Origin of the sequence: Kitasatospora sp. NPDC050463 (assembly GCF_040655255.1) — a bacterium.
Classification (GTDB): domain Bacteria; phylum Actinomycetota; class Actinomycetes; order Streptomycetales; family Streptomycetaceae; genus Kitasatospora.
Map to the genome: position 1 here is coordinate 1 of NZ_JBFAJO010000041.1, position 57,671 is coordinate 57,671.

The following is a 57,671-nucleotide window of genomic DNA, read 5'->3' on the forward strand; positions in this document are numbered from 1 at the left end:
CCGCCGCTACATCATCTGGCGGAACAAGCACGCCGCCGACGAACGCCTACGCGCAGTCGTCGCCAGGGCGAACGTTGCTTGATGCGGCACTAGTTGACGTTCACCGCGCTCCAGGCCGCGGCCACCGCCGCGTACTGGGTGCTGGTGGTGCCGTAGAGGTCCCCCGCCGCCTTCAGGGTCGCCGTGCGGGCGGCCTTGTAGTTGGTGGTGGAGGTGAAGTACACGGTCAGCGCGCGGTACCAGATCGCGGCGGCCTTGTCCCGGCCGATGCCCGTGACGGTGGAGCCGTTGGAGGTCGGGCTGTTGTAGCTGACGCCGTTGATGGTCTTGGCGCCGCTGCCCTCGGCCAGCAGGTAGAAGAAGTGGTTGGCCACGCCCGAGGAGTAGTGGACGTCCACGTTGCCGACCCCGGAGTACCAGGAGTCCTTGGACGCGCCGTCCTTGGAGGGCTTGTCCATGTAGCGCAGCGGGGTGCCGTTGCCGTTGATGTTGAGCTTCTCGCCGATCAGGTAGTCCGGCACGTCGCTCGGCAGGTTGGCGTACCACTCGACCATGGTGCCGAAGATGTCCGAGGTGGCCTCGTTGAGGCCGCCGGACTCGCCGGAGTAGACCAGCCCGGCGGTGGCGGAGGTGACGCCGTGGGTCATCTCGTGGCCGGCCACGTCGATCGCGGTCAACGGGTTGGCGTTGCCGGACCCGTCGCCGTACGTCATGCAGAAGCAGGAGTCGCTCCAGAACGCGTTGACGTAGTTGGAGCCGTAGTGGACCCGGCTGCTCGCGCCGACGCCGTTGTTCTTGATGCCGCTGCGACCGAACTTGTTCTTGTAGTAGTCCCAGGTCGCGCCGGCCCCGAACTGGGCGTCCACCGCGGCGGACTGGGTGTTGGAGGCGAGGCCGTTGCCCCAGACGTTGTCCGCGTCGGTGTAGAGCGCGTTCCCGCTGGCGGCGTTGCCGGTCCACTGGTTGCCCCGCGAGGCGTCCTTGAGCTGGTAGCTCGTGCCGCTCTGGGTGGTGGTCAGGGTGACCGAGCCGACGTGGACGCCCTTGCCGCTGCCGGTCGCGGTCTGGATCTCCTCGTGGGTGGAGAGCACCTCGCCGGTGGCCGCGTCGGTGACCAGCCGCTGGCTGCTCGGGGTGCCGTCGGCCCGTTCGCCGCGGACCACGGTCTGGTACGCCAGCCGCGGGGTGCCGTCGGCCGCCCAGACCACCAGGGTGGCCGCGTCGGCGCCGTCGACCCGGCTGATCGCCGACTCGTCCTTGTCCGCGGCGATGCCGACGGTGGCCCGGACGGCGCCGAGTGCCTGGGCGCCGGCCTTGTCGGCGGAGAGCGCCGGGGTGAGGCTCGGCAGCGCGAGCTGCCCGCCGAAGGCCCGGTCCACCGAGGTGATCGAGCCGTTGGCCTTCTGGTGCACCACGAGGTCGCCGCCGAGGACCGGCAGACCGCCCAGCGTCCGCTCGTAGCGCAGGTGGCGGGTGCCGTCGGCGTCCACCACGGCGTCCTTGACGACCAGCCGCTCCTGGCCGCCGAGGGCCAGCGCCTGCGCGAGCGGCGCGGCCTCGCCGGAGGCCAGGGTGATCAGCGCGTCGCGCTGCTGCACCACCGAGGGGGCGGCGGCCTGGGCGGGGGCGGCGGCGACCTGGATGGCGCCGGCGAGCAGGGCGGTGGCGGAGAGTACGGCTCCGGCTGTCAGCTTTCGCTTCACGTACGGGGTTCCTTCCACGAAACCGCGTGTGCGCGGTCGCGCCGCATACCGGGGCGCCGGGGTTGGCGCCGTGGGGCGGTAGGGCGCTGACGTGCTGCTCCCGTGCGGTCCTTGACGGCCGGTCGGTGGGTGGGGGCGACGGCTGTCGAACGGGGCTTGGTCAGAAGCATGACAATGCAGTTCGTGAAAGGACAGGGCGCCACCGGCGATTGGCCAGGTCTCGCCAGCTGCCGGTACGCGTGGTTCGGGTGCGGCGGATGACCGCTTCGAGTGCTTCGTCCCGCTGGCGGGATCCCGCCAGCGGCCGCCCTTGTCGCCCGCCGCGCGGATTGCTACGGAGCCGGATCCACCCCCGCGCCGGTGCGGACGCGCGAACGCCCGGGGCCTCCCCTCCCAGTGAGGCCCCGGGCGTCCTTGGTACGGACGTCAGTTGACGTTGACGCCGCTCCACGCGGCCGCCACCGCGTTGTACTCGGCGCTGCCGGCGCCGTAGAGGTCCGACGCCGCGCTCAGCGTGCCGGTGCGGGCGGCCTTGTAGTTGGTGGTGGAGGTGAAGTACACGGTCAGCGCGCGGTACCAGATCGCGGCGGCCTTGTCCCGGCCGATGCCGGTCACCGTCGACCCGTTGGAGGTCGGGCTGTTGTAGCTGACGCCGTTGATGGTCTTGGCGCCGCTGCCCTCGGCCAGCAGGTAGAAGAAGTGGTTGCCGACGCCCGAGGAGTAGTGGACGTCCAGGCTGCCCACGCCGGAGGACCAGGAGTCGGCCGAGCCGCCGTCCTTGGAGGGCTTGTCCATGTAGCGCAGCGGGGTGCCGTCGCCGTTGAGGTCGATCTCCTCGCCGATCAGGTAGTCCGGCTTGTCGGTGGCGAGGTTGGCGTAGAACTCGACCATGGTGCCGAAGATGTCCGAGGTGGCCTCGTTGAGGCCGCCGGACTCGCCCGAGTAGTTCAGGCCGGCGGTGGCGGAGGTGACGCCGTGGGTCATCTCGTGGCCGGCCACGTCGATCTCGGTCAGCGGGTGGGTGTTGCTCGCGCCGTCACCGTACGACATGCAGAAGCACTGGTCGCTCCAGAACGCGTTCACGTAGTTCTTGCCGTAGTGAACGCGGCTGGTGGCGCCGACGCCGTTGTTCTTGATGCCGCTGCGACCGAAGGTGTTCTTGTAGAAGTCCCAGGTGGCCGCCGCGCCGAACTGCGCGTCCACCGCGGCCGACTGGCCGTTGGAGACGGTGCCGTCGCCCCAGGCGTTGTCCGCGTCGGTGTACAGCGTGCCCGAGCCGGAGGTCCGGTTCTTGAAGTCGACGGTGGACTGGCCGCCGCGGGAGGCGTCCTTCAGCGAGTAGCCGCCGGTGGCGGTGGAGGTGGTCAGCGGGACGCTGCCGACGAAGACGCCGTTGCCGGAGCCGGTCGCGGTCTGCACCTGCTCGTGGGTGGAGAGCACCTCGCCGGTGGCGGCGTCGGTGACCAGCAGCTGGCTGGACGGGGTGCCGTCGGCGCGGACGCCCTCGACGGTCGTCCGGTACGCCAGGCGCGGGTTGCCGTCCGCGGCCCAGACCACCAGCTGGGCGGCGCCGGTCTGGTGGACCTCGGTGAGCGGCGACTCGTCCTTGTCGGCGGTGATGCCGACGGTGGCCTGCACGGCGCCGGAGGCCTGCGCGGCCGCCTTGTCGGCGGGGATGGCCGGGGTGAGGCTCGGCACGGCTATCGACGCGGTGACGGCCTTGTCCACGGCCTTGACCGCACCGCCCGCGGCCTGGTGCACGACCAGGTCGCCGCCGAGGACGGGCAGGCCGGCGAAAGTGCGCTCGAAGCGGAGGTGGCGGGTGCCGTCGGCGTCCACCACGGCGTCCTTGGCGACCAGCTTCTCCTGGCCACCGAGGGCGAGCGCCTTGGCCAGCGGGTCGGCCTGACCCTTCGCCACGGCGAGGACGGCCTCGCGCTGCTGGGAGGCCTGGGCCTGCGCGGAGGGGGTCGGGGTGGCCTGGGCGGCGGTGCTCACCTGGATGACGCCGGTGAGGAGGGCGGTGGCGGAGAGTACGGCGCCGGCTGCGAGCTTTCGCTTCACGTACAGGGTCCTTCCGGGAAACCGCGGGTGTGCGGGCGCGCCTCGTCCCGGGGTGTCGGGGTTGACACCTGAGGGGCGGAACGGGCGCTGACGTGCTGCTCCGTGCGTTCGAGCGGCGGGGCCACCGGTGAGTGGGGCGGTGGCCTGCCGGACGGGGCTGGCCGAAAGCATGACAATCCAACAAGTGAAATGACAGGTCTTGTTCATCGATTGGCCAGGTCTCGCCAGCCCGGCGGAAGGTAAACGGGGCGACAAACCGGTCGAATCACCCCGCCTTGCAGCGGGTTACCGTCCGAACTGAGGCCTGACTGCGGGCCGAACGCCCACTCGGTGGCCAACCGCGCCCCGACGGAGGGCGATTGGCGGTGGTTCACACCCCCGCAATGTCCTGGTACGGACCTGGGCGTCCCGCTGGCGTGATCCCGCCACGTGTCGCGCTTGTCCACCATCAGGACGCCTGGTAACACCCGGAGCGCCCGCCGGTACGGTAAGAGGCGTGGCCAAGCCCCTCGCACTCGACTTCGATCCGATCGCCCGCGCCGACGAGCTGTGGACCCGCCGCTGGGGCGGAGTCCCCTCGATGGCGGCGATCACCTCGATCATGCGCGCCCACCAGATCCTGCTCGCGCGGGTGGACGCCGTGCTCAAGCCGTACGGGCTGACGTTCGCCCGCTACGAGGCGCTGGTGCTGCTCACCTTCAGCCGGACCGGGGAGCTCTCGCTGTCCAAGATCGGCGAGCGGCTGATGGTCCACCCGACCAGCGTCACCAACACCGTCGACCGCCTGGAGCGGGCCGGCCTGGTCGCCCGCCGGCCCAATCCACTGGACGGCCGCGGGGTGCTCGCGAGCATCACCGCCCGCGGTCGCGAGGTGGTGGAGGACGCCACCCGGGAGCTGATGGCGATGGAGTTCGGTCTGGAGGAGTACGGCGCCGACCAGTGCCGCCAGGTGTTCGAACTGCTCCGGCCGCTGCGGATCGCCGCCGGGGACTTCACCGAGCCGGACGAGGGGGCTGCGAAGGAGTAGCCGTGAAGACGGCTACCCTCGATGCCATGAAGCAGAGTGTGCTGACCCGCTACCGGGCCATGGCGTATGTCACGGGCGTCCTTCTGGTGCTGCTGACCGCCGGTGTGATCGCCAAGTACGTGCTCGACGTCTCGGGTGCGGCCGGCTTCACGACCGCAGTCGGCATCGCGCACGGCTGGCTGTACGTGGTCTACCTGGTGTTCGCCTTCGACCTGGGCACCAAGGCGAAGTGGCCGATCGGCAAGCTGGCCTGGGTGCTGCTGGCGGGCGTGGTCCCGACCGCCGCCTTCTTCGTCGAGCGCTCGGTGTCGCGCGAGGTCGCGCCGCTGATCGTCGCCCCGGAGCCCGTCGGCGCCTGATCGCGCGGCCTGCGAAGACCCCCCTCTCCCCGCGCGGGAAAGGGGGGTCTTCGGCGTTTCGTCCGCCCGTGCCGACCATGCCGCCCGTCCTGCCCGTACTGTCGCCATCGACAATTACTAGGACGTCCGAGTAAATTGGCAGGACGTCCTAACAGCTGTGCCGCCCATGTGCCATGGCGGCCGTACGGAGCGGAGTTCGGGGCCATGGACGCCGAGGAGATCGAGCGCGGACGGCAGCGCTGGCAGCAGCGGTACGACAGCGCCCGCAAGCGGGACGCGGACTTCACCACCCTCTCCGGCGACGAGGTCGAGCCGGTCTACGGCCCGCCCGCGGGGCAGCCGGTCGAGGGTTTCGAGCGGATCGGCTGGCCGGGCGAGTACCCGTACACCCGGGGGCTGCATGCCACCGGCTACCGGGGGCGGACGTGGACCATCCGCCAGTTCGCCGGCTTCGGCAACGCCGAGCAGACCAACGAGCGCTACCGGATGATCCTGGAGGCGGGCGGCGGCGGCCTCTCGGTCGCCTTCGACATGCCCACCCTGATGGGGTACGACTCCGACGACGCCAAGTCGCTCGGCGAGGTCGGCCACTGCGGTGTGGCGATCGACTCGGCCGCCGACATGGAGGTGCTCTTCAAGGGCATCCCGCTCGGTGAGGTCACCACCTCGATGACGATCAGCGGCCCGGCCGTCCCGATCTTCTGCATGTACCTGGTCGCCGCCGAGCGCCAGGGCGTCGACCCCGCGGTGCTCAACGGCACCCTGCAGACGGACATCTTCAAGGAGTACATCGCGCAGAAGGAGTGGCTCTTCGCTCCCGAGCCGCACCTGCGCCTGATCGGCGACCTGATGGCCTACTGCGCCGAGGGCATCCCGGCCTACAAGCCGCTCTCGGTCTCCGGCTACCACATCCGCGAGGCGGGGTCGACGGCCGCGCAGGAGCTGGCGTACACGCTGGCGGACGGCTTCGCCTACGTCGAGCTGGGCCTGTCCCGGGGGTTGGACGTGGACGTCTTCGCGCCCGGCCTCTCCTTCTTCTTCGACGCCCACCTCGACTTCTTCGAGGAGATCGCCAAGTTCCGTGCCGCGCGCCGGATCTGGGCCCGCTGGATGCGCGACCGCTTCGGTGCCCGGACGGACAAGGCGCAGTGGCTGCGCTTCCACACCCAGACCGCCGGTGTCTCGCTGACCGCCCAGCAGCCGTACAACAACGTGGTCCGCACCGCCGTCGAGGCCCTCTCGGCAGTGCTCGGCGGCACCAACTCGCTGCACACCAACGCCCTGGACGAGACCCTGGCGCTGCCCTCGGAGCAGGCCGCCGAGATCGCCCTGCGCACCCAGCAGGTGCTGATGGAGGAGACCGGCATCACCAACGTGGCCGACCCGCTGGGCGGCTCCTGGTACGTCGAGGCGCTCACCGACCGGATCGAGGAGCAGGCCGAGGCGATCTTCCGGCGGATCCTGGACAAGGGCCGCGAGGACCACGAGATCGGCCCGATCACCTCCGGCATCCTGCGCGGGATCGAGGAGGGCTTCTTCACCGGCGAGATCGCCGAGGCGGCCTTCCAGTACCAGCAGGGGGTCGAGAAGGGCGAGAAGCGGGTCGTCGGGGTCAACTGCCACCCGCGCAGCGTCACCCCGGAGCTGGAGATCCTGCGGGTCAGCCACGAGGTCGAGCGCGAGCAGGTCCGCGTCCTGGCCGAGCGCAAGGCCGGGCGGGACGAGGCGGCGGTGCGGGCCGGGCTGGACGCGATGCTCGCGGCGGCGCGCTCGGGCGCCTCGATGATCCCGCCGATGCTGGACGCGGTGCGGGCCGAGGCGACCCTGGGCGAGATCTGCAACGCGCTGCGCGAGGAGTGGGGCGTCTACCGGGAGACCGCCAGCTTCTGAGCCGCCCCGCGCACGTCCTGCCGATGGTGCCGAGAACCGCCCCGCACGCTCTTCGCGCGGGGCGGTTCTCGGCGTGCGGTCAGCCCGCGGCGAGGTGCGGGAACGGGCCGAGCAGCAGATCGGTGAAGCGGCTGATCCAGCCCGCGGTGATCGGCTCGCCGCTGACCAGTACCCGGTGCTCGACCGTCCCGGCGATGGTGTCGAAGATGATGTCGATCTCCTCGGCGGCCGTCGTCGGGTCGTCGTCGGGGGCGAGTTCGCCGCGCGCCTGGGCGGCGGCCCGGCCCTGTCGGACCAGGCGCTTCTGCGGGTCGACGATCGCCTCCCGGATCCGCTGGTGCAGCTGCCGGTCCCGGGTGCCCTCGGCGAACAGTGCGAGCAGGGCGGCCTGGGTCTCCGGGCGGGCCAGCAGATCGGCGAACTGGGCGACCACGGCTTCGATGTCGGCCCGCAGGCTGCCGAGGTCGGGCATCACCAGCTCGTCGAAGAGGGTGGCGACGGCGTCGACCACCAGCTCGTTCTTGGAGGGCCAGCGGCGGTACAGGGTGGTCTTGGCGACCTTGGCGCGGGCGGCCACGTGGCCCATGGTCAGCCCGCCCCAGCCGAGTTCGGCCAGGGCCTCGCGGGTGGCGCCGAGGATGGCGGTGTCGGCGGCGGCGCTGCGCGGTCGCCCCTTGGCCCGGGCGGTGGTGCCGTCGGGGCTCTCCGGGGCCCCTGCGGGGTCTTCACGGCCCGCCGGGCGCGCCGGGGTCGCGGGGGACTGGGGGGCCGGCACCGGGCCTCCTTGCGATGTACTGGTAAGTAACTTGGGTGGGGCAGGTAACGGTAGCGACTGTTCGTCGTCCGGGTCAGCCGGGGTGGTCGCGAAAGTGGGGCAGCTCACGTCCCGGGACACTCCGACGGGGTTGCGGCGGGGGCCCTCGGTCCAGTTACGCTACGACTCGTAGCGAAAGCAGTGACAACCAGGCGCCGCGACCCCGTGGGACGGGGGCGGCGCGGGTGCGGATGGGGATCCGCGCCGAACGGTTCAGGCTACCGGGGGACGGGTCGTCCACCTCGGGAATCGGTGCCGCGCAGCCCGCGTGGTGCGACTTTCCGGAGGTTGGTGCCCGCCAGCAGCACGGACGGGGGAGGATAGTGCCATGCAGCCACGGAATTCGCGTCTCAACAGCTCCGCTCTGCGCGGTGCGGTCGACCTCGCCGCAGTGAAGGCAGCCGGCGAGGCTGCCCAGAAGGCCGAGCAGGCCAGGGCCGAGCGGGCCCGCCAGGCGGAGGCCGGCATCGCCCCGGACCCGTCCGCGTACCCGCTCGTCATCGATGTCACCGAGGACACCTTCGAGACCGAGGTCGTCCAGCGCTCCACCGAAGTGCCGGTGGTCATCGACTTCTGGGCCGAGTGGTGCGAGCCCTGCAAGCAGCTCAGCCCGATGCTGGAGCGGCTGGCCGAGGAGTACGCGGGCCGGATCGTGCTCGCCAAGATCGATGTCGAGGCCAACCAGCTGCTCACCCAGCAGTTCGGCATCCAGGGCGTTCCGGCCGTGATGGCCGTGGTGGCGGGCCAGCTGGTGCCACTGTTCCAGGGTGCCGAGAGCGAGGCCAACGTCCGCAAGGTGCTGGACCAGCTGATCCTGGTCGCCGAGCAGCGCTTCGGCGTGGTGGGCGGCGCCGGGGCGCCGGCCGAGGCGCCGGGCGAGGCCGGCCCGTACCTGCCGGAGGACCCGGCCCTGGCGGCGGCGCACGAGGCGCTGGACCGGGGGGACCTCGGCGGTGCCATCCAGGCGTACCAGAACGTGCTGGTCGACGAGCCGGGCAACACCGAGGCCAAGCTCGGCCTGGCCCAGGCGGAGCTGCTGCGCCGGGTGGAGGGGCTGGACCTGGCGACGGTCCGCGCGGCGGCCGCGGCCGACCCGAAGGACGTCGAGGCCCAGTTGAAGGCGGCCGACCTGGACCTGGTGGGCGGTCATGTCGAGGACGCCTTCGGGCGCCTGGTGGCCACCGTCGGGCGGACCTTCGGCGAGGACCGGGACACCGTCCGACTCCGGCTCCTGGAGCTGTTCGAGGTGATCGGCAGTGAGGACCCGAGGGTGACGGCGGCGCGCGGCGCGCTGGCCCGCGTCCTGTTCTGACGGCCCTCGCCGGGCTCCTTCCGGCCCTTTCCTGGCACGGCGGATGACCTGCGGTGTCGCTGGTGATTTGGCGACAATCCGGTCATCGTGTCAGAGGTTTACCAAATCTTGACAACACCCGTGGACGGTCACTTCAGGTGACCGTCCACGGGTGTTTCGCTGGTGTTTCCGGTGGATTTCGTCCTCACGGTTCCTTCAATTCATCACTCTGGGTGCGCGGGGGGCCAATTCCATGATCGCCGCCATCCGATGTTGGATTACCCGTCAGTAATGAACCCCTTGTGCTTCGCCCGGGATTCAAGCAGCATCGGCGACGCCCGGTCCCAGACTCCGGCCCCCGACAAGCCGGTCGGCGGGAGGAGCGAGGAATCCCCACCGGGTGCGCCGTCGGCCCCGGCCGACGGTGGGAGGGCAGGGGGGTATCCGCGGTCCCACGGCGGTTCCTGTCCTTCGATCCGGCCGCGCGGCCCGCGCGGTCGCTGGTTGTCGCTCGGGGGTGATCGCCGATGTCGTCGGTCCTGCCCGCCGCCCCGCAGGGGTGGTCGGTGAAGGGACGGGAGTGCCGCTGTGTGCCGGCCGCTCCCGCGTCCGACGGCACCCATGGCGCTCTCCGCTACCGAGGACGTAGCTCTCTCCCATCCCAGGCCCCCACCGGTGCGGGACGCACCGCCGGGGAGCCGGAGATGTACGTCCTAGAAGGAGGACTCGCATGTCCCAGACCTACGGCAAGACCCGCTGGAAGCGCTTCGCCCTCGTGATGGTGCCCAGCCTCGCGGCCACCGCCGCGGTGGGCGTCGCGCTGGCGAACAACGCGCTGGCGGCTTCGTTCAGCGTCTCCGGCCAGAACTTCAAGGTCTCCACCCAGGAGCTGCACGGCACGAACTTCGCGCAGTTCGGCTCGATCGACGCCGAGTCCAACGGCACGCCGCACCCGGTCGCCGTCTCGGCGTTCGACGAGGCCCGGATCAAGGGCCTGTGCCAGTCGGTGGTGACGGACCCGAACATCATCCCCGGCCTGCCGTGGAAGCTGCCGAAGATCACCCTGCGCCTCGAGGCCGGCAACAGCGAGGACCCGGAGAAGCAGGTCAGCGCCAAGAACCTGCTGATCGACCTCGACCAGCTCAACGCGGACGCCACCTTCACCAACATCAACATCGGCCAGGACGCCTCCACCCTGAAGGGCACCGCCACCCAGGGCTGGAAGTCCCGGCTCGGCACCGGTCTGCCCTCCGGCGGCACCGGCTTCGCCCAGGCCGCCGACAAGGCCGACCTGTCGAACGTGCAGCAGACCGCCTGGGCCACCTCGGCCGGCACCTTCAAGCTCCAGGGCCTGAAGCTCGCGCTGCACACCGACGGCGGGCACGAGTGCTTCTAGGCCGTTGACCGGCGGCGGGCTCCGGGCCCGCCGCCGACCGCGGTACCCGGGGGGCCGGGGCGGTGCGCGCGCCGCTCCCGGTCCTCCCCCTCCCGTTTTTCGCCTCGTTCACACCATCGAGGAGCTGCACCGTGTCCAGCGCCCTTGCCGAGTTCCGGCCCGCCGAGCACGAGAACCCCGCCCAGTGGGTGCGTCGGGTGTTCCGTACCTTCCGCCGGTCCCGGCCGTTCTACGGCGGCCTGCTGGCCATGATCGCCGGCGTTCCGATCATGTACTTCCCGTACGCCAAGCTGTCGTTGAGCGGCATGACCGTGCAGATGGCCACCACCGGCGGCGCCGGGTCGCTGATCATCGGCGTCCTGCTGATCGTGCTGGGGCTGACCGCCTGGTTCCAGCCGGCCGTCCGGTTCTTCGCGGGTGTCGCCACCACCCTGCTCACCCTGATCTCGGTCCCGGTCTCCAACCTCTCCGGATTCGGGCTGTCGCTGCTGCCGGGCCTGATCGGCGGCGGGCTGATGCTCGCCTGGGCGCCGAACCCGCCCGAGGAGGCCCGGGCCGCCGAGGCCGGCACCGCCGCGTCGACGGCCACCGAGCCCACCGCGCCCGCCACCACCGAGAACGCCGCCGCCGAGCCCGCCACCGCGCCGCTGCCGGTCGTCCCCGCGCAGGCCGGGCCGTCGGCCCCGGCCGCCGCCGACGTCCCGCCGCAGCAGAGCGGTGAGCAGAAGGAGGCACGGTGACCGCCTCGCAGGAGCAGCAGGGCGGTCCGGGCCTGCCGGAGCAGCGTTCCGCGCGGCACGCGGCGCCCCGCACACCCGTCCGGGTCCGGCTCAGGGGCCGCGCGCTGGCGATGGCCGCGGTGCCGACCGCCCTGCTGATGGCCGCCGCCTACACGCCGAACGCCGCGATCGCCGAGACCGCCGCGGGCAAGCCGTGCGCGACGGCGCCCGACGTCGCCCCGCAGCCGCCGACGGTGGCGGAGACACCCGTGCCCAAGAGCGAGCTGCCCCCGCCGCTGCCCGGCCCGTCCGTGCCGCTGCCCGCCACCACGCCGGCCGCGCCGACCGCCTCGCCGACCGCCGCGCCGTCGAGCGGTCCGACGAGCGCGCCCACGACGGCTGCCACGACGCCGGCGACCCCGACGACACCCACGACGCCCGCGTCGACGCCCGCGTCGGGCCCCGTCAGGTCCGCGACCACCGGCGGCTCCGGCGGGGTCGTCCAGGCCGGGCTGATCGGCGACATCGTCGGCGGCATCACCAACCTGATCCTCCCGAGCGGTTCACCGAGCCCGTCGGCGTCCGCGACCACCGCGAGCCCGACGCCGTCGACGCCCGCCGCGCCCGCCGCGGTTGCCCCGGCCGCCGCGGCCGCGGGCACCCGGACGCCCACCGCACCCGCGCCGCCGTCCGCCGCCGCCACGACGCCGCCGGCCGTCCCGTCGGGTGCGCAGAGCCCGTCCGCCGCGCCGACCCCGAGCGGCAGGGCGAGCGGCACCGCCAAGCCGTCCGCGGGTGCCAAGGCCGGCGGTTCGGCCACCCCGACCGCGTCGTCCTCGCGGTCCGCCTCGTCCTCGCCGAGCGCCGACCCGAACTGCCTGGTCCCGATGAAGGGCCTGGCCGCGGGCGCGAGGCCGGACAACCCGATCCTCGTCCCGGACCAGAACTGGACCCTGCAGACCAGCCGGCTGACCCTGAACCACGCCGTCCTGATGGGAGTGGTCGACGTCCAGACGCCGACCACCACCAAGCGGGTGCTGAAGTTCGTGGTCGAGAGCGTGGACATCGAGAACCTCGACATGTCGACGCTGGAGGGCAACGGCAAGACCTTCCACGTCAAGGGCGCGCCGGGCTCGGTCTCCACCATGCGCCAGGGCCCGGTCACGATGTACGTGGAGAAGCTCTCCGGCCACCTGTCCCAGGTGCTCGGCATCCCGATCCCGATCGACCTCGGCGAGCTCACCCTCACCCCCGACGGTCCGCTGCCGCAGTGGCTGTACGACCTGATCGGCAAGCTGGAGATCCCGCTCTGGATGCAGATGACCGGTGTCACCGCGATCCAGTCCGGGCAGTTCGGCGGCACGCTGAAGATCCCCGGCATGCAGCTCTTCAACGACGACAAGCCCTACGTCGGCAACAAGTAGGCCGGTGTGCCGTGAAACGCCCGTGGGGCGGCCCCTCCGTCGAGGAGGGACCGCCCCACGGGCGTTTCACGGACCGGGTGTCACTCGCTCCGGGTGCCCAGGTGGTGGACCTGGACCATGTTGGTGTTGCCGGGGACGCCGGGGGGCGAGCCGGCGGTGACGATGACGGTGTCGCCCTGGTCCAGCTGGCCGATCTTGAGCAGCTCGCGGTCGACCTGGGCCACCATCTCGTCGGTGGAGCCGACCTGCTCGGTGACGTGCGCCTCGACGCCCCAGCTCAGCGAGAGCTGGTTGCGGGTGGCGTTGTCCGGGGTGAACGCGATCACCGGGATCGGCGAGCGGTAGCGGGAGAGCCGGCGCGCGGTGTCACCGGACTTGGTGAACGCGACCAGCGCCTTGCCGTTGAGGAAGTCGCCCAGCTCGCACGCGGCGCGGGCGATCGAGCCGCCCTGGGTGCGCGGCTTGCGGCCCGGGTTCAGCGGCTGGAGGCCCTGCGAGAGCAGCTCCTCCTCGGCCTTCTCGGCGATCCGGCTCATGGTGCGGACCGTCTCGATCGGGTACTTGCCCACGCTGGACTCGGCGGACAGCATGACCGCGTCGGTGCCGTCCAGGATCGCGTTGGCGACGTCGGAGACCTCGGCGCGGGTCGGGCGCGAGGCGTGGATCATCGACTCCATCATCTGGGTGGCGACGATCACCGGCTTGGCGTTGCGGCGGGCCAGCGTGATCAGGCGCTTCTGGACCAGCGGCACCCGCTCCAGCGGGTACTCGACGGCCAGGTCGCCGCGGGCGACCATGATGGCGTCGAAGGCGAGGACGATCTCCTCCATGGCCTCGACGGCCTGCGGCTTCTCGATCTTGGCGATGACCGGCACCCGGATGCCGACCGCGTCCATGACCTCGTGGACGTCCTTGATGTCGGCCGCGTTGCGGACGAAGGAGAGGGCGACCATGTCGACGCCCAGCTCCAGCGCGAAGCGCAGGTCGTCCTTGTCCTTCTCGGACAGGGCGGGCACGTTCACGGCCGCGCCGGGCAGGTTGATGCCCTTGTTGTTCGAGAGCACGCCGCCCTCGACGACCACGGTCTTCACCTGCGGGCCGTCGACGCTGACGACCTCCAGGGCGATGACGCCGTCGTTGATCAGGATCGGGTCGCCGGGCTTCACGTCGCCGGGCAGGCCCTTGTAGGTGGTCCCGCAGATGTGCTGGTCGCCGGGGACGTCCTCGGTGGTGATGATGAACTCGTCACCGTTGTCGACGGTCACCGGACCGTTGGCGAAGGTGGCCAGGCGGATCTTGGGACCCTGGAGGTCGGCAAGGACGCCGATGGCCTTGCCGGTGTCCTCCGAGACCTGGCGGACCTTTCGGTACCGCTCCTCGTGGTCCGCGTGGGTGCCGTGGCTCATGTTGAGTCGGGCGACGTTCATGCCCGCCTCGACGATGGCCTTCAGCTGTTCGTAGGAGTCCGTGGCCGGACCCAGGGTGCAGACAATTTTCGCTCGGCGCATATGGATCAGTCTATCCGTTCGTGTTATATGTGCATTCGGCCCGAAGCGTGAGGAATCGCCGACGAAGGATTCCGAGGAGTGAGACGACGGTGGGTCAGCCCCCGGACTGCCCGGACTGCCGGTGCACCAGGGCGAAGGCCTGTCGCGCGATCTCCAGTTCCTCGTCGGTGGGTACCACGGCGACCGCGACCCGGCCGTAGGCGGGCGAGATGATCCGGGCCTCGCCGGAGCGCACCGAGTTCAGCTCGGGGTCCACCGCGATGCCCAGCTCCTCCAGCCCGGCCGTGGCCGCTGCCCGCACCGGAGCCGCATTCTCGCCGACGCCGGCCGTGAACGCGATGGCGTCGACCCGGCCGAGCACCGCGTAGTAGCCGCCGATGTACTTGCGCAGCCGGTGGATGTAGGCGTCGAACGCCAGCCGGGCGTCCGCGTCCCCCTCCTCGGCCCGCCGCATGATCTCGCGCATGTCGTTGTCGCCGCAGAGCCCCAGCAGGCCGCTGCGGCGGTTGAGCAGGTCGTCGATCTCGTCGATCGAGAGCCCGCCCACCCGGTGCAGGTGGAACACCACGCCCGCGTCGACATCACCCGAACGAGTGCCCATCACCAGGCCCTCCAGGGGTGTCAGGCCCATCGAGGTGTCCACGCAGCGGCCACCGGCGACCGCCGAGGCGGAGGCGCCGTTGCCCAGGTGCAGCACGATCACGTTCACCTCGGCCGGGTCCTTGCCGAGCAGTCGGGCGGTGGCCCGCGAGACGTACTGGTGCGAGGTGCCGTGGAAGCCGTAGCGGCGCACCCGGTGCTGGTCCGCGACCGCCCGGTCCACCGCGTACCGGGCCGCGTACTCCGGCATCGAGGCGTGGAAGGCGGTGTCGAAGACGGCGACCTGCGGCAGGTCCGGGCGCAGCGCGCGGGCCACCTCGATACCGGTGATGTTGGCCGGGTTGTGCAGCGGGGCGACCGGGATCAGCCGGCGGATCTCCTTGAGCACGTCGTCGGTGATCACGGTCGGCTCGGTGAACCGCAGGCCGCCGTGGACCACCCGGTGGCCGATCGCGGCCAGCTCGGGGGAGTCCAGTCCGATGTCGTCGGCGGCGAGCTCCTCGGCGACGGCCTTCAGGGCGGCGAAGTGGTCGGGGAAGACCTGGAGCGCCTCGCGCTTCTGGCCGGAGCGCGCGGTGTGCACCAGTCGGCCGTTCGCCTCGCCGATCCGCTCGACCAGGCCGGAGGCCAGTCGGGCGCCGTCCAGCATGTCGATGAGCTGGTACTTCACCGACGAGGAGCCGGCGTTCAGGACCAGGACGCGGGTGCCTTCGCTCATGCCCGGACTCCTTCGGTGCCGTCCTGCGGCGGGACGGTGGGGCCGGGCCGGCCGCCGTGCTCCTGCGACTGGATGGCGGTGATCGCGACGGTGTTGACGATGTCCTCGACCAGCGCGCCGCGCGAGAGGTCGTTGACGGGCTTGCGCAGTCCCTGGAGGACCGGGCCGACCGCCACCGCGCCGGCCGAACGCTGGACCGCCTTGTAGGTGTTGTTGCCGGTGTTGAGGTCGGGGAAGATCAGCACGGTGGCCCGGCCGGCCACCGGCGAGCCCGGCAGCTTGGTGGCCGCGACATGGGCGTCCACCGCCGCGTCGTACTGGATCGGGCCCTCGACCAGGATGTCCGGCCGCAGGGCGCGGACCAGCTCGGTGGCCTTGCGGACCTTGTCGACGTCGGCGCCGGAGCCGGAGGTGCCGGTGGAGTAGGAGAGCATCGCGACCCGGGGCTCGACGCCGAACTGGGCGGCGGTGGCGGCGGACTGGATGGCGATGTCGGCGAGCTGCTGGGCGTCCGGGTCGGGGTTGACCGCGCAGTCGCCGTAGACCAGCACCTTGTCGGCCAGGCACATGAAGAAGACGCTCGACACGATGGCCGCGCCCGGCGCGGTCTTGATCACTTCGAAGGCGGGCCGGATGGTGGCGGCGGTGGAGTGCACCGCGCCGGAGACCATGCCGTCGGCGATGCCCTCCTGGACCATCAGGGTGCCGAAGTAGCTGACGTCGGTGACGACGTCCAGCGCCAGCTCGACGGTCATGCCCTTGTGGGCGCGCAGCCTGGCGTACAGCTCGGCGAACTGCCGGCGCAGCGGGCTGGTGGCCGGGTCGACGATCCGGACGTGGACCCCGTCGGCCGCCTGGTCCGCCCCGGTCTGCGGGAGGTCGATGCCGAGGGCGGCGGCCTTGCGGCGCACCGCGTCGACGTCGCCGAGCAGGGTGAGGTCGCAGATGTTGCGGCGGAGCAGGACTTCGGCGGCGCGCAGCACCCGCTCCTCGGTGCCCTCGGGGAGGACGACGTGCCGGCGCCCTCCTCTGGCCCGCTCCAGCAGCGCGTGCTCGAACATCATCGGGGTGACCCGCTCGGTCCGGCCGACCTCGATGCGGGTGGTCAGCTCGGCCGTGTCCACGTGGAGTTCGAAGAGGCCGAGGGCTATCTCGGCCTTCCGCGGGCTGGCCGCGGAGAGCTTGCCCTCCAGATGGGTGAGGGCGGCGGCGGTGATCCAGCTGCCCTCGGGGACGACCGCGACCGGGGTGCCGGGGGCCAGCCGGGCGGCCAGCGCCATCACGTTCGGGCCGGGGTGCTGGCCGAGCGTCAGCAGCACGCCGGCGATGGGCGGGGCGCCCGCGGCGTGCGCGGCCAGCGAGCCGATCACCAGATCGGCGCGGTCCCCGGGGGTGACCACCAGGGCGCCCTCGGTCAGCGCGTCCAGGAAGGTCGGCAGCATGGCGCCGCCGAAGACGAAGCCGCGGACGTCGCGGGCCAGGCCGGCGGCGTCGCCGATCAGGACCTCGGCGCCGGTGGCCTCGACCAGCTGGGCGACGGTCGGCGCGGCCAGCGCCGGCTCCTCCGGGATGACGTAGGCGGGGATCGGCAGCTTCTCGGTGAGCGTGCGCTGGATCCGCTGCTTGGCGCCGGGGGCGACCCGGTTGGCGACCATCGCCAGGGTCTCGCAGCCGAGGTCGGTGTAGGCGCGGTGGGCGTTGCGGACCTCGGCGATCACGGCCGCCGGGTCCTCCGAGTGGCCGCCGACCACCGGCAGCACCGCGGCGCCGAACTCGTTGGCGAGCCGGGCGTTGAAGGCCAGCTCGTCGGGGATGTTGGTGTCCGCGAAGTCGGTGCCGAGCACCAGTACCGCCTGGCAGCGCCGCTCCAGCGCCCGGAACCGGTCGACGAGGGTGGAGACCAGCTCGTCCTGGCCCTGGGCGGCCTGGAGGGCGGCCGCCTCCTCGTAGGTGAGGCCGTAGAGCTCGGCGGCCGGCAGGTCGACCCGGTAGCGGGTGCGCAGCAGCTCGACGACGTGGTCGGAGCCGCGCTCGCCGGGCGCGTGGGCGTGCACCAGGGGCCGGAACACCCCGACCCGGTCCACCTGGCGGGTGAGCAGTTCCATGACCCCGAGCTCGACGGCCTGCCGGCCGTCCCCCCGGTCGATCCCGGTCACGTACACGCTGCGCGCCACGTGGGTCTCTCCGTCCCTCGTCTCAGCAAGTGGTCATATCGACCATACCTTCGCACTGCGAACCCCTGTTCGCGAGCAGAGGCACCCGAGGGGGGCAAGGGCCGGAGGTCCCGGTGGAGGCCCGGTGCGGCCGGCGCCGGAATCGGTCTTCGGCGCCGGCCGGGCCCCGGTCAGGCCGGGCGGAGCCAGAGGGTGGCGAGCGGGGGGAGGACGAGTTCGGCGCTGCGGGGCTGGTCGTTCCAGGGGACGGACTCGGTCTTCACCGGGTGGGAGTTGCCGATGCCGGCGCCGCCGTAGGTCTCGGCGTCGGTGTTCAGCACCTCCTCCCAGAGCTGCTCGCGGCCGTCGAGGGCGGGCAGTCCGACCCGGTGGCCGTGGCGGACGACGGGGGAGAAGTTGCAGACGGCGACCAGCGGGGTGCCGTCGGCGGCGTACCGGACGAAGGAGAGCAGGTTGTCCTCGGCCGCGCCGCCGTCCAGCCAGCGGAAGCCGTCCGGGGTGGTGTCCTGCTCCCAGAGCGCGGGGGCGTCGAGGTAGTGGCGGTTGAGGTCGCGGACCAGGCGTCGCACCCCGAGGTGCTCCTGGGCGGCCGGCCACGCCTGCTCGTCGAGTACCCACCACTGCGGGCCCTGCTCGTGGTCCCACTCCGCACCCTGGGCGAACTCCTGTCCCATGAAGAGGAGTTGCTTGCCCGGGTGGGCCCACATGAAGCCCAGGTAGGCGCGGTGGTTGGCGCGCTGCTGCCACCAGTCGCCGGGCATCTTGGACACCAGCGCCTGCTTGCCGTGCACCACCTCGTCGTGCGAGATCGGCAGGACGTAGTTCTCGGAGTAGGCGTACACCATCGAGAAGGTGATCTCGTTGTGGTGGTACTTGCGGTGCACCGGCTCCTTGGACATGTAGACCAGCGAGTCGTGCATCCACCCCATGTTCCACTTCAGGCCGAAGCCCAGGCCGCCGCCGTCGGTGGGCCGGGTGACGCCGTCCCAGGCGGTGGACTCCTCGGCGATGGTGACCACGCCGGGGCAGCGCCGGTAGACGGTGGCGTTCATCTCCTGCAGGAAGGCGGCCGCGTCCAGGTTCTCCCGGCCGCCGTACCGGTTGGGCGTCCAGGCGCCGCCCTCGCGGGAATAGTCGAGGTAGAGCATCGAGGCGACGGCGTCCACCCGCAGGCCGTCGATGTGGAACTCCTCGCACCAGTACACCGCGTTGGCGACCAGGAAGTTGCGCACCTCGGTCCGGCCGTAGTCGAACTCCAGGGTGCCCCAGTCGGGGTGCTCGGCGCGCAACGGGTCGGCCGGCTCGTACAGCGGCTCGCCGTCGAAGCGGGCGAGGGCGAAGTCGTCCTTGGGGAAGTGCGCGGGCACCCAGTCGACGATCACCCCGATGCCGTGCCGGTGCAGGGTGTCGACCAGGTGGCGGAAGTCGTCCGGGCTGCCGAGCCGGGCGGTGGGGGCGTAGTAACCGGACACCTGGTAGCCCCAGGAGCCGCCGAACGGGTGCTCCATCACCGGCATGAGCTCCACGTGGGTGAAGTTCAACTCCTTGAGATACTTGGGTAGTTCGTCGGCGATCGCTCGGTAGGTGGTGAGGTCGGGCCGCCAGGACGGCAGGTGCAGCTCGTAGACCGACATCGGCGACCGGTGGTGCGCGGCGCGGGCCCGGCGGGCCATCCACTCGCCGTCCTGCCAGCGGTAGGCGGAGGAGGTGACGACCGAGGCGGTGCCCGGCGGGCACTGCGCGGCCCGGGCCAGCGGGTCGGCCTTGTCGAGTACCCAGCCCTGCCGGGTGCGGATCTCGTACTTGTACTGGGCGCCCTCGGCCAGGCCCGGCACGAACAGCTCCCAGACTCCGGACGAGCCGAGCGAGCGCATCGGGTACGCGGTGCCGTCCCAGTGGTTGAAGTCCCCGATCAGCCGGACGCCCACCGCGTTCGGCGCCCAGACCGCGAAGGCGGTGCCGGACACCCCGTCGACGGTGCGCACGTGCGAGCCGAGCGCCCGCCAGAGCTGCTCGTGCCGGCCCTCGGAGATCAGGTGCAGGTCCAGCTCGCCGAGGGTGGGCGCGGTGCGGTAGCCGTCGTGCTGCCGGAGCGGCTCGCCGCCGGGGTAGGTCACCAGCAGCCGGTACTCGGGCACCCCGGCGCCGGCCAGCAGGCCGGTGAAGAGGCCGTTCTGCTGGTGGGTGAGCTCGGCCGGGCCGTGCGCGGTCTCCACCACCACCCGCTCCGCGAAGGGGCGCAGCACCCGGATCGCGGTGCCGCCGTGCACCGGGTGGGCGCCGAGCAGGCCGTGCGGGTCGTGGTGCAGGCCGGCGACCAGCCGGTCCACCTCGGCCGGCGGCAGTGGCGCCTCGGGCAGCCGCAGTGCTCCGGCCGGCGCGGCGGCCGGGCCGTCGGGGGCGGGGGCGGGGACGGGGGCGGCGGCGGACGCCGGGGGCCGCGGTTCGGCCCGCCGGGCCGCCGTCGACGGCTCGCGCTGGGGGGAGTCCGGGCCCGCCAGGAAGGTGGCAGGCACGGTACGGGTGGTGCGGCCGGGCGGGTCGAGCGGCGTCACGGCGTGGTCCTCCTGCGGAATCGGGGTGGCCGGGGGCGTCGGTGGCGGGGGTGGGAGTCCTCCGCGGTCGGGCGCGGAGCGGGTCGGGCGGTGGGCCGTCAGACGGTCAGGGCCAGCCGGTTGATCGCGGCCAGCGGGATCGGCAGCCAGCCGGGCCGGTGGCGGGCCTCGTAGACCACCTCGTACACCGCCTTGTCGATCTCCAGGGCGCGCATCAGCTCGGGCGAGGCGGCCGGGTCGGTGCCGCCGCCGGCGGTGTAGCCGGCGCAGAAGGCGGTGCGGTTGCGCTGTGCCCAGGCGGCGGCGAGGTGGGCCAGCTCGGGGTCGGGCGGCGCGCCGGCCAGCAGGTGGGCGGCCGCGTAGTCGAAGGAGCGGAGCATCGCGGCGACGTCCCGCAGCGCGGTCTGCGGTTCGCGCCGCTCGGCGACGGACTTGGCCGGCTCGCCTTCGAAGTCCAGCAGCACCCAGCCGTGCGGGGTGCGCATGGCCTGCCCGAGGTGGAGGTCGCCGTGGATCCGCTGGACCGGCATGCCGTCCGGGTGGGCGTCGGCGAGCTGCTGGAAGGCGGTGCGCAGGGCGGCCCGGTAGCGGAGCAGCCCGGGTACGGCGGCCACCGCGCTGTCGAGGCGGTCGGCCATCGCGGTGGCCAGCTGCCGGGTCTGGGTGCGGTCCAGCCGGGCGACCGGCATCGAGCGGGCCAGTACCCGGTGGACCTCGGCGGTGGCGCGGCCGAGCCGGTGCGCCTCGATCGCGAAGTTGCCGGGGGATGGGTCGCCCTTGAGCCGGCCGACCTGGTCCAGTGCCAGCTCCCAGCCGTCCTCGGCCTCCGGCAGGTAGCGCTGGAGCAGCCCGAGGGTGGCCGGCTCGGCGCGCTCCAGCCGGCTCTCGAACCAGGCCGCCACCCGGGGGATCCGGGTGGAGCCGGCCCGGGAGAGCGCCAGCGAGAGCTCCAGGTCGGGGTTGGTGCCGGGGTGGACGCGGCGGAACAGCTTGAGGATGTACGAGGTGCCGTAGATGACCGAGCTGTTGGACTGCTCGGCGGTGGAGGCGCGCCCGGGGAGGTTGGTGGGCAGCCCGGAGCCGGGGGTGCGGCGGAAGGACAGCGAGCCGAACCGGTCGCCGGTGGCGAGGTGCTCCAGCAGCCGCCCGGTCAGCTCGGGGTCGTGCACCGCGTCGTAGAGCGCCGCGCCGTCGTAGGGGCCCTGGTTGAGCCGGCCGAGGACGGCGGTCGGCTCGATGTCGGCCGGCCCCTCCGAGCGGATGCCGAGCAGCAGCTGGTAGATGTCGCCGTGGGGCGCGCCGGCGGTGGTGGCGTGCTCGACCCGCAGCAGCAGGTGCAGCAGGGCCGGGTCGCCGACCTGGAGCGGGGTGCCGACCACGGGGGTGAGGCCGGTGATGGGCCGTCCCTTGCCGGCGTACCAGCGCTGGGTGGGGAGCCACTCGGCGATCAGCGGCAGGGCCGCCTGGACGAGTTCGCTGACCCCCAGGGCGGTTCTCCGGGCCGCGGCTCCACGGGTGCCCACCGGCGTGGAGCCGGCGGGGGTGTCGCGGTGCACATCGGCTTGAGAACGGGAGGTTTCGGACATGACTCCCTTTCCCCGGAAGCGGGCGGACTGCCCGACGGGTCTGGCCGGGTCCGTCAGTCTTCCGGATTTCGGCGGCGCGGCGGCGAAGGCACGCGAGCGGTGCTCAGGTGTCACGCCTTCGTGTGGGTGGCCGTTGGGCTGTTCTCCGTACGCGGTGGTGCAGAGACCTCCGGGGGCGCGGGGTGTACAACTCGCGCGCCCCCGGAGGGTTTGGTGAAGCAGGTGTCCCTGACGGATCGTTACTTCGATCGCCTGGTGCCGCTCAGGCGTGGCGGTTGCCGGAGCTGGAACCAGTAGAAGCCGTGTCCGGCGAGGGTGAGCAGGTACGGCCACTCGCCGATCGAGGGGAAGCGCACCCCGCCGATCAGCTCGACCGGGTACCGGCCCCCGTACTGCCGCAGGTCGAGTTCGGTCGGCTGCGCGAACCGCGAGAAGTTGTTCACGCACATGACCAGGTCGCCCTCGTGCTCGCGCACGAAGGCCAGGACCGCGGGATTGCTGGAGGGCAGTTCGGTGTACGTGCCGAGGCCGAAAGCCGAGTTGAGCTTGCGGATCTCGATCATGCGACGCGTCCAGTGCAGCAGTGAACTCGAACTGCTCTGCTGCGCCTCGACGTTGGTCACCTGGTAGCCGTACACCGGATCCATGATGGGCGGCAGACTGAGCCTGCCCGGGTCGGCGGACGAGAAACCCGCGTTGCGGTCCGGGGTCCACTGCATCGGCGTGCGCACGCCGTCCCGGTCGCCCAGCCAGATGTTGTCGCCCATGCCGATCTCGTCCCCGTAGTAGAGCACCGGGGAGCCCGGCAGGGAGAGCAGCAGGGCGGTGAACAGCTCGATCTGGTTGCGGTCGTTCTCCAGCAGCGGGGCGAGCCGGCGGCGGATGCCCACGTTGGCGCGCATCCGGGGGTCCTTGGCGTACTCCGCGTACATGTAGTCGCGCTCCTCGTCGGTGACCATCTCCAGGGTCAGCTCGTCGTGGTTGCGCAGGAAGATGCCCCACTGGCACCCGTGCGGGATGCGCGGGGTCTTGGCGAGGATCTCCGACACCGGGTAGCGGGACTCCCGGCGGACCGCCATGAAGATGCGCGGCATCACCGGGAAGTGGAACGCCATGTGGCACTCGTCGCCGCCGGAGGCGAAGTCGCCGAAGTAGTCGACGACGTCCTCCGGCCACTGGTTGGCCTCGGCGAGCAGCACGGTGTCGGGGTAGTCGGCGTCGATCTCCTTGCGGACCCGCTGGAGGAACTCGTGCGTCTCCGGCAGGTTCTCGCAGTTGGTTCCCTCCCGGGCGAACAGGTACGGCACGGCGTCCAGCCGGAAGCCGTCGATGCCGAGGTCGAGCCAGAACCGCAGCCCGGCGATCATCTCGTCCTGGACCCGGGGGTTGTCGTAGTTGAGGTCCGGCTGGTGGGAGAAGAAGCGGTGCCAGAAGTACTGCTTGCGCACCGGGTCGTAGGTCCAGTTGGAGGTCTCGGTGTCGACGAAGATGATCCGGGCGTCCGGGTACTGCTTGTCGTCGTCGGCCCACATGTAGAAGTCGCCGTACGGGCCGTCCGGGTCCTCCCGGGAGGCCTGGAACCAGGGGTGCTGGTCGCTGGTGTGGTTCATGACGAAGTCGATGACCACGCGCATGCCGCGCAGGTGCGCGGCGTCGACGAACTCCATGAAGTCGGCGAGGTCGCCGAACTCCGGCAGGACCGACTTGTAGTCCGCGACGTCGTACCCGCCGTCGCGCAGCGGCGAGGCGAAGAACGGCGGCAGCCAGAGGCAGTCGACCCCGAGCCACTGGAGGTAGTCGAGCTTGGACGTGAGCCCCCTGAGGTCCCCGATCCCGTCGCCGTTGCTGTCCTGGAAGGACCGCACCAGCACCTCGTAGAAGACCGCACGCTTGAACCACTCCGGGTCCAGGTTCTTCTTCGAGGTCTCGGGGAAGGTGTCGGGAACGGGCTCGTTCACTGTCACGCTGGGTTCCTCCGAACCGTGAGGAGGTGAGCCGGCTCGGCTGAGGGATCGAGCCGGACGTAGTTGTGCCGGCCCCAGGTGTAGGCGGCGCCGGTGAGTTCGTCGTGCACCGCGAACGGGCCGTCCCCGTCGAGGGTGACGGTGGCCTCCTGGACGTGGTGCGGGTCGAGGTTGACCACCGTGACGACGTGGTCGGTCAGGCCGTCGGCCGTGGTGGCCGTCTTGGAGAAGGCGAGCACCTGGTCGTTGTCGGTGGGATGGAAGCGCAGGCCGCGCAGCTGCTGGAGCGAGGGGTGCCGGCGGCGCAGCCGGTTGAGCACGGTGAGCAGCGGGGCGAGGGTGTCGGTGCGGGTCCAGTCGCGGGGCCGGAGTTCGTACTTCTCGGAGTGCAGGTACTCCTCCGAGCCCGGGTGGGCCGGCTCGTTCTCGTACAGCTCGTAACCGGCGTAGACGCCGTAGCTGGGGGAGAGGGTGGCGGCCAGCACCGCGCGGATCGCGAACGCGGCCCGGCCGCCGGTCTGCAGGTAGGCGTGCAGGATGTCCGGGGTGTTGGCGAAGAAGTTCGGCCGCATGTAGGCGGCGGCGTCACCGGAGAGCTCGGTGAGGTAGTCGGTGAGCTCCTGTTTGGTGGTGCGCCAGGTGAAGTACGTGTACGACTGGTGGAAGCCGATCTTCCCGAGCGTCTGCATCATCGCGGGCCGGGTGAACGCCTCTGCCAGGAACACGACATCCGGGTCGGTCCGGGCGATGTCGGCCAGCACCTTCTCCCAGAACAGCACCGGCTTGGTGTGCGGGTTGTCGACCCGGAAGATCCGGACGCCGTGGGTCATCCAGAAGCGCAGGACGCGGAGCGTTTCCTTGACGATTCCGTCCATGTCCTGGTCGAAGTTGATCGGATAAATGTCCTGGTACTTCTTCGGCGGGTTCTCGGCATAGGCGATGGTGCCGTCGGCGCGGTGACTGAACCATTCCGGGTGCTTGTTCACCCAGGGGTGGTCCGGCGAGCACTGCAGCGCGAAGTCCAGGGCCACCTCCAGGTGCAGCGCCCCGGCCTCGGCGACGAAGTGGTCGAAGTCCTCGATGGTGCCGAGGTCCGGGTGGACGGCGTCGTGGCCGCCCTCCGGCGAACCGATCGCCCAGGGCGAGCCGACGTCGTGCGGACCGGCCGTCAGGGCGTTGTCCGGGCCCTTGCGGAAGGCTCGCCCGATCGGGTGGACCGGCGGCAGGTAGACCACGTCGAAGCCCATCGCGGCGACGGCGGGCAGCCGCTCGGCGGCGGTGCGCAGGGTGCCCGAACGCGGCGGCTCGACGCCGGACGGGTCGACCACCGCGCCCTCCGAGCGGGGGAAGAACTCGTACCAGGATCCGTACAGCGCGCGCTCGCGGTCCACCTGGAGGGGCAGCGGGCGGGAGGCGCTCACCAGTTCGCGCAGCGGGTAGCGGGCCAGCAGGTCGAGCACCTCGGGGGCGAGCGCGGCGGCCAGCCGGGACAGCGGTGGCAGACCGGTGTCGCGCAGCGCGTCCACCGCGGCCAGGATGTGCGCCCGGCCCTCCTTCTTCGGCACGCCGCCCGCGGCCCGTTCCAGCAGCAGCGCGCCCTCCTCCAGCACCAGCGCGGTGTCGATCCCGGCGGGCAGCTTCACCGCGGCCACCTTGCGCCAGGTGGCGAGCGGGTCGCTCCACGCCTCCACCAGGTAGGACCAGCGGCCGGGTGCGGTCGGGGTGACGTGCGCGCCCCAGCGGTCGGTGCCCTCGGCGAGTTCGCGCATCGGCGTCCACGGGCCGCTGCGGCCGCGCGGGTCGCGCAGGACGACGTTGGCATTCACCGCGTCGTGGCCCTCGCGGAACACCGTCGCGGTGACCGCGAAGGTCTCGCCGACCACCGCCTTGGCCGGGCGACGGCCGGCGTCGACGAGGGGGCTGACGTCCAGGACGGGGATGCGGCCGATCACGGTGTCGCTCTCTGTCGTCTTTCGGGCGGCGGGCTTGCGGGCGGGGGGCTTTCGGGCGGCCGGCTTGCGGGTGGCGGGCTCGGGGTCGGCGGACGCGCGGGCCGCGCCGCGGGCGGGCGCCCGGCGGCTTGCCGGGTCGGCCTTCGCGGCGGCCCCGGTGCCGGTGGCGGTGACCTCGGCGCCGGTGGCGGCGGTGCGGCGCGTGGTGGTGCGCCTGCGGGGTGCCGCCGGCCGGTTCTCCTCGGCCCCGGGTTGTCGGGCCGGTTCGGTCTGCTCCGTACGGATGGCCCCGGCCTCCCGGGGGCCCGGCATCGCCGCGTCTGTCCGAGTGTCAGAATCCATCCGTCCGGCGGATTCCGCGACCGCTGCGTCGTGGCTTTCGGCCACCGGTGTGGACTGGTCCCGCGTGTCGCCGTGCATGCCAAACTCCTGCCCGAGATCGGCGGCAGCTCCCGCGGGCCGGGGGCGGGCCGGGGGAGTACCGGGAGGACTGCTGGGTGGGGAGGACGTGCGACCGGAAGCCTGCCCGCGCCGCCGTCTCCGGCAACCTGCCCCGCTCCCGCCGAGCCCGTGGCGGGGCTCCCGAGAGCCCGCGCGCATCCCGGCGCACGCCTCTCGGGGCACGCCCCTGGGCGACCCAGCCCACCCGTGAACGAGCAGGCCGAGTTCGAGGACACGCATCGGTGCGAGGTGAGCGCCGAATGGGCTAAGGAGGTTGGGAATCGATCAACGCGAAAAGGATTCGGACGTGCTGCTTCAAGGAGGGCGCCACCCGTCGCCGCACTCCCCGCAGCTTCCACGACCTTGGTTCATAGTCGCACCGGCGACAAGACTTTTGCAGCGGTACGACAGTAGTTTCGGGCTTTGTCCGGGGCGGCTCCGCCGGTGGAAATGGATCTGTTCCGCAGTGTTCACGCATTGGTAGCGCGATCCGGCGGAACGTGCGCCGCGCGCGCCCCCTGTGCAGCCCAATGCGCCGAATGCGATCTCATCAATAGGCCGAACGGAGGCCCAATAGCCCACTTGACGCACCCTCACGACGGGCGCCGGGGCTACGCTTCACGCCGTGAAGGCAATCCGCAGATTCACCGTCCGCACCGTCCTGCCCGAACAACTCCAGCCGTTGCACGAGCTGGCTCTCAACCTGCGCTGGTCCTGGCACCCCGAGACCAGGGACCTCTTCCGGTCCGTGGACCCGGAGGTCTGGGCGGCCACCGGGGAGGATCCGGTGCGCCTGCTGGGCGAGGTCCCGGCCGCCCGGCTCGCCGCGCTCGCCACCGACCGCCGGTTCCTGCGCAGGCTCGGCGACCTCGCCGAGGACCTGCGGGAGTACCTGGCCGGCCCGCGCTGGTACCAGGCCGCCCAGCACGGCCTCGACCAACCGGCCGGCGGCGCCGCGCAACCCGCCGCCATCGCCTACTTCTCACCCGAGTACGGCATCGCCGCGGCGCTGCCCCAGTACTCCGGCGGGCTCGGCATCCTGGCGGGCGACCACCTCAAGGCGGCCAGCGACCTCGGCGTCCCGCTCATCGGCGTGGGACTGTTCTACCGGCACGGCTACTTCCGGCAGTCCCTCAACCGGGACGGCTGGCAGCAGGAGCGCTACCCGCTCCTCGACCCGGACGAACTCGCCGTCACGCTGCTCCGGGAGGGTGACGGCGCCCCCTGCCGGATCGACCTCGCGCTGCCCGGCGGCCGCACCCTGGCCGCGCACGTCTGGCGGGCCCAGGTCGGGCGCGTCCCGCTCCTGCTGCTCGACTCCGACATCGAGGCCAACTCGGCCGCCGAGCGCGACGTCACCGACCGCCTGTACGGCGGCGGCAGCGAGCACCGGCTGCTCCAGGAGATGCTGCTCGGCATCGGCGGCGTCCGCGCGGTCCGCGCCTACTGCCGGCTCACCGGCCACCCCGCCCCCGAGGTCTTCCACACCAACGAGGGACACGCCGGCTTCCTCGGCGTCGAGCGGATCCGCGAGCTGATCGCCGACGGTCCGGCCGAGCCCGGCCTGGACTTCGCCGCCGCCCTGGAGGCCGTCCGCGCCGGCACCCTGTTCACCACCCACACGCCCGTCCCGGCCGGCATCGACCGGTTCGACCGGGACTTGGTGGCCCGCCACTTCGGCGGGGACGCCGCGCTGCCCGGCGTCCCGGCCGAGCAGGTGCTCGCCCTCGGCGCCGAGACCTGGCGCGGCGGGGACCCGAAGCTGTTCAACATGGCCGCGATGGGCCTGCGGCTCGCCCAGCGCGCCAACGGCGTCTCCACCCTCCACGGCGCGGTCAGCCGGTCCATGTTCAACGGGCTCTGGCCGGGCTTCGACGCCGCCGAGGTCCCGATCACCTCGGTCACCAACGGCGTCCACGCGGCGACCTGGATCGACCCGGCGGTCGTCCGGCTCGGCGCCGCCGAGATCGGCGCCGACCGCGCCGAGGACGCCATGACCACCGGCGACGCCAAGCGCTGGACCGGTCTGGAGCGGATCGGCAACACCGAGATCTGGGAGCTGCGGCGCAGCCTGCGCGCCCAGCTCGTGGACGAGGCCCGCCACCGGCTGCGCGCCTCCTGGCGCCAGCGCGGCGCCGGCGAGGCCGAGCTCGGCTGGGTCTCCTCGGTACTCGACCCGGACGTGCTCACCATCGGGTTCGCCCGCCGGGTGCCCTCCTACAAGCGGCTCACCCTGATGCTGCGCGACCAGGAGCGGCTGCGCGCCCTGCTGCTGCACCCCACCCGGCCGGTGCAGATCGTGGTCGCCGGCAAGGCCCACCCGGCCGACGACGGCGGCAAGCGGCTGATCCAGCAGATGGTCGCGTTCGCCGACGACCCGGCCGTCCGGCACCGGATCGTCTTCCTGCCGGACTACGACATGGCGATGGCCCGCCACCTCTACCCGGGCTGCGACGTCTGGCTGAACAACCCGCTGCGCCCGCTGGAGGCCTGCGGCACCTCGGGCATGAAGGCCGCGCTGAACGGCTGCCTCAACCTGTCCGTCCTGGACGGCTGGTGGGACGAGTGGTACGACGGCCAGAACGGCTGGGCGATCCCCACCGCCGACGAGAGCGGCGGCGCCCTCGACCCGGAGAGCGGCGAGGCCGAGCGGCGGGACGACATCGAGGCCGCCGCGCTGTACGACCTGATCGAGCACCAGGTGGCCGCCCGGTTCTACGACCGGGGCGCGGACGGGCTGCCGCACCGCTGGATCGCCATGGTCCGGCACACCCTGGTCACCCTCGGGCCCAAGGTGCTGGCCGGGCGGATGGTCCGCGAGTACGTCGAGCGGCTGTACACCCCGGCGGCGCTGGCCCAGCGGGAGCTCGCGGCAGCCGCGGCCGGTCCGGCGGGCCCGCCCCGGGGCGAAGGGAGCGTCGGCGCCGGCTCCGAGCGACCGGAGGCGGGCGGGCGGGTGACGGTCCCGTACGCGGGGGCGCGTGAGCTGGCCGCCTGGAAGGCACGGGTCCGGGAGGCCTGGCCGGCCGTCCGGGTCGAGCACGTCGAGGCGGAGTGCCCGGACGAGGCGCAGGAGCTGGGCAGCTCGCTGGCGCTGCGGGTGCAGGTCGCGCTGGGTGTGCTGGAGCCCGGTGAGGTCGAGGTGCAGGTGGTCTCCGGGCGGGTGGACGAGGCGGACGGCATCTCGGAGGCCTGCCTGCTGGCCCTCAAGCCGGTCGGCGGGCCGGACCTCGACGGGCGCACCCGGTACGAGGGCTCGCTGGAGCTGTGCCGGACGGGCCCGTTCGGTTACACCGTCCGGGTGTTGCCGGCCCATCCGCGGCTGGCCTCGCCGGCCGAGCTGGGCCTGGTGGCCCTGCCGGCCGAGTCGGTGGGGATGGACGCGGGGCTGCTGCGGTGAGAGCGGTGGGGAGGGCCGGCCGGTCCGGCCCTCCCCACCGCTCTCGTCGGACCGGCCCAGGCCCTGCCCGGCGGGATCGGCCGGACCGGACCTAGCGGACGGCGGCGACCAGGGCGTCGGTGACGGAGCGCCAGGCCACCCCGGCCTCAAGGAACCCGGCCTCGACGAGCCGCGCGGTGTGCCAGTCGGCGGGGTGCGACGCGCCGTCGGCGTGCGAGCCGTAGAGGGCGTTGCGGGCGGCGACCTGCTCGGCGAGCAGCGGGTCGGCCTCGGCTGCCGCCCACCACTCGGCCCAGTCGAGGACGCCTTCGGCCTTCTCGCGCACCTGGCGCCGCTGCTGGAAGGCCTCCGTCGCGGCGGTGAGCAGCGGGATCGACGGTTCGGGGGTGTGGTCGGCGTTGAGGAGGACTCCACCGGGGCGGACCAGCTTGGCGAGGTCTCCGTAGAGCCGGACGAGGTCGTCGGTGCGCAGCCAGTGCAGGGCGGTGGCGGTCACCACGGCGTCGAACGGGCCGGGCGGGAGCCGGGCGGCCCAGTCCGGATCGGTCAGGTCGGCGGTCACCAGGGTGAACCGGGGGTCGTCGGCGAAGAGGCCGCGGGCGATGGCCATCAGTGCCGGGTCCTGGTCCACGCCGACGCTGACCGCGCCGGGCAGTCGGGCGAGCAGCCGCTCGCTGATGCTGCCGGTGCCGCAGGCCAGGTCGAGGACGCGCGGCGCGGGGCCGGTGACGGCCTCGACGACGTCGAGCATGGCGCGGAACCGCTCCTCGCGGTCGGGCAGGTACCACTCCTGCTGGCGGTCCCAGCTGCGCTGCCAGTCCTGCCAGTGCGTCCGGTCGGTCACGTCCCGCTCCCTCGGTCGTCGGCCCCGGGCCGGTAAGGCCCGCACCTCACTCTAGGCCCTTTCGGTAATGGACGAAAGGGCCTAGAGGCTATTACCGAGGGGTGGGGGTCAGACCAGGCTGTCCCGCCAGGCCTGGTGCAGCTCGGCGAAGCGGCCCGAGCCGTCGATCAGCTCCTGCGGGGTGCCGTCCTCGACGATCCGGCCCTGGTCCATCACCAGGACGCGGTCGGCGATCTCGACGGTGGAGAGCCGGTGGGCGATGATCACGGCCGTTCGTCCGGCCAGCACCGTGCGCATCGCCCGCTGGACGGCCTGCTCGCCCGGGACGTCCAGTGAACTGGTCGCCTCGTCCAGGATCAGCACCGCCGGGTCGGCCAGCAGCGCGCGGGCGAAGGCGACCAGCTGGCGCTGGCCGGCCGAGATCCGGCCGCCGCGCTTGCGCACGTCGGTGTCGAAGCCGTCCGGCAGCGCGGCGACGAACTCGTACGCGCCGATGTCCCGGGCGGCCTGCTCGACCTCCTCGCGGGAGGCGCCGGGGCGGCCGATCCCGATGTTCTCGGCGACGGTGCCGGAGAACAGGAAGGACTCCTGCGTCACCATGACCACCCCGCGGCGCAGCTCGGGCGTGGCGAGGTCGCGCAGGTCCACCCCGTCGAGGGTGATCCGCCCGCCCGTCGGGTCGTAGAAGCGGGCCAGCAGCTTGGCGACGGTCGACTTGCCCGCACCGGTCGCCCCGACCACGGCCACGGTCTGGCCGGCCGGCAGCACCAGGTCGAAGGCGGGCAGCACCTCCTTGCCGGAGCGGTAGCCGAAGCTCGTCCTCTCGAAGTGCACCTCGCGCCCCTTTGCCAGGGACTTCGCAGGTGGGTCGGGGAGCTCCTTCGGTTCGGCGGGCTCGGCGACGGTCGGCTCGTGGGCGAGCAGGCCGGCGATCTTCTCCAGGGCGGCGGCGGCCGACTGGTAGCTGTTCAGGAACATCGCCAGCTGGTCGATCGGGTCGAACAGCCGGCGCAGGTAGAGCACGAAGCCGGTGAGCACGCCGAGCTCCACGGCGCCGTCGGTGACCAGGAACGCGCCGAACAGCACCACCCCGGCGCTCCAGACGTTCGCGGTGGCGCGGGAGAGGCCGACGTAGCGGGCGATCTCCAGCAGGCCGTCCGCCGTGGCGGCGGCCGACTGCCGGTTGACCACGGCGAACGCGGCGTCGTTGGCCCGCTCGCGGCGGAAGGCCTGGACGGGGCGGATGCCGTTCATGGTCTCTGTGAAGCGCACGATCAGCGACGCGGCCGAGGTGCGCGAGCGGCGGTAGACCCGGCGCGAGCGGCTCCGGAACGAACGGGCGATCAGGAAGAGCGGGACGAAGGAGGCCAGCGAGACCAGGCCGAGCCGCCAGTCCATCACCAGCAGCAGCACCGAGATGTAGAAGACCGAGAGGAAGACGGTGAGCAGCTCCTGCAGGCCCTCGGAGAGCAGCTCGCGCAGCGCGTCCACGTCGGACGTGGCGCGGGAGATGATCCGGCCCGAGGTGTAGCGCTCGTGGAAGTCCAGGCTGAGCCGCTGGGCGTGCCGGAAGATCCGGCCGCGCAGCTCCACCAGGATGTCCTGATTGATCCGGGCGCTGATCTTGATGAAGGCCCACTGGAGCACGGTGCTCAGCAGCGCGAAGGAGAGGTAGGCGGTGATCACCGCGACCAGCGGGCCGGCGTCGTGGTCGCGCAGGGCCGGGATGCCCCGGTCCATCGCGATCGCCACCAGCAGCGGCCCGGACTGCAGCGCCGCCTGCTGGAGCAGGATCACCGTCATCGCGACGGTGATCCGGGCCCGGTGCGGGCCGAGCAGTGAGCGCAGCAGCGCCCGGGGCGCGCCCGGCGGGACGGGGATGTCCTCCTCGTCGGCCGGCGGCGGGGGCAGCTCCTCCTCCGGCGCGGCCTTCGTGGCCTTCTCGGCGGGCTCGATCGTGGTGGTCATCGGGCGGAGCCCCTCTCCGGTACCAGGGCGGCCTCGCCCGACATCAGTTCGCGGTAGCGCGCCGAGGTGCGCAGCAGCTCCTGGTGGGTGCCGACGGCCTCGATCCGGCCGTCCGCGAGCACCGCGACTCGGTCGGCGAGCAGGACGGTGCTCGGCCGGTGGGCCACCACCAGCGCGGTGGTGGAGCCGAGCACCTGGCGCAGGGCCCGCTCGACGAGCGCCTCGGTGTGCACGTCCAGTGCGGAGAGCGGGTCGTCCAGGACGAGGAAGGCCGGGGCGCCGACCACCGCGCGGGCCAGCGCGAGCCGTTGGCGCTGGCCGCCGGACAGGCTCAGGCCCTGCTCGCCGACCTCGGTCTCGACCCCGTCGGGCAGCTTCCCGACGAAGTCGGCCTGGGCGGTGGCGAGCGCGGCGCCGAGCTGGTCGGGGCCGGCGCCGGGCGCGCCCATCAGCACGTTCTCCCGGACGGTGGCCGAGAACAGGGTGGGCTCCTCGAAGGCGACCGACACCAGCTCGCGCAGCCGCTCCCGGGAGAGCTCGCGGACGGACCGGCCGTCCAGGGTGATGGTGCCGGCGGTGGCCTCGTACAGCCGGGGGAGCAGCGCGGTGAGGGTGGTCTTGCCGCTGCCGGTGGCGCCGACCAGGGCCATCGTCTCGCCGCTGCGGATGTGCAGGTCGATTCCCTGGAGCAGGTCGGGGCTGTCGGGCGGGGCGTCCGGGTAGCGGAAGCGGACGCCGGTGAGCCGGATGCCGTCCGGGGCGGTGCCCGGGGAAGGGGCGGTGCCCTGCGAAGGGGTGGTGTCCCGCGCGGTGACCGGGTGCGGGGCGTCGGCCGGCTCGGGTTCGTCCAGCACCTCGAAGAAGCGGTCGGTGGCGGTGGCGGCCTCGTTGGCGTAGGCGAGCAGCCAGCCGAGCGACTCGACCGGCCAGCGCAGCGCGAGCGCGGTGGAGAGGAAGGCGACCAGGGTGCCGGTGCTCAGCTCGTCGTGCGCGACCAGGTAGCAGCCGACCGCGAGCGCGCAGCCGAGGGCCAGCTCGGGCAGGCCGACGATGACCGCCCAGAGGTTGGCGAGCAGGCCGGCCTTGCGCAGCTCGGTGCGGCGCAGGTCGTGCGTCCGGGCGCGGAAGCGCTCGGCCATCGACCGGTGGCGGCCGAAGGCCTTGAGGATGCGGATGCCGAGGATCGACTCCTCGATCACGGTGGCGAGGTCGCCGTTCTGGTCCTGGGCGCGGCGGGCGGCGCCGGAGTAGCCGGCCTCGAAGCGCCGGGTCAGCACCAGCAGCGGGGCGGCGGGCACCAGCACGATCAGCGCGAGGCGCCAGTCCTGGGTGAACATCAGCGCGGTGCCGGCGAGGAAGGTCGCGGTGTTGACGATCAGGAAGACCAGCGGGAAGGCCAGGAACAGCCGCATGGTGTACATGTCGGCGGTGGCCCGGGAGAGCAGCTGGCCGGAGCCCCAGCGATCGTGGAAGGAGATCGGCAGGCGCTGCAGCCGGGCGAAGAGGTCACCGCGCATCGCCGTCTCCACCCCGGCCAGGGGCTTGGCCAGGATGACCCGGCGGGCGTAGAACAGGGCCGCCTCGAAGAGTCCGAGCGCCAGCAGCAGGCCGATCAGCGGCCAGAGCGCCCCGAGGTCGTGGTCGGTGATCGGCCCGTCGACGATTCGGCCGAGAACGATCGGGACGAGCAGCACGCTGAGTGCGGCGAGCAGTGCGGCGCCGACCGAGGTGGTCAGCCGCCAGCGGATCGCACGGGCGTACGGCCACAGGCGCAGCAGGGAGCGGACCGTGGACCGGCGGGCGGGCGTGGGGGCGGGGGCTTGGTTCTCGGCCATCGCCGTGAGCGTAGGTCGGGTACCCGTCATTTCTCATCCGGTTTTTCGCACCTGTCGACGAGAACCGGCCACCCCGGCGCGGGGCCGGTGGGGTGCGCGGTCAGCGAGGGGCGGGTGCGCGCAGCAGGCGCAGCGAGCGGCCGCCCAGCAGGGCGGTGTCCGGCAGGGCGGTGTCCGGCGAGGGGGGCGGGTCGGCCGGTTCGGCGGCGGTGTCCAGCACCGTCTCGTACGCCGCGTCCGGTGCGGCCCAGGGCTCGCCGGGGAGGGTGAAGGCCACCGGATCGGGGCCGGCGTTGAGCAGCAGCAGGAAGCTGTCGTCGCGCAACGGACTGCCGTACTGGTCGCGTTCGGACATCGCGGCGCCGGAGAGCAGCATGCCGAGGCAGGCCGTCGGGGCGAACCAGTCGGCCTCCGTCATCTCCTTGCCGCGCGGGGTGAACCAGGCCAGGTCGGGCTGGCCGCCGGGAGCGGCGGCCCGGCCGGAGAAGAACGCCCGCTGCCGCAGCACCGGGTGGTCGCGGCGGAGCCGGACGAGGCGCGCGGTGAGGTCGCGCAGCCCGGACCAGCCCGGGTCGTCCAGCAGTGACCAGTCCAGCCAACTGATCTCGTTGTCCTGGCAGTAGGCGTTGTTGTTGCCGAGCTGGGTGCGGCCGAACTCGTCCCCGGCGGTGATCATCGGGACGCCGGTGGAGAGCAGCAGCGTGGCCATCAGGTTGCGCAGTTGGCGCAGGCGCAGGGCGTTGACCGCCGGATCGGTGGTCTCCCCCTCGACGCCGTGGTTCCAGGACCGGTTGTCGTCGGTGCCGTCCCGGTTGGCCTCGCCGTTCGCCTCGTTGTGCTTGCGGTTGTAGGAGACCAGGTCGCGCAGGGTGAAGCCGTCGTGCGCGGTGACGAAGTTGACCGAGGCGTAGGGGCGCCGGCCGCCGCGCTGGTAGAGGTCGGAGGAGCCGGAGAGCCGGTAGCCGAGCTCGCGGACGTCCGGACGCGCGCCGCGCCAGAAGTCCCGCACGGTGTCGCGGTACTTGTCGTTCCACTCGGCCCACAGCGGGGGGAAGCCGCCGACCTGGTAGCCGCCCGGGCCGACGTCCCAGGGTTCGGCGATCAGCTTGACCCGGCTCAGGACCGGGTCCTGCGAGACGGCGGCGAGGAAGGGGTGGTCCATCTCGACGCCGTCGCTGCCGCGGGCGAGCGCGGCGGCGAGGTCGAAGCGGAAGCCGTCCACGCCCATCTCGGTCACCCAGTACCGCAGCGAGTCGGTGATCAGCCGGATCACCTGCGGGCGGCGGGTGTCCAGGGTGTTGCCGCAGCCGGTGTAGTCGGCGTAGCCGCGCGGGCGGTTCAGCGGGAGGCGGTAGTACCCGGCGTTGTCGATGCCCCGCAGCGACAGGGTGGGGCCCAACTCGGCGGCCTCGGCGGTGTGGTTGTAGACCACGTCGAGGACGACCTCGATCCCGGCGGCGTGCAGCGCGCGCACCATCCGCTTGAACTCGCCGACCTGGCCGCCGCGTCCGCCCGAGGCGGAGTAGCCGGCGTGCGGGGCGAAGTAGCCGACGGTGTTGTACCCCCAGTAGTTGCCCAGCCCGCGGGCCTGGAGGTGGTCCTCGCCGGCGTACTGGTGCACCGGCAGCAGCTCGACGGCGGTGACGCCGAGCCCGGTGAGGTGGGCGATCGCGGCGGGGTGGGCGAGGCCCGCGTAGGTGCCGCGCAGCTGCGGCGGCACCTCGGGGTGGCGCATGGTGAAGCCGCGGACGTGCAGCTCGTACAGCACGGTCTCGGCCCAGGGGGTCTTGGGGCGGTGGTCGTCGTACCAGTCGTCGTCGTCGTGGACGACGACGGACCGGGGCACGTGGCGGGCCGAGTCGCGGTTGTCCCGGACGGTGTCGGCGACATCCGCCTCGGGCCAGTTGCGGACGGCGGAGCAGACCGAGTCGTGGGAGGTGTAGGAGCCGTCGATGGCCCGGGCGTACGGGTCGAGCAGCAGTTTGGCCGGGTTCCACCGGGCGCCGGTCCACGGGTCCCAGCGGCCGTGGACGCGGAAGCCGTACCGGGTGCCGGGGCGGACGCCGGGCAGGAAGCCGTGCCAGATCTGGAAGTTCTGCTCGGTGAGCCGGTGTCTGCTCTCCACGCCGTCCTCGTCGAAGAGACAGAGGTCGACGGCCTCGGCGCCGGCTGCCCAGAGCGCGAAGTTGGTGCCCTGGCGGCCCTGGGCGTCGGTACGGAAACGGGCGCCGAGCGGCTGCCAGCTGCCGGGCCACGGTGGCTCGGTGCCGGCACTGCCGCGCGGCCGCACTCCGGCTTCCAGCTCCTGCCCTGACGCCATGGCCCTACCCTCCCTGGGCGGGGTGTCCCGGACCCCGTTCACCTTCTCTTTCCCTGATCCTGCTGATCGGAAGCCGCTGAACGGTGGCTTACCGGCGGATGGCGGCCGGGGGGCGGGCTCCACGGGCGCGCGCGGGGGCGCCGGCCTGCCGCGGTGGGCCGCCGGGGTGGGATTCACCCGGGCGTCCGCGTGTCCTGCCGGGATTGCCCTCGTTGTCCGGGGTATCGGACGGAAACGGCGGGAGGCCCCGGAATGCGGCCCCGAGTACGGTTTTGGGCACGGCGTGCGGCGGCGCTGGGCTGGTGCCTGGCCGTGCTGACGGGTTGCGCCGGCGGTGGCGGCGCCGCGCCGGCCACGGCCGGGGACGCGGTCGCCCCGGGGCAGGCACCGCCGCCCCCCTCCCGGGCGGCGATCACCGCGCTGCCCGCCGACGGCTCCCAGGACGTCCCGGCGGACGGCTCGGTCCGGGTCTCGGTGGCCCAGGGCAGGCTGCTCTCCGTCCGGCTGGCCGACGCCAAGGGCACCGAGGTGGCCGGGACGGTCTCCGAGGACGGCGCGGTCTGGACGCCGAAGGGTCCGCTGCCGCTCGGTACCGCGTTCACCCTGGACTCGGTGGCCGAGGACGACCAGGGGCAGAAGGCCAATCAGCACACGGCGTTCTCGACGGTGGCCCGGGCGCACACCTTCGTGGCCTTCTTCACCCCGGAGGACGGCTCCACGGTCGGCGTCGGCATGCCGGTCTCGCTGCGGTTCAGCCGGCCGATCACCGACCGGGCGGCGGTCGAGAAGGCGGTGCTGGTGAGGGCCGACCCGCCCGTCGAGGTGGCCGCGCACTGGTTCGGCAACCAGCGGCTGGACGTCCGGCCGAAGACGTACTGGGCGGCCGGCACCAAGGTCGCGGTGGCGCTGCGCCTCAAGGGCGTGCAGGGTGCGCCGGGCGACTTCGGCACCCAGTCCAAGGACGTCCGGTTCACCATCGGTCGGGCCCAGGTCTCCACGGTGGACCTGGACGCCCACACCCTGACCGTCCGGGCCGGCCAGGGCGGCAAGGTGGTGCGCACGCTCAAGGTGTCCGGCGGGGACCCGAAGCACAGCACCTACCGGGGCGTGCTGGTGGTCTCCGAGAAGTACCGGGTGACCAGGATGAACTCGCAGACCGTCGGGATGGGCGACGAGTACGACATCAAGGACGTCCCGCACGCGATGCGGCTGACCACCTCGGGCACCTTCATCCACGGCAACTACTGGGCCGACCCGGCGGTGTTCGGCACGGCCAACACCAGTCACGGCTGCATCGGCCTGGCCGACGCCAAGGGCGGCGCGAGCAAGGAGACCCCGGCGGGCTGGCTGTTCGAGCACACCATCCCCGGGGACGTGATCGAGGTGAAGGCGTCCACGGGGGACTTCGTCCCGCCGAACAACGGGCTCAACGGCTGGAACCTGCCCTGGGCCCAGTGGATCGACGGCGGCGCGGCCGAGCACTGACCTGCCGGGTTCCGGCCGCGGTCTCCCGTCGACCTTCACGACTGTTCCACCTGTGATCCACCGCACTCCCCCCGGTATTCACTCATTCGGCCCAGCTATCCTGCACTTGCCGCGCCGCATCTCGGTGCGAAAGATCGCCGGTCCGGTGCAACCCGTCCGGGCAGACGCGCGTCCATCTGGATGGACACCGGGAGGGGAGAAACCGTGAAGCCGGTTAGGGCGGCCGATGCCGCGATACGTACCACCAGCCGTCGGATGCGCCGCAGTGCGGTGGCGCTCGCGATGGGCGGGGTACTGCTGCTGACTGCGGCGTGTGGGGACGACAAGGGCAGCGACGGCGCGAACGGGGGCGGCGGCGGTGACGCGGCCGCGACGGCGGGTGCCAACGGCGGCGGCACCCCCGCGCCCGGCCAGAGTTCGGCGGCGCCGAAGGTCTCGGCCGCGGTGCTGACCGTCGAGCCGAAGGACGGTGCGCAGGACGTCTCGCCGACCAACGCGCTCGCCGTCTCGGTCGCGGGCGGCAAGCTGACCACGGTCGAGGTGACCGACAAGGAGGGCAAGCCGGTCGCCGGGGCGATCACCGCGGACGGCACCGGCTGGAAGCCCAGCGCGGCGCTCGCCGTCGGCATGGCCTACAAGGTGAGCGCGCAGGCCAAGGACGCCGAGGGCCTGGTGGCCGCGTCCACCACCTCGTTCACCACGCTGACGCCCGAGAAGAAGATCTCCACCAACGACAACATCACCGACAACGCCACCTACGGCGTCGGCATGATCGTCTCGGTGGTCTTCAACAAGGACGTGAAGAACAAGGAAGCCGTCGTCAAGGGGATCACCTTCGAGACCAGTGACGGCGCCACCGAGGTGAAGGGCCACTGGTTCGGCACCCGGCGGCTGGACTTCCGCCCGGCCGAGTACTGGAAGCCGGGCACCAAGGTCACCATCAAGTACCGGCTGAAGAACGTCGAGGTCGCCCCGGGCGTCTACGGCGACGTGGACAAGGACGAGCCGTTCGTCATCGGCCGCTCCCAGGTCTCCACGGCCGACTCCGCGACGCACCAGATGACGGTGGTCCGGGACGGTCAGCCGCACACCGTGCCGGTGACCCTCGGCGACGAGAAGAACCCGTCCTGGAACGGCGCGATGGTGATCTCCAGCAAGGAGAAGGTCACCCGGATGAACTCGCAGACCGTCGGCCTCGGCGGCGAGTACGACATCCCGGACGTGCCGCACGCGATGCGCCTGACCAACTCCGGCACCTTCGTGCACGGCAACTACTGGGCGAACCCGTTCGGCAAGTCCAACGCCAGCCACGGCTGCATCTCGATGCAGGACACCAAGGACGGCAGCGACGCCTCGGTCGCGGGCAAGTTCTTCAACGAGTCGATGATCGGCGACGTGGTCAAGGTCGTGAACTCCAAGGAGAAGACGGTCGCGCCCGACAACGGGCTCAGCGGCTGGAACATCGACTGGGCCAACTGGTAGGCCCTACCCCGCGGTAGCCCCCGTACTCCCGGCTCGACCACGACCGGCCCGATCCTCACTCGTTGGGGTCGGGCCGGTCGTCGTTTCCCGGGCGAATACCGCTCGAATGGCGCAACCTTTCCGGTGACCGCCGCGTGTATCTGTCGAGTCCCGTCGTGATCGCGCGGGATCAACGGGAGGGGGAGTCGACATGAGGTCGATACGTACGGTGGTGGCCGCCGGTCTGATCGGCGGCGCGCTGGTGCTGACCAGCGCGTGTGGCGGTGGCGCGGGCGGCGGGAGTGCGGCCAAGGCCGAGCTGGGCGGCGGCGCGGCCGCGGGGGCCGCGTCGACCGCCTCGCCGCAGGCCTCCGGGTCGGCGCCCGCCGGCACTCCCGCCCCGGCCGCCGCGACGCCCAAGGTGTCGGCGGCCGTGCTGGACATCCAGCCGAAGAACGGCGCGGTGGACGTGGCCCCGAACGGCGCGCTGAAGGTCGCGGTGACGGGCGGCAGGCTCACCACGGTCAAGGTGAGCGACCGCAGCGGCAAGGAGATCGCCGGCACGATCGCCGCGGACGGCGGCAGCTGGGCGCCGTCGGCCGGCCTCGCGGTCGGCACCGCGTACCAGGTGAGCGCGATGGCGGCGGACGCCGACGGGGTGGTCGCCTCGGCGGACAGCGGCTTCACCACGCTGACGCCCGAGCGCGAGGCGAAGGCGAGCGACAACGTCGAGGACGGCGCCACCTACGGGGTCGGCATGATCGTCTCGGTCGACTTCGACAAGGACGTGAAGAACAAGGAGGCCGTCGCCAAGGGCATCACCTTCGAGGCCGACAACGGCACCGTGGTGAAGGGCCACTGGTTCGGCGACCGCCGGCTGGACTTCCGCCCCGAGGCGTACTGGAAGCCGGGTACCAAGGTCACCGTCCACTACCGGTTGAAGAACGTGGAGATCGCCCCGGGCGTCTACGGGGGCGTCGACCGGGACGAGCCCTTCACGATCGGGCGATCGCAGATCTCGTCGGTTGACGCCAAGACCCATCTGATGACGGTGGTCACCGACGGAAAGAGTTCCGTCATCGAGATCACCTCCGGCTCGCCGGAGCACCCGACCTGGAACGGCACCATGGTCGTGATGTCCAAGGAGGGCGTGGTGCGGATGCAGTCCAGCAGCATGCCCGGGATGACCGGGGCGCCGTACGACCTGCAGGTCCCGCACTCGATGCGGCTGACCACGTCCGGCACGTACGTACACGGCAACTACTGGAGCGACGCCTTCGGTGAGGACAACGTCAGCCACGGCTGCGTCGGTCTGAAGGACGTCAAGGGCGGTGGCGGCGGCACCTCGGCGGGCACCTTCTACGACGGCTCGCTGATCGGCGACATCGTTACCGTGCAGAATTCCTCGCGCGGCAAGGTGGCTCCGGACAACGGTCTCAGCGGCTGGAACCTGGGCTGGAGTGCCTGGTAGGAGCCGGTTTGCGGCAACCCGGGCTTGACGGGGGCGCGGCCCGGGTTGCACCCGGCATATGCCGAACGGGGGGTGATCGTTTGCTCATTGTCCGTACGCGCCCGCTTGCGTTCCGCAATGATGGACCGCATGGCGGGTTGGGGCGAAACAGATCAGTCATCACTTCCTGGGTCCAGCTTGGTTGCTGAAGCGTCGTGGATGTGCTTCCAAGACGCGCTCGCGGCCTTGGAGCGGCTCAGCTCCGAGGAGCTGGAGCGGATGTACTACGGCAGGCTGTGCGACCAGTCGACGCCGGGCGAGATGCGGCTGCCGTCGCGACCGGAGTCCGGGCCGGTGGCCCGGCGGCTGGTGCTCTCGGTACTGGAGTCCTGGGAGCTGCACCAGCACTTGGAGGTCGGCGAGCTACTCACCAGCGAGCTGGTGGCCAACGCGCTGCGGCACGCGGCCGGGCGGACCATCGGCGTCCAGGTCTCGCGCAAACCCGGCTGGCTGCGGATCGAGGTGCGGGACTCCTCGCGGGCGCTGCCCTGCCTGATCCTTTCCGAGCCGCTGCCGATCAGCGAGTACGGACGCGGGCTCAAGATCCTCGACGATCTCGCCGACCGCTGGGGCGCCGATCTGCTGCCGCGCGGCAAGGGCGTCTGGTTCGAGCTGAAGGTGCGCGAGCGGCGCTGAGGCGGGCTGCGCCCGTGGCGATGCGGTCGTTCCGGTGGCCGGGTCCCGTGGCCGTGGCCGTTCCCGTGGCCGGAAAACGCGCAGGGCCCCCGATCCACCGTGGTCCGGTGCGTGGGGGCCCTTGCAAGTCATCGCGCCGGCCAAGGGGGTGCGTGCCGGGCGATGGGCGACGGCCGTGCCAGGTCGGGCCAGCCGTAGTCTCGGGTGCCCGCGGCGAGTCGTCGATGTCCGCCGCCGGACATCTCGACTATCGCATGGATCTCAGCATGTGGGCAAACCAGGTGGCTTTGATTTCAAGGTTTGTAACCTAGTTCACCTTTGGATTTTGCATAGGTTAACGCCGCCGCCTGAGATTATTCATGCGCGAGCGGTGTAGGCCCTGTGACGGCGGCCCGGCGAGGACCCTCGGGCGGTGGTCGGGCGCCCTGCCGTCAGGCGCTCTGGCCCGGACCGCGCAGCGAGAGCAGCGGGGTGTCGACGCCGAGCTTGGCGGCGCTGCCCTGGAGGGCCTCGCGCAGGAACGGGTAGAGCACCGTCACACCGATCCGGTCGACGAACTGCTGCTGCAGCTCGGCCGACAGCTCGAACGGCGTGCCGAGTGCGAACGCTGCCGCCGCATCCACCACGAAGTCAGCCTGGACGCTCCCCAGTTCGAGCCGGCAGCGCACCTCCAGGGTGGTCCCGTCGTCGCCCTCGCGGAGCCACACCGCGAGCGTCGTCCGGGCGTCGGCCTCGGTGCGCGGCTCCTGCTGGTCGAAGAGGCGACGGCCGGACACCTCCAGGAAGGTGACGTCCTCCAGCTCGGTGACGGCGGTGAGCTCGTCGAGGGTGGCGAACCGCCGGACCGACCGGCGGGCGGGCGCGCCGGCCATCAGACGGTCACCGACCGCTGGGCGTCGTCGCCCCAGGCCGTCGGGCGCACCTGGGGTGCCCGCTCGCGGACGGCCACCCGGACCTGCACCTGCACCGGCGCGGGCTTCCACGCGGGGGCCAGGTCGGCGGCGGTGTGGTCGACCATGCTGAGCAGCCGGGCGTCGACCGCGCGGGCGTAGCGCTGCAGGGTCGAGTAGCGGGCGTCGCCGCCCACCCGCTCGAACTCGGAGACGGTCGACTGCGACGTCCCCATCAGCTCCGCCACGTCGCGCTGGGTCAGGCCGCGCTTCTTGCGGGCCACGACCAGCGTCTCCACGAGTTCGGCGTAGGCCCGGGCGTCCGCCAGGCTCGCGGCGACGCGGGGATCGTCGGGGTCGAGGTCGAGCAGATCGTGCAGTGTGGGTGCCATGGCCGCCTCCCCTCAGAGTGCTCCAACATTATCGCCCGAAACCGATACCGAGAACCGGGAACTCAGCCCGCCGACGGCCGGTTCCGCCAATCCCTGAGCCGCCGCTCGGCGGCGCCGCGCTCGTTCGGCGGGGTCTTCTGGGACTTCTTCTGGAAGAACGACAGGGCGAGCAGGACCAGCCCCTCGGACTCCTCCGCGAAGAGCAGCCGGAAGGTGCGGTGATCGCCGGTGAGCCGCACCTCCAGGAGGTCGTTGCCGAGGTCCTTGACGTCCCCCGGCAGGGTCTGCCGCTGCTTGACCCGGTTCATCAGGACGAACAGCCTGGCCCGCTCGTGGGTGGCCAGCCGGGCCTTCTGCAGGTCCTTGACCACGGGCGTCGAACCGTCCGAGCCCTCGTAGAAGGACCACTCCCGAGTGTTCAACGCCGCCCACCCCCGCTCCGATCGTGCGCTGATCGGCAGTCTAGGCGGGCGGCGGTGAGGGGGGAATCAATGCCGTTGTGGCGCCGGGCGGTTGGGGCGGGCGGCCGTGCGGACGGCCCCACGCACCCGGGCGGCGTGCCGGTGCACCGCCTGGGGGGAGAGCCGGGCGGCCGGCGGGGCGACGGCGGTGGCGCCCGCCCGGCAGGCGCGGCAGAGGCCGCCGAGGAGGGCCTGCGGGCGGCTCGGGGTGCGGCAGTCCGTGCACTCCACGATGCGGGTGACGGGGAGCACCGCAGGCTCCCGGGGGCGGTCGGGCGGCATCTTGTCCACCAGGCGGCGGCGGACGAACGCGGCCGGGCTGTGGACGGTGGGCGGGAGCCCCGCCGTGAGCGCGGTGACGAGGTGCGCGGTACCGGCCCCACGCGCGAGCCACTGGGCGGCGAGCGGTTCGAGGGAGTCGCACTCGCGGGCCGAGAGCGCGAGCCGGGGGTCGGCCAGCCCGAGGGCGGCGAGGGTCACGTAGGAGGGTGACCGGTCCGTCCGGGGGTGGGGGCGCTCTTCCGGGTGATCCTGGTCGAGGTCGCCGCCGGTGTCGGTGTCGCCCTCGGGGTTGCCCCCCGGTGCCGCCGCCGGTCAGGAAGCGGGACCACCAGGCGTCGTCCCGGGGTGTGCGGGAGAAGTAGGTGCGGAACACCCACTGCGTGCGGTCGCCGTCGACGCGCTCACGGACGCGGCGCAGGTGGCCGGCGGTGGAGAGGGTGTTGAGCGCGGTGCGGACGGCCTGCTGGCCGTAGTGGGGCTGCTCGCGGGCGAGGGTCTTGGCGTCCATCGCGGCACCGTCGGGCAGCCGGTCCGGCAGGCTCGCCAGGTAGGCCTCACGGGCGGGCAGGTGCGCGAAGTCGTCGACGCGGCGGGGCTTTTGGCCCGGCGCGGACTGCTTTCCGTAGCCAGGGGAGGCCATCGGGGGCAGGGCAGCGCTAAAGTCGTGGATAGCCACAGGATCGAGTCCTTTTCGATCGTGCTGGTCAGACCCCCGTTCGGTGTTGGCGCACCGGCGGGGGTTGATTCGTTGGTGCGCACGCTACACGGCGTGTGCGGACTGTGGCGCCAGTGACGATTAGTCATACGGGCTGGCTGTGGCGGCACTTGGGAGGGTGGGTGGGGGGTGTTCACCCACCCGTTCCTCTAGGAGGTCACTCGACCGCCGAGACCTGAGCTTCGGCCGCGAAGGCGAGGAACGCGGCCCAGGCGTCGGGGGAGAAGCAGAGCTGCGGGCCGGTCTTGTCCTTGGAGTCCCGGACGTGGATGGCGAGGGTGGAGGCGGCCACCTCGACGCAGTTGCCGCCCTCGTAGTCGCTGTAACTGGACCGATGCCACATGCGGGTGCTGCTCATAGCTGCTCTGCCGCCTTCCTGATGAACTCTGCGGAATCCTCGGCGCTGAGGGCTTGCGCGCGGATCATCGCCTGCCGCTGGCTGAGCATGCTGACGATTTTGGGATCTGAGTGAAGTGCGTTCGTTTCGTGGGTCTCCACATAGGCGAAATGTTCGTGATTGACCGTCTCCATGAGGACCATTGATCCGGAGAGGCAAGACGGAGGCCCGTGCTCGAAGGTCAGGATCTGAATGCGCACGTTGCGCTGCTGCCTTACCTCCAGGAGGTGATGAAACTGTCGCTTCATCGTCTGGCTCCCACCCATGCGGGTGTTGAGAGCCGCCTCGTAGATCACGAAACTGAACAGCACGGTCGGCCGGGCCAGCTTGGCCTGTCGACCCATCCGGGCGGTGATGCGGTCCTCGATGGTCTGGTCGTCCACCGGTGGGATCGTGTAGCTCAGAGTTGCCCGCGCATACTCCTCTGTTTGTAGCAGGCCCGGGATGTAGAGGGGCTCATACGAGTACAGGGCGACGGCGTCGTCTTCCACCGTTCTGTATGCGTCTGTCCTGGTGGGGGGTCGTTCCGGGATCAAGAACTCGTATGCCCCGAGAAGGATCCCCCTCGCACCGCACAGCTCATCTGCTGTCGCGAGCAGTTTGAACGAGGGCTTCCGTCGCCCCGCTTCCATCGATCGAACGCTCTCGATGTCGTAGCTGGCCGCCGTGCTCAACTGCTCCCTCGTCACGCCCGCTTGAGCGCGCCACCGCTTGATCTGGTCTCCGCAGTACCTCCAGGCCATCGGCGGCTGCGTAGGTGCGCTCATCGCTGGACCCCCCATTTCACGGTCAACCAGCGAGTCACAGCTCTCTGTACCCCTGGAGTAACTCCTGAGGTTATGCCTGGTCGCCGATTCTCGGAACGTGAAATGGCCGATCTCCGCTCCTGTGGGTGACGCCAAGGCCTCCCCACGCCAAGGACACTGATGATCACTCAGCCCGCCGACATCGAGTGGATGTTCCCCCGGCACCCCCGCAGTGTCGGCCGTGCCCGCGTGCAACTCCTACGGCAGGCCTACGCCTGGCGCGTCCCCGACGACGCCATCGAGACCGCTCTGCTCCTCCTCAGTGAGCTGGTCACCAACGCCTGCCGCCACGCCCGCGCCCCACGCGACCGCCTCATCGGCGTCCGGTTCGCCGTTACGGGGTGCGGCGTGCTCCGGGTCGAGGTCGCCGACGCCAATCCGGACCTCCCCGAGCCCCGCCGGGCCGGCCCCGAGGACGAGAGCGGCCGCGGCCTGGAACTGGTCGCGGCCCTCGCCGCCTCCTGGGGCGCCCACCCCAGGGGCCCGGGCCGCATCGGCAAGATCGTCTGGTTCGAGCTCAAGCCGGAGTAGCCCACGCTCTGACAGGCGGAGCGGAGGCTTGCGTATCAGCGATCGTGGAGTACCTGGGGCCCGGTGACCGGCACGACGGCCAGAAGCTTGTCGAGGCCCGCTGCGATCATCAGGTCGGGGTTTGCCCTCGGGTCGAGGTCGGATTCGGTAGATCGTCTTGCGTGACGCGAGAGTGTGTCGGAGCCGCACCAGTTCGAGGCAGACTTGGCCTGGTGAACTTGAGCGCACAGGCTGCCGCAGATCTCTATGAAGTGCTTCGCGGGAGGGGTATCCGGTGCTGGGTCATGGGTGGCTGGGGAGTCGATGCGCTGCTCGGCGCGCAGACGCGAGAGCACCACGACCTGGACGTACTGGTGCTCTGTGAAGACCTACCTCTCCTCGACGAGGTATTCCGCGATCACGGCTTCGGAGTCCAGCGGGTGTGGGAGGCCGAGAACCGATGGGTCGAGGTGGACGGAAGCACCCGGCCGACCGCCTTTGTAGCGGGAACAGCGGAGGGCGTGGAGTTGGACGTCCACGTGATCGAGGTGCAGGCGGGCGTCGGCGTCCCATTGTGTGACGTTCCCTGGACGTTCGATGCGGGCTCTATGGAAGGACGCGGTGTCATTGATGGCAGGCCGGTTGCCTGCGTGTCGGCACAGACTCAGGTGGCGATGCATCGTGGCTACGAACTTCCGGAAGCCCACGAGCGCGACTTGGCCCTGCTACGTCAACTCGACTGATCGGTGAGGAGCCGCTCATCATTCGTGCCACTGTGGGCGTGTCCTGGCTGGCCGGGCAGGGTGCTTCGAAAGTTCCCAGCCTGGCCCGCTAGTTGTATTGACCCGCAGGGTTGTTGACGCGGGTGATCGGGGGTTGGCCTCCGAGTGCGGTGTGGCAGCGATGGTAGTTGTAGGCGTGGAGGAAGTCGGGGAGTGCTTGGGCTCGTTCCTGGTTGCTCGTGTAGGGCCGTCGGTAGGCCCACTCGTCGAGGAGGGGGCACTTGAAGCGCTCGACCTTGCCGTTGGTCTGCGGGCGGTAGGGGTGGGTGCGTTTGTGTGCGATGCCTGATGCCCGCAGGGTGTCGCGCCACAGGTGCGACTTGTAACAGGAGCCGTTGTCGGTCAGGACGCGTTCGACGGTGATGCCCAGCTCGGCGAAGAACCGCTCGGCCCGCTGCCAGAACCCGACCGCGGTCTCCTTGCGTTCGTCGGGGAGGATCTCGCTGTAGGCGAGGCGGGTGTGGTCGTCGACGGCGATGTGGATGTGGCTGTAGCCGATCCTCGGTGTCCCGCTCGGGGTCCGCAGGCCGGTGGTGGCGTACCGGTTGCTCTCGCCGGCCTGGCGGTCCATGACGCGGTGGCCACCTCCGTCGGGGATGTTGCCGAGCTTCTTGATGTCGACGTGGACCAGTTCGCCGGGGCGCTCGCGTTCGTAGCGGCGGATGACCTGTCCGGTGGGCCGGTCCATCCATCGCAGCCGGTTCATTCCGTGCCGGGTAACGACCCGGTGGACGGTGGAGGGCGGAATGCCGAGGATCGGTCCGATCCGGGCGGGGCCGAGCTTGCGCTCGCGTCGCAGCCGGCAGATCTCGGCCTCGATCGTGTCCGCCGTTCGGTGCGGGGTGCTGCGGGGCCTGCTGGGACGGCACCAACCTCGTGACCCGACGGGACATCACGGACCAGGCGCTGACGGTAATCAGAGGCCGGTCCCGTCGGCCCGGACAGGGCGGTCCGACGCGAGGGTTCGTCGTTCCGCAGTCCCGCTGAGTCACCCATCGAAACGGCCCCGCCCCGGTTCGCAGGGGCGGGGCTAGTCCTTCGTCCGATCCTTCACGTAGCTGCCGCGTCGCGCCACGGTGAAGGCGTACCCCTCGCGCCTGAGGTAGGCGATTGCGTTCCGGGCTGTGTTCCTGGCGGCGCCATACATGATTGGTGTCGAGGATTCCTGCTGGAACTCACCGGCCGTAGGGGTCGTCCGTCTGCTGGTCGGCCAGGGTGTCCTGGTCGGTGCGGAAGACAGCGAGGGAGATGTCCGGGGCGCTCCGTGACATGGCCGCGAACTCGCTGCGGGGGACGAACCGCCGCCGCCTGCGCAGCGGGATCAGTTCGCCGATCCGGTGTCCGTCGCGGGTGAGGGTGAAGGAGTGGCCTGCCTGAACGGCGTCCATGATCTCCTTCGACCTGCTTCGCAGATCTCGTTGGGTGATCTCCGGCTGCACGGTCACGAATCCAGCGTAGTCGCGGTGTGCCTCCCTGTGCCGCCGTGTGGCACAGGGAGCGAAGCCATCCGGTCCGCGCGGTCAGGAGTGGGATGCCACCGGCTCTGAGCCCCGGCTGGGACGAGAGCGGCCGCGGGGGCCTGCCGCTCTCGTCCCGGATGCCTTCACGCCGCCAGTCGGCGGGCCGCGTCGGCGAGACCTCCTACGCGTCGCCGCGACGACCCCGTGGCGATCGCGCGACTCGCCGCCGGATCAGATGAACCGCCACAGGTGGTCGCTGGTGCCGTTGTCGTCCCAGAGGACGGCCTGTGCTCCCCGGGTGGTGGAGGCACCGGAGATGCCGAGGACGCGGCCGCTGTTGGCACACTGGATCCTGAAGGTGTCGCCGCCCCCGTGGCGCAGGCGCCAGCGGTGGTCCGCCGTGCCGTTGTCCGCCCACTGGACGATCCGGGCGCCGTTGGCGGTGCCGCCGTTCTCCACGGCGAGGACCTTGCCGCTGTTGGAGTTGCGCAGCCGCAGGTAGCCGCCGGTGTCGAGGACGGCCGTCCAGAGGTGGTCGGCGGTGCCGGTGTCGTCCCACTGGAGGGCGAGGCCGCCGTCGGCGGTGGACATGTTCTGGACGCCGAGGACGAGCCCGCTGGCCACGTTCTGGATGCGCCTGGCACCGACGGGGGCGAACTGCCACTGTCCGGCGGCGGCGCCGCTGTCGGGCAGCTGTACGGCGAAGGCGCCGTTGGCGGTGGAGCCGCCTTCGATGCCGAGCAGCTTGCCGGTGTGGACGTTCTGGAACTTGTGGTAGCCGTTGCCCGCGTCCACCACGGTCCACCGGTGGTCGGCGGTGCCGGTGTCGCCCCACTGGAGGATCGCGGCGTTGTCGGCGGTGGACATGTCCTTCACGCCGAGGACCTTGCCGCTGTTGACGTTGCGCAGCCGCAGTGCGGTGCCGTCGACGACCAGGACCCAGTTGTGGTCGGCGGTGCCGGTGTCCGGCCACTGCAGGGCGAGGCCGCCGTCGGCGGTGGACATGTTCTGGATGCCGAGGACCTGCCCACTGACCGCGTTGACGAGCCGGAAGCTCGAACTGTCGGTCCGCCAGTAGGCGGTGTAGTTGAAGCCCTGGGCGTCGTAGAACGGGCCGAGGTTGACCGTCGCTCCGTTCGCGGTGGCCGTGAAGGCGAGCGCGGTGCCGCTGGTCCGGGTGATCGTGGCGGCGTCCAGGGTCGGCAGGGAGGACAGCGCGGTGCTGCCGTAGTTGCCGGCCAGGACGGCGGGGCCGTACGTGATCGCCGCGACGCCCGGGCTGTCGTTGGCGGCCTGGAGGGCCACCCGCATCGGGAGCTTCACGGTGACGGTGTCGCCGGTGGACCAGGACCGGGTGAGGGTGGCGTACGTGCCCGGGGTGGCCGCGACGCTCTGCGCGACGCCGTTGACGCTGATCGTGGCGCCCGAGGTCCAGCCGGGGATGCGGACACGCATGGACCACGTCCCGCCGACGCTGCCGGTGACCTTGAGCGTCGTGGTGTCCTCGGCCGGGAACGCGGTGGTCTGGGTGACGGTGATGCCCCGCTGGGTCCAGTCCAGGACGGACGGGAAGAACAGGTTCACCGTGAGGGTGGTGCCGTCGTGGAAGTAGATCGAGTCCATCAGCTTGGTGTTGGACTCGATACCCGTTCCCTGGCAGCACCAGAACGTGCCGTAGTCGGTGCTCCAGGTGCCGCCGCCCCAGGCCGGGCCCTTGCCCCGGCGGCCGCCCGGGTTGAGGGAGCTGAAGTAGGTGATGTGGCCGTGCGGGTCGGCCGGGTTCTGGGCGCCGATGACGTGGTTGAGCAGCGCCTTCTCGTAGAAGTCGAAGTACGCGGCCCGGTCGGGGTTCAGCTGCCACAGCTCCCGGGTCAGCTTGAGCATGTTGTAGGAGTTGCAGAGCTCGCAGGTGTCGTCGGTGAGGTAGCCGGAGATGGCGTTCGCGGCCCGGAAGTGCTCCGCCTGGCTGTTGCCGCCGATGGCGTAGGTGTGCGAGCCGGTGGTGATCGCCCAGGCGTTGGCGGCGATGTCGCGGTAGCGGGTCGTCCCGGTGGCCTTGTACTCGCGGACGGCTCCGATCCACTTGGGCACCTGCGTGTTGGCGTGGATGCCGTTGAGCTGGTCCAGGTTCGCGGCGAGCGGGTCGAAGACCGCGGCGTGGTCGAACCGCTGAGCGGCGGTCAGCCAACGGGCGTCGCCGGTCTGCTGGTAGAGGTCGGCCAGTACCTCGTTCATGCCGCCGAACTCGGTGCGCAGCATGGACTGCATCGTGCTGTAGCCGAGCGCGGCGGTGCGCAGGTCGACCCAGCCGGCGAGCGCGAGGAGCACGTCGCGGGCCTGGGTGTTGTCCAGCAGGCGCCACACGTCGAGCAGACCGGCCATGGTCTTGTGGACGCAGTAGTACGGGACGTTGCCGTTGCTCAGCCTGCCCGCTTCGAGGTTGGTGAAGTCGGCCTCGGGGAAGCCCGAGAGGTAGCCGGCGGAGAAGCCCGCGGCGGCGTTGTTGGCCTGGCACTTGGCGAGTTCGGCCACCATCTGGTTGGCCTTGTCGCGGCAGGTGGTGTCCCCGAGTGCGGCGGCGGCCTGGGCCCACGCCGAGAGGAAGTGGCCCTGCGCGTGGGTGCGGAAGGGGAACGCCGGGTCGTCCCAGCCTCCGTTCGCGGCCGCGGCGTTGGTGGAGAGCCGGTGGTTGGCGCGGAAGTTGTACAGCAGGCGGTCGACGTCGACGAAGCGGAGGTAGGCCAGGGTGCGGTTCTGGTTGTCGAGCCACCGGCTGCTGGTGAGCCGGACCTGACCGAGGTCGAACGGGAACGTCGACACCCCGAGGTCGGACCTGGCCGGGGCGGCCTGTGCCAGGGCGGTCTGCGCCAGGGCGTCCTGCGCGGGGGCGGAGGTGGAGGCGGAGGTGGCTGCGGCGGCAGAGGCGGTGCCGAGGGCGGGGCCGGCGGCTGCGGCCGCGGCCGCGACGCCGGTCGCCCTGATCACGGCACGGCGACTGAAGGGGTGGGCCGGCATGGCGAACTCCATGGTCCGTGAGCGGGAGAAGTGGGGGCGGGGATCGGGGCCGATGGACAGCGTCGGAGGCACCGCACGGCGATGCGGGCCGTTTTCGCGCGCTCGCGTCACGGTCGTCGCGTCCCGGTGGTCATGCCCTCGGTCCCGCTTGTTGCACGAGTGTTAACGCTAACAATCGAGGTGTCAATACTTCTCGCCAGCAGTGCCGGTGGGGCCGTCTCCCGCGCCGTGCACGGCTGTTCCGACCACACGGTGCCGCTGGGGTGCAGGGCGCGGGCGTCGGCCCGCCCGCTCTCGTAGGGGTCAGGCCCTCGGCTCGGCGGCCCCCGGCAGGCGCAGGGCCAGGCCGTCCAGCATGACGTCCAGGCCGTAGCGGAACTTCGTGTCGCGCAGCCCCTGCGGGTCGACGCCCACCACGGCGTCGTACGCGGAGGCGAGGTGCTCGCTGCCGGACACGGCCGCCTGTGCGGTGGGCATCAGGCCGGCGATGAAGTCGGCCTCGGTCTGGCCGGAGCGCGCGACCGTGGTCAGCCAGGCCGCCTCCGTCGTGCTCATCCCGATGGCGTAGGAGAGGACGGCGTCGATGGCTCGGCTCGGCTCGGGGAAGCCGGCGGCGGCGAACAGGGCGGCCATGCGCTCGGAGTAGGTCATCAGATTGGGCCCCAGGTAGGCGAGCCCGGCCTGGCCGATGACCGAGGCCAGCCAGCGGTGCCGCAGCGTGGTCGCGCGGAAGGACTCGGCGGCGGCGGTGACGGCCGCCCGCCAGTCGGGGCCGTCGGCGAGCGGGGCGACCATCTCGCCGAAGACCTCGTCCACCGCGAGTTCCATCAGCTCGTCCTTGGTGGCCACGTGCCGGTAGAGGGAGGTCGCACCCGCGTTCAGGCGGGCGCCGAGCTTGCGCATGCTGAGCGCCTCGATGCCGTCGGCGTCCAGTACGGCGACCGCCTCGCGGACGATCGCGGCCCGGCTGAGCGCCGGCTGCTCGGTCTCGCGCTGCTGTCGCGCCCATACGGACGGGATCGGGTTCGCCTTGGCGGCCATGAGGTCCTCCTCTTCACATGTGTCCTGCGTACGCCGTGCGCATCCAGCGTACAGGTGCAATGAGTTGCGCACACTGTTCCGTGCTTCGTACAGTGTGCGCAGCGAACGAACAGCGTGCGCAGCGAACGAACAGCGTGCGCATCTCGGAGGGGACAACCCATGGAAACCCGCAACCCACGTCGTTGGTGGATCCTCGTCGTGCTCTGCCTCAGCACGCTGGTCCTGGTCATCGACAGCATGGCGCTCACCGTCGCCGTCCCGTCCATGACGGAGGACATCGGCGCCGGTACCCAGGACATCCAGTGGATCCTGGACTCCTACGTCCTGGTGTTCGCCGGACTCCTGCTCACCTCGGGCAGCCTCGGTGACCGCTTCGGCCGCCGCAAGGTGATGATCATCGGCCTGCTGTTGTTCGGCGCCGCCTCGCTGGCCGCGACCTACTGCACCAACCCCGGTGAGGTCATCGCGGCCCGCATCACGATGGGTGTCGGCGGTGCGCTGATCATGCCGTCCACCCTCTCCATCCTGATCACCGTCTTCGAGGAGGACGAGCGCGGCAAGGCGATGGCGGCCTGGGGCTCGGTGTCGATGCTCGGCCTGGTCGGCAGCCCGGTGCTCGGCGGCGTCCTGATCGACCACTTCTCCTGGCACTCGATCTTCTTCCTCAACGTCCCGGTCGTCGCCCTCGCCGTCATCGCCGGTCTGACCCTCATGCCGGAGTCGAAGGGCCCCTGGCAGAAGGCCGACCCGCTGGGCGCGGTGCTGTCCGCCGCCGGCATGACCGCCCTGATCTGGTGGATCATCGAGATCCCGCAGCACGGCGCCTTCGGCGGCCGCTCCCTCGTCACCCTGATCGTCGCCGTCCTCGCCCTCGTCGGGTTCGTGGTCTGGGAGAACGTCACCTCCGCGCCGATGGTCCCGCTCGTCCTGTTCAAGCACCGCAACTTCAGCGGCGGCTCGCTCTCGCTGACCCTCGTCCAGATCGGCAACGGCGGTCTGCTGCTCGTCCTCACCCAGTACCTGCAGTTCGTCCTCGGCTACTCGCCGATCAAGGCGGGCCTCGCCTTCCTGCCGCTGGCCGTCGCCGCGCTGATCGGCAACGGCGCCGGCGCCGGGCTCGTCGCGAAGATCGGCAACCGCCCCCTCGTCCTGGCCGGCATGCTGGTCATGGCCGCCGCCTTCGGCCTGCTGACCACCGTCACCGCCGACAGCGGCTTCACCGTCCCGGCCGTCGCCCTCGGCCTGCTCGGTCTCGGCGCCGGCCTGGCGATGCCGGCCGCCGTCGGCGCCCTGATGGGCACCATCCCCACCGACAAGGCGGGCGTCGGATCCGCCCTGAACGACACCATCCAGCAGGCCGGCACCGCGCTCGGCATCGCCATCCTCGGCTCCCTGCTCTCCAGCCGGTTCGCCCACGAGATGCCCGCCGACAGCTCCGAGCAGGCCAAGCGCTCGATCGGCGAGGCCCTGGCCCTCTCCAACGGGGACGCCACCCTGGTCCACACCGCCCGGGAGGCCTTCACCTCCTCGATGTCGACCACCTTCACCATCAGCGCGGTCGGAGTCCTCGCGGCCGCCGTCGTCGCCACCCTGGTCATGCGGGACAAGAAGGCCGACCCCGCCGAGGCCCCGGCGGAGCAGGCCGAGCTGGCCGCCTGATCTCCCGCTCGACGACGAAGGCCGGCGCCCCGGAGTGGGGCGCCGGCCTTCGTCGTTCTCGCACGTGGGGCCGGGGAACGGGGGAGCCGGGGAGTCGGGGAACGGGGAGTCCGGGGGGGTCAGCCCCCGGACCGGTCGGGCGCCCAGCCCGTGCGCTCGTCCTGGTAGAAGTAGCTCGGCGCGCCCTTCATGCCCACGGTGCGGAAGGGCTTGCCGTGGTCGTTGACGGGCAGGACGCCCTGGCGGTCGCCGCTGCTCCACACCAGCTCCAGCGTCCAGCCGACGTCCTGCCCGGCGGTACCGGCGTCGATGTTCAGCACCTGGGGGTCGGAGGCCGAGACGGTGTAGGGGAAGTTCGAGGTGGTCCGGGACTTGACCTCGCCCTCCTGGGCCGGGACCGGCACCGGCCGGGGAGCCGCCGCGTCGAGGTCGACCGAGAAGGCCGCCGGGGTGATGCTGCCGCCGCAGCCGGAGCCCATCGTGTAGGCGTTCCCCTTCGGGGCCGGGCGGGTGCTGACCACCTGCACGTAGAGGGCGTGCAGGACGACCGGTGTGGCGCTCTCGCCCTGCGCGGTCAGCTGCAGTCGCAGATGCCCGGCGGGGACGGCCTCCTGGGCGGCGGCCCAGCTGTCCGTCCGCTTGGTGGTGGGGGGCGCGGGCACCGAGCGCGGGGGCTTGGCACTCAGGAACCACTGGTCGCAGGGGCTGCCCCAGTTGTCCGTCAGGACGTTGACGTGGAACGGCGCCGGGTCGTCCGAGGCCTTCGCGGTGGGGGTGGGGGTCGGCGCCGAGGTGGCCGGGGGAGAGGTGGCGGAGGCCGGAGCGGTGGCGGGTGCGGTGGCGGGTGCGGAGGGGGAGGCGGAGGCCGGCGCGGCCGGACCGGCCGGGGGCTGCTGGGCCGTGCGCGGGGTGTCGCCGTGGCCCCCGGTCGGGACGAGCAGCGGGATCGCGGCGGCGACGACGGCCACGGCCACCGCGCTCAGCAGGATCCGGGGGTACGGGAGCCTGCGGCGCCGGGGTTCGCCGGCGGGGCGGTGTGCGGAGTTCAGCACGTCGACGGAGTCCGGCGGCTCCGGCGTGCCCGAGGCGGGGTGCGGCGTCTGCGGCGTCTGCGAGGTGCTCGCCGGGGGCGTTTCGTCGGCCGGGGGCGTCGGAGCCGCCGGGGCCGGGCGGGGCTCCACCGCCGGTTCGGCCGGGGGCGTCGCCCGGACCGGCTCCCGGCGCCGGGCCGCGTCCGCCAGGATCCAGCGACGGTGCAGCGTGACGAGCTCGTCGGCGCTCGCGCCGCAGACCCGGGCGAGCCGCTCCACCGGCGCGTACTCGTTGGGGACGGCGGCGCCGTTGCAGTAGCGGTGCAGCGTGGACGTACTGACGTGCAGCCGCGCGGCGAGCGTGCCGTAACTACGGCCCGAACGGTCCTTCAGCTCACGCAGCATCGCGGCGAATTCATCGGTCTCCACGCTCATCCGGCGCCCCCTCGTTCCGGTCCGGCGTTCCAGGCGGCACCGAATCCGCTGATCACGGTACCCGGCGCCGTTCCGGCGTCCCGTACTCCCCGGTAGGGCTGGTGGCCGGGACGGCTCCTGCGGTGCAGTGGGGCTCGCCCTTCGGCCGAGGGGCCCGCCCGTACCGACCGAGCCCTCAGCGGAGAAGAGCAGCCACGTTGTCCGTCCACCGAATCCTGATCAACTGCGCCCTGTTCGTGCTCGGCCCGGCCGCTCTCCTGGGGCTGCTCCGGCAACTGGGCCTGTCCCGGCTCGGCGCCGGCGACCGCCACCCGGCGGCCGAGCGCCCGGAGCGGGCCGACGGCCGCGATCGCGCCCGGCACTGCCCAGACCGCCCCTGGCCCGTGGAGCCGCGCCGCCCGGTCGGGAACGGCCGCCCCGGCGGCGCCTGCCGGGAGCGCGACCACGGCCGGGGCCGTACCGCGCCCCGCCGCCGCTGCCACCGCGCCGGGCCCGGCGTCGCGGGGCACTGACGAGCCGCCCTCCGTGCCTCGGCCTCGGCGTCCACGCGATCGGTGTCGTCCTGACCGGCGACACGTACGGCGACGGCAAGCGCCCGGTCCCGGTCTTCACCCGGGCCATCGAACCTGCCGCCGGAGATCCCCGACCGGCTAGGAGCCGACCGGGCCCGCGGCCTGCTGTTCGGCCTGCTGCTCGGCCAGCCGGCGGTGGGCCTCGGGCCAGGGGACGGGAAGGTGCTCGACCGGGGCCTGCCAGAAGGTGAAGACGGACTCCCGCATGGTGGAGCGCAGGCCGGTCATGACCGAGCGGTGCGGCTCGGAGCGGGCGAACCGCTGGAGGGCGTCCTGGCTCTCCCAGGCCGACAGGGTGTAGAAGGTCCGCTTCGTCGGCTGGGCGATCAGCGAGGCGCCGAGGGCACCGGGCGCCTTCCGGAGCTGACGCCAGACGATGAGCGACTTCAGGAAGAAGCGCGGGACGTCGGCGAGCGAACGGACCTCGAACCGGGAGGCCATCACGACGGCCCGCGTGCCCGGGGTGGCCGGATGCGGGGTGATCCAGGGGAGCGTGGGCATGGCTGATCCCGTCCATTGTTGGGTAGTGGCACTATCTATGTTAGACAGTATGGGTATCCAATAGCCAGGGGAAAGCGGAATACCGTGCGCATCTCGGAGTTGAGCCGTCGCAGCGAAGTCCCGATCGCGACGATCAAGTACTACCTGCGGGAGGGTCTGCTGCCGCCCGGCCGCTCCACCTCCGCCACCCAGGCCGAGTACGACGAGACCCATCTGCGGCGGCTCCGGCTGGTCCGGGCGCTGATCGGGGTCCGGGGGCTCAGCGTGAGCGCCACCAAGGAGGTGCTGGGCGCGATCGGCACGCACGGCGGCGAGCAGCACCAGGTGCTCGGGCTGGCGGTCGGCGCCCGGCCGACGGACGACGACGCGGCCGAACCGGCCCCCGCCCCCGGCGCGGCGGAGGTCGACGCGCTGATCCGCGAACTGGGCTGGGAGGTCTCGCCGCACGCGCCGGCCCGGGCGGTGCTGGGGGAGACCCTGGAGACCCTCCGCTCGCTCGGCGAGCCGATCGACCGGAGCACCCTGCTCCCGTACGCCGAACTCGCCGAGCGCACCGCCGTCCTCGACCTCGACCAGCTGCGCACCAGCGAGGACGCCCTCGAACAGGCCGAACGCGCCCTGCTCCTGACCGTCCTCCTGGAGCCCGCCCTGCTGGCCCTGCGCCGCCTGGCCCAGGAGAACGAGTCCGCCCGCCGCAACGGCTGAGGGCGGCGGGACCGGTCGGCCGCTGTCCACCGTTCCGCGGGAGCGCAGGCGGCCGTGAGCGACTGGGACGCGGCCCGGATCGTACGCACGGACGACTGCCCCGAGGGCTGCTGAGCACTCCCCCGCCCGGCCCCAGGGGGGCTCAGGCGGCGGAGGGCAGGGGCGGCGCGGTCAGCACTCGATGACGTTGACGGCGAGGCCGCCGCGCGAGGTCTCCTTGTACTTGATCTTCATGTCGGCGCCGGTCTCCTTCATGGTCTTGATCGCCTTGTCGAGGGAGACGTGGTGGCGGCCGTCGCCGCGCAGGGCCATCCGGGCGGCCGTGACGGCCTTGACCGAGGCCATGCCGTTGCGCTCGATGCAGGGGATCTGG

43 protein-coding genes and 2 pseudogenes (1 of these 45 running past the window's edge) are annotated in these 57,671 nt (G+C 71.9%); 18 read left to right on the forward strand and 27 right to left on the reverse strand.

Annotation, left to right across the window (positions count from 1 at the left end):
* Nucleotides 1-82, forward strand: a pseudogene (locus AB0J08_RS24585) (transposase); the annotation flags it as partial.
* Between the two features lie 7 nt (nt 83-89).
* Here the strand turns inward: AB0J08_RS24585 and AB0J08_RS24590 are convergent.
* Together AB0J08_RS24590 and AB0J08_RS24595 are read right to left on the reverse strand one after the other, a co-directional pair.
* Complete coding sequence (locus tag AB0J08_RS24590) at nt 90-1,703, reverse strand: M4 family metallopeptidase (RefSeq protein WP_360638163.1); 1,614 nt, start codon at nt 1,701-1,703, stop codon at nt 90-92.
* A 426-nt stretch (nt 1,704-2,129) separates the two neighbouring features.
* Nucleotides 2,130-3,767, reverse strand: coding sequence for a M4 family metallopeptidase (locus tag AB0J08_RS24595; RefSeq protein ID WP_360638166.1), 1,638 nt, complete (start codon nt 3,765-3,767; stop codon nt 2,130-2,132).
* A 496-nt stretch (nt 3,768-4,263) separates the two neighbouring features.
* On the opposite strand from AB0J08_RS24595, the gene AB0J08_RS24600 reads away from it, so the two are divergent.
* The 3 genes from AB0J08_RS24600 (at nt 4,264) to AB0J08_RS24610 (ending at nt 7,043) form a co-directional block, all read left to right on the forward strand.
* Nucleotides 4,264-4,794: a MarR family transcriptional regulator gene (locus AB0J08_RS24600; protein WP_360638169.1), complete on the forward strand. Its 531-nt coding sequence runs from the start codon at nt 4,264-4,266 to the stop codon at nt 4,792-4,794.
* A 26-nt stretch (nt 4,795-4,820) separates the two neighbouring features.
* Complete coding sequence (locus AB0J08_RS24605; protein ID WP_360638172.1) at nt 4,821-5,153, forward strand: DUF3817 domain-containing protein; 333 nt, start codon at nt 4,821-4,823, stop codon at nt 5,151-5,153.
* A 204-nt stretch (nt 5,154-5,357) separates the two neighbouring features.
* On the forward strand, nt 5,358-7,043 hold the full coding sequence (locus AB0J08_RS24610) for a methylmalonyl-CoA mutase family protein (RefSeq protein WP_360638175.1): 1,686 nt from the start codon (nt 5,358-5,360) through the stop codon (nt 7,041-7,043).
* A 79-nt stretch (nt 7,044-7,122) separates the two neighbouring features.
* On the opposite strand, the gene AB0J08_RS24615 is transcribed toward AB0J08_RS24610, so the two are convergent.
* Nucleotides 7,123-7,683 carry a TetR/AcrR family transcriptional regulator gene (locus tag AB0J08_RS24615; protein ID WP_360638353.1) on the reverse strand — a complete coding sequence of 187 codons (561 nt, stop codon included), beginning with the start codon at nt 7,681-7,683 and terminating at the stop codon, nt 7,123-7,125.
* Between the two features lie 502 nt (nt 7,684-8,185).
* On the opposite strand from AB0J08_RS24615, the gene AB0J08_RS24620 reads away from it, so the two are divergent.
* From AB0J08_RS24620 to AB0J08_RS24635, 4 genes are all read left to right on the forward strand, one after another.
* Nucleotides 8,186-9,169 (forward strand): tetratricopeptide repeat protein, encoded by a 984-nt coding sequence (locus tag AB0J08_RS24620; protein ID WP_360638178.1) that lies wholly within the window; start codon nt 8,186-8,188, stop codon nt 9,167-9,169.
* A gap of 709 nt (nt 9,170-9,878) precedes the next feature.
* Complete coding sequence (locus AB0J08_RS24625; protein WP_360638181.1) at nt 9,879-10,544, forward strand: DUF6230 family protein; 666 nt, start codon at nt 9,879-9,881, stop codon at nt 10,542-10,544.
* 131 nt (nt 10,545-10,675) lie between these two features.
* Nucleotides 10,676-11,284: a DUF6114 domain-containing protein gene (locus AB0J08_RS24630; protein WP_360638184.1), complete on the forward strand. Its 609-nt coding sequence runs from the start codon at nt 10,676-10,678 to the stop codon at nt 11,282-11,284.
* Nucleotides 11,281-12,687 (forward strand): hypothetical protein, encoded by a 1,407-nt coding sequence (locus AB0J08_RS24635; RefSeq protein WP_360638187.1) that lies wholly within the window; start codon nt 11,281-11,283, stop codon nt 12,685-12,687. The genes AB0J08_RS24630 and AB0J08_RS24635 overlap by 4 nt, the downstream gene beginning before the upstream one ends.
* Before the next feature lie 80 nt (nt 12,688-12,767).
* On the opposite strand, the gene pyk is transcribed toward AB0J08_RS24635, so the two are convergent.
* The 7 genes from pyk to AB0J08_RS24670 all read right to left on the reverse strand — a co-directional run bounded on the left by pyk (nt 12,768) and on the right by AB0J08_RS24670 (nt 25,744).
* Nucleotides 12,768-14,195 carry a pyruvate kinase gene (gene pyk / locus AB0J08_RS24640; protein WP_360638190.1) on the reverse strand — a complete coding sequence of 476 codons (1,428 nt, stop codon included), beginning with the start codon at nt 14,193-14,195 and terminating at the stop codon, nt 12,768-12,770.
* A 94-nt stretch (nt 14,196-14,289) separates the two neighbouring features.
* Nucleotides 14,290-15,513 carry an acetate kinase gene (locus tag AB0J08_RS24645; protein WP_360638193.1) on the reverse strand — a complete coding sequence of 408 codons (1,224 nt, stop codon included), beginning with the start codon at nt 15,511-15,513 and terminating at the stop codon, nt 14,290-14,292.
* Nucleotides 15,510-17,687, reverse strand: a complete 2,178-nt coding sequence (pta, locus tag AB0J08_RS24650) for a phosphate acetyltransferase (protein WP_360638196.1) — start codon at nt 17,685-17,687, stop codon at nt 15,510-15,512. Before pta ends, AB0J08_RS24645 begins: the two co-directional genes overlap by 4 nt.
* 170 nt (nt 17,688-17,857) lie before the next feature.
* Nucleotides 17,858-20,242 (reverse strand): 1,4-alpha-glucan branching protein GlgB, encoded by a 2,385-nt coding sequence (glgB, locus tag AB0J08_RS24655; RefSeq protein ID WP_360638199.1) that lies wholly within the window; start codon nt 20,240-20,242, stop codon nt 17,858-17,860.
* A gap of 98 nt (nt 20,243-20,340) precedes the next feature.
* Nucleotides 20,341-21,828 carry a phosphotransferase gene (locus AB0J08_RS24660; protein WP_360638202.1) on the reverse strand — a complete coding sequence of 496 codons (1,488 nt, stop codon included), beginning with the start codon at nt 21,826-21,828 and terminating at the stop codon, nt 20,341-20,343.
* A gap of 239 nt (nt 21,829-22,067) precedes the next feature.
* A complete protein-coding gene (treS, locus tag AB0J08_RS24665) occupies nt 22,068-23,792 on the reverse strand; it encodes a maltose alpha-D-glucosyltransferase (RefSeq protein ID WP_360638205.1) in 1,725 nt (574 codons plus the stop codon).
* Entirely contained in the window at nt 23,789-25,744 is a 1,956-nt protein-coding gene (locus AB0J08_RS24670; RefSeq protein WP_360638356.1) for an alpha-1,4-glucan--maltose-1-phosphate maltosyltransferase, read from the reverse strand. Before AB0J08_RS24670 ends, treS begins: the two co-directional genes overlap by 4 nt.
* 1,066 nt (nt 25,745-26,810) lie before the next feature.
* Between AB0J08_RS24670 and glgP the strand changes: the two genes are divergently transcribed.
* Nucleotides 26,811-29,585 carry an alpha-glucan family phosphorylase gene (gene glgP, locus AB0J08_RS24675; RefSeq protein WP_360638208.1) on the forward strand — a complete coding sequence of 925 codons (2,775 nt, stop codon included), beginning with the start codon at nt 26,811-26,813 and terminating at the stop codon, nt 29,583-29,585.
* A gap of 91 nt (nt 29,586-29,676) precedes the next feature.
* Here glgP and AB0J08_RS24680 read toward each other — a convergent pair whose 3' ends face one another.
* The 4 genes from AB0J08_RS24680 to glgX form a co-directional block, all read right to left on the reverse strand.
* Nucleotides 29,677-30,429, reverse strand: a complete 753-nt coding sequence (locus AB0J08_RS24680) for a class I SAM-dependent methyltransferase (RefSeq protein WP_360638211.1) — start codon at nt 30,427-30,429, stop codon at nt 29,677-29,679.
* A gap of 108 nt (nt 30,430-30,537) precedes the next feature.
* Complete coding sequence (locus AB0J08_RS24685; protein WP_360638213.1) at nt 30,538-32,397, reverse strand: ABC transporter ATP-binding protein; 1,860 nt, start codon at nt 32,395-32,397, stop codon at nt 30,538-30,540.
* Nucleotides 32,394-34,232 (reverse strand): ABC transporter ATP-binding protein, encoded by a 1,839-nt coding sequence (locus tag AB0J08_RS24690; RefSeq protein ID WP_360638216.1) that lies wholly within the window; start codon nt 34,230-34,232, stop codon nt 32,394-32,396. Before AB0J08_RS24690 ends, AB0J08_RS24685 begins: the two co-directional genes overlap by 4 nt.
* A gap of 100 nt (nt 34,233-34,332) precedes the next feature.
* A complete protein-coding gene (glgX, locus tag AB0J08_RS24695) occupies nt 34,333-36,552 on the reverse strand; it encodes a glycogen debranching protein GlgX (protein ID WP_360638219.1) in 2,220 nt (739 codons plus the stop codon).
* A gap of 312 nt (nt 36,553-36,864) precedes the next feature.
* Between glgX and AB0J08_RS24700 the strand changes: the two genes are divergently transcribed.
* The 4 genes from AB0J08_RS24700 (at nt 36,865) to AB0J08_RS24715 (ending at nt 41,644) form a co-directional block, all read left to right on the forward strand.
* Nucleotides 36,865-38,037, forward strand: a complete 1,173-nt coding sequence (locus tag AB0J08_RS24700; RefSeq protein ID WP_360638222.1) for an Ig-like domain-containing protein — start codon at nt 36,865-36,867, stop codon at nt 38,035-38,037.
* 255 nt (nt 38,038-38,292) lie between these two features.
* Complete coding sequence (locus tag AB0J08_RS24705; RefSeq protein WP_360638225.1) at nt 38,293-39,519, forward strand: Ig-like domain-containing protein; 1,227 nt, start codon at nt 38,293-38,295, stop codon at nt 39,517-39,519.
* 190 nt (nt 39,520-39,709) lie between these two features.
* Nucleotides 39,710-40,969, forward strand: coding sequence for an Ig-like domain-containing protein (locus AB0J08_RS24710; protein ID WP_360638228.1), 1,260 nt, complete (start codon nt 39,710-39,712; stop codon nt 40,967-40,969).
* 198 nt (nt 40,970-41,167) lie between these two features.
* Nucleotides 41,168-41,644 carry an ATP-binding protein gene (locus AB0J08_RS24715; protein WP_360638231.1) on the forward strand — a complete coding sequence of 159 codons (477 nt, stop codon included), beginning with the start codon at nt 41,168-41,170 and terminating at the stop codon, nt 41,642-41,644.
* Nucleotides 41,645-42,075: 431 nt separating this feature from the next.
* On the opposite strand, the gene AB0J08_RS24720 is transcribed toward AB0J08_RS24715, so the two are convergent.
* From AB0J08_RS24720 to AB0J08_RS24745, 6 genes are all read right to left on the reverse strand, one after another.
* Entirely contained in the window at nt 42,076-42,516 is a 441-nt protein-coding gene (locus tag AB0J08_RS24720; RefSeq protein ID WP_360638234.1) for a hypothetical protein, read from the reverse strand.
* Nucleotides 42,516-42,926, reverse strand: a complete 411-nt coding sequence (locus tag AB0J08_RS24725; RefSeq protein ID WP_360638237.1) for a helix-turn-helix transcriptional regulator — start codon at nt 42,924-42,926, stop codon at nt 42,516-42,518. The genes AB0J08_RS24720 and AB0J08_RS24725 overlap by 1 nt, the downstream gene beginning before the upstream one ends.
* Nucleotides 42,927-42,988: 62 nt before the next feature.
* A complete protein-coding gene (locus AB0J08_RS24730; RefSeq protein ID WP_360638240.1) occupies nt 42,989-43,348 on the reverse strand; it encodes a type II toxin-antitoxin system RelE/ParE family toxin in 360 nt (119 codons plus the stop codon).
* Between the two features lie 66 nt (nt 43,349-43,414).
* Entirely contained in the window at nt 43,415-43,867 is a 453-nt protein-coding gene (locus tag AB0J08_RS24735; protein ID WP_360638243.1) for a hypothetical protein, read from the reverse strand.
* 674 nt (nt 43,868-44,541) lie between these two features.
* A complete protein-coding gene (locus tag AB0J08_RS24740) occupies nt 44,542-44,742 on the reverse strand; it encodes a DUF397 domain-containing protein (RefSeq protein WP_360638246.1) in 201 nt (66 codons plus the stop codon).
* A complete protein-coding gene (locus AB0J08_RS24745) occupies nt 44,739-45,524 on the reverse strand; it encodes a helix-turn-helix transcriptional regulator (protein ID WP_360638249.1) in 786 nt (261 codons plus the stop codon). The genes AB0J08_RS24740 and AB0J08_RS24745 overlap by 4 nt, the downstream gene beginning before the upstream one ends.
* A gap of 183 nt (nt 45,525-45,707) precedes the next feature.
* Here AB0J08_RS24745 and AB0J08_RS24750 point away from each other — a divergent pair, with 183 nt between their 5' ends.
* Nucleotides 45,708-46,118 carry an ATP-binding protein gene (locus tag AB0J08_RS24750; RefSeq protein ID WP_360638252.1) on the forward strand — a complete coding sequence of 137 codons (411 nt, stop codon included), beginning with the start codon at nt 45,708-45,710 and terminating at the stop codon, nt 46,116-46,118.
* A 212-nt stretch (nt 46,119-46,330) separates the two neighbouring features.
* Nucleotides 46,331-46,840, forward strand: coding sequence for a hypothetical protein (locus AB0J08_RS24755; protein ID WP_360638255.1), 510 nt, complete (start codon nt 46,331-46,333; stop codon nt 46,838-46,840).
* 88 nt (nt 46,841-46,928) lie between these two features.
* Here the strand turns inward: AB0J08_RS24755 and AB0J08_RS24760 are convergent.
* The 4 genes and pseudogenes from AB0J08_RS24760 to AB0J08_RS24775 all read right to left on the reverse strand — a co-directional run.
* Nucleotides 46,929-47,750: pseudogene (locus AB0J08_RS24760) on the reverse strand (IS481 family transposase); the annotation flags it as partial.
* Nucleotides 47,751-48,054: 304 nt separating this feature from the next.
* Entirely contained in the window at nt 48,055-48,324 is a 270-nt protein-coding gene (locus AB0J08_RS24765; protein ID WP_360638258.1) for a prevent-host-death protein, read from the reverse strand.
* 246 nt (nt 48,325-48,570) lie between these two features.
* The gene (locus AB0J08_RS24770; RefSeq protein ID WP_360638262.1) at nt 48,571-51,354 is read right to left on the reverse strand and encodes a beta-L-arabinofuranosidase domain-containing protein; all 2,784 of its coding nucleotides are present in this window, start codon (nt 51,352-51,354) and stop codon (nt 48,571-48,573) included.
* A gap of 303 nt (nt 51,355-51,657) precedes the next feature.
* A complete protein-coding gene (locus tag AB0J08_RS24775; RefSeq protein ID WP_360638265.1) occupies nt 51,658-52,395 on the reverse strand; it encodes a TetR/AcrR family transcriptional regulator C-terminal domain-containing protein in 738 nt (245 codons plus the stop codon).
* 159 nt (nt 52,396-52,554) lie between these two features.
* Between AB0J08_RS24775 and AB0J08_RS24780 the strand changes: the two genes are divergently transcribed.
* Entirely contained in the window at nt 52,555-54,054 is a 1,500-nt protein-coding gene (locus tag AB0J08_RS24780; protein WP_360638268.1) for an MFS transporter, read from the forward strand.
* 119 nt (nt 54,055-54,173) lie between these two features.
* On the opposite strand, the gene AB0J08_RS24785 is transcribed toward AB0J08_RS24780, so the two are convergent.
* Nucleotides 54,174-55,520: a helix-turn-helix transcriptional regulator gene (locus AB0J08_RS24785; RefSeq protein ID WP_360638271.1), complete on the reverse strand. Its 1,347-nt coding sequence runs from the start codon at nt 55,518-55,520 to the stop codon at nt 54,174-54,176.
* Nucleotides 55,521-55,717: 197 nt separating this feature from the next.
* Here AB0J08_RS24785 and AB0J08_RS24790 point away from each other — a divergent pair, with 197 nt between their 5' ends.
* Nucleotides 55,718-56,032, forward strand: coding sequence for a hypothetical protein (locus tag AB0J08_RS24790; protein WP_360638274.1), 315 nt, complete (start codon nt 55,718-55,720; stop codon nt 56,030-56,032).
* Nucleotides 56,033-56,170: 138 nt separating this feature from the next.
* Here AB0J08_RS24790 and AB0J08_RS24795 read toward each other — a convergent pair whose 3' ends face one another.
* Nucleotides 56,171-56,593, reverse strand: coding sequence for a DUF3291 domain-containing protein (locus AB0J08_RS24795; protein ID WP_360638277.1), 423 nt, complete (start codon nt 56,591-56,593; stop codon nt 56,171-56,173).
* A gap of 84 nt (nt 56,594-56,677) precedes the next feature.
* On the opposite strand from AB0J08_RS24795, the gene AB0J08_RS24800 reads away from it, so the two are divergent.
* Complete coding sequence (locus AB0J08_RS24800) at nt 56,678-57,298, forward strand: MerR family transcriptional regulator (protein ID WP_360638280.1); 621 nt, start codon at nt 56,678-56,680, stop codon at nt 57,296-57,298.
* A 171-nt stretch (nt 57,299-57,469) separates the two neighbouring features.
* Here AB0J08_RS24800 and AB0J08_RS24805 read toward each other — a convergent pair whose 3' ends face one another.
* Nucleotides 57,470-57,671, reverse strand: partial view of an L-serine ammonia-lyase gene (locus AB0J08_RS24805; RefSeq protein WP_360638283.1) — the end only. The gene runs 1,166 nt beyond the window's last position; only the last 202 of its 1,368 coding nucleotides appear in the window; its start codon lies beyond the right edge, outside the window; it ends in the stop codon at nt 57,470-57,472.

What these genes read in the sequence shown, in the direction of transcription:
- AB0J08_RS24605 (WP_360638172.1), top strand. Translation starts at nt 4,821, where the DNA reads ATGAAGCAGAGTGTGCTGACCCGCTACCGGGCCATGGCGTATGTCACG.
- AB0J08_RS24610 (WP_360638175.1), top strand. Translation starts at nt 5,358, where the DNA reads ATGGACGCCGAGGAGATCGAGCGCGGACGGCAGCGCTGGCAGCAGCGG.
- AB0J08_RS24620 (WP_360638178.1), top strand. Translation starts at nt 8,186, where the DNA reads ATGCAGCCACGGAATTCGCGTCTCAACAGCTCCGCTCTGCGCGGTGCG.
- AB0J08_RS24625 (WP_360638181.1), top strand. Translation starts at nt 9,879, where the DNA reads ATGTCCCAGACCTACGGCAAGACCCGCTGGAAGCGCTTCGCCCTCGTG.
- pyk (WP_360638190.1), bottom strand. Translation starts at nt 14,195, where the DNA reads ATGCGCCGAGCGAAAATTGTCTGCACCCTGGGTCCGGCCACGGACTCC.
- AB0J08_RS24645 (WP_360638193.1), bottom strand. Translation starts at nt 15,513, where the DNA reads ATGAGCGAAGGCACCCGCGTCCTGGTCCTGAACGCCGGCTCCTCGTCG.
- AB0J08_RS24660 (WP_360638202.1), bottom strand. Translation starts at nt 21,828, where the DNA reads ATGTCCGAAACCTCCCGTTCTCAAGCCGATGTGCACCGCGACACCCCC.
- AB0J08_RS24685 (WP_360638213.1), bottom strand. Translation starts at nt 32,397, where the DNA reads ATGACCACCACGATCGAGCCCGCCGAGAAGGCCACGAAGGCCGCGCCG.
- AB0J08_RS24690 (WP_360638216.1), bottom strand. Translation starts at nt 34,232, where the DNA reads ATGGCCGAGAACCAAGCCCCCGCCCCCACGCCCGCCCGCCGGTCCACG.
- glgX (WP_360638219.1), bottom strand. Translation starts at nt 36,552, where the DNA reads ATGGCGTCAGGGCAGGAGCTGGAAGCCGGAGTGCGGCCGCGCGGCAGT.
- AB0J08_RS24705 (WP_360638225.1), top strand. Translation starts at nt 38,293, where the DNA reads ATGCGCCGCAGTGCGGTGGCGCTCGCGATGGGCGGGGTACTGCTGCTG.
- AB0J08_RS24710 (WP_360638228.1), top strand. Translation starts at nt 39,710, where the DNA reads ATGAGGTCGATACGTACGGTGGTGGCCGCCGGTCTGATCGGCGGCGCG.
- AB0J08_RS24715 (WP_360638231.1), top strand. Translation starts at nt 41,168, where the DNA reads ATGTGCTTCCAAGACGCGCTCGCGGCCTTGGAGCGGCTCAGCTCCGAG.
- AB0J08_RS24720 (WP_360638234.1), bottom strand. Translation starts at nt 42,516, where the DNA reads ATGGCCGGCGCGCCCGCCCGCCGGTCGGTCCGGCGGTTCGCCACCCTC.
- AB0J08_RS24725 (WP_360638237.1), bottom strand. Translation starts at nt 42,926, where the DNA reads ATGGCACCCACACTGCACGATCTGCTCGACCTCGACCCCGACGATCCC.
- AB0J08_RS24740 (WP_360638246.1), bottom strand. Translation starts at nt 44,742, where the DNA reads ATGAGCAGCACCCGCATGTGGCATCGGTCCAGTTACAGCGACTACGAG.
- AB0J08_RS24745 (WP_360638249.1), bottom strand. Translation starts at nt 45,524, where the DNA reads ATGGCCTGGAGGTACTGCGGAGACCAGATCAAGCGGTGGCGCGCTCAA.
- AB0J08_RS24750 (WP_360638252.1), top strand. Translation starts at nt 45,708, where the DNA reads ATGATCACTCAGCCCGCCGACATCGAGTGGATGTTCCCCCGGCACCCC.
- AB0J08_RS24770 (WP_360638262.1), bottom strand. Translation starts at nt 51,354, where the DNA reads ATGCCGGCCCACCCCTTCAGTCGCCGTGCCGTGATCAGGGCGACCGGC.
- AB0J08_RS24775 (WP_360638265.1), bottom strand. Translation starts at nt 52,395, where the DNA reads ATGGCCGCCAAGGCGAACCCGATCCCGTCCGTATGGGCGCGACAGCAG.
- AB0J08_RS24780 (WP_360638268.1), top strand. Translation starts at nt 52,555, where the DNA reads ATGGAAACCCGCAACCCACGTCGTTGGTGGATCCTCGTCGTGCTCTGC.
- AB0J08_RS24785 (WP_360638271.1), bottom strand. Translation starts at nt 55,520, where the DNA reads ATGAGCGTGGAGACCGATGAATTCGCCGCGATGCTGCGTGAGCTGAAG.
- AB0J08_RS24795 (WP_360638277.1), bottom strand. Translation starts at nt 56,593, where the DNA reads ATGCCCACGCTCCCCTGGATCACCCCGCATCCGGCCACCCCGGGCACG.